Source organism: Bradyrhizobium sp. WCU1 (genome assembly GCF_053474805.1).
In genome coordinates, this window is sequence record NZ_CM130280.1 from 2,445,555 (window position 1) to 2,500,705 (window position 55,151).

At 65.2% G+C, this 55,151-nt stretch carries 54 protein-coding genes, 1 tRNA gene and 2 pseudogenes (1 of these 57 only partly in view); 17 read left to right on the forward strand and 40 right to left on the reverse strand.

Features of this window, described 5'->3' with window-relative positions:
* Positions 1–136 precede the first annotated feature (136 nt).
* Both ACTUWL_RS11285 and ACTUWL_RS11290 read left to right on the forward strand, forming a co-directional pair.
* The gene (locus tag ACTUWL_RS11285; protein ID WP_021076452.1) at positions 137–421 is read left to right on the forward strand and encodes a PsiF family protein; all 285 of its coding nucleotides are present in this window, start codon (positions 137–139) and stop codon (positions 419–421) included.
* 374 nt (positions 422–795) lie between these two features.
* Complete coding sequence (locus ACTUWL_RS11290) at positions 796–1,881, forward strand: AbrB family transcriptional regulator (protein WP_021076451.1); 1,086 nt, start codon at positions 796–798, stop codon at positions 1,879–1,881.
* Between the two features lie 145 nt (positions 1,882–2,026).
* Here the strand turns inward: ACTUWL_RS11290 and ACTUWL_RS11295 are convergent, their stop codons facing one another.
* Entirely contained in the window at positions 2,027–2,599 is a 573-nt protein-coding gene (locus ACTUWL_RS11295) for a disulfide bond formation protein B (RefSeq protein ID WP_021076450.1), read from the reverse strand.
* 158 nt (positions 2,600–2,757) lie between these two features.
* Here ACTUWL_RS11295 and ACTUWL_RS11300 point away from each other — a divergent pair.
* Positions 2,758–2,842: transfer RNA gene (locus ACTUWL_RS11300), tRNA-Leu, on the forward strand.
* 138 nt (positions 2,843–2,980) lie between these two features.
* Here ACTUWL_RS11300 and dhaK read toward each other — a convergent pair.
* The 12 genes from dhaK to ACTUWL_RS11360 form a co-directional block, all read right to left on the reverse strand.
* Positions 2,981–3,964 carry a dihydroxyacetone kinase subunit DhaK gene (gene dhaK / locus ACTUWL_RS11305; RefSeq protein ID WP_021076449.1) on the reverse strand — a complete coding sequence of 328 codons (984 nt, stop codon included), beginning with the start codon at positions 3,962–3,964 and terminating at the stop codon, positions 2,981–2,983.
* 132 nt (positions 3,965–4,096) lie between these two features.
* Positions 4,097–4,519 (reverse strand): hypothetical protein, encoded by a 423-nt coding sequence (locus tag ACTUWL_RS11310; RefSeq protein ID WP_021076448.1) that lies wholly within the window; start codon positions 4,517–4,519, stop codon positions 4,097–4,099.
* Positions 4,512–6,131, reverse strand: a complete 1,620-nt coding sequence (ptsP, locus tag ACTUWL_RS11315) for a phosphoenolpyruvate--protein phosphotransferase (protein ID WP_021076447.1) — start codon at positions 6,129–6,131, stop codon at positions 4,512–4,514. The genes ACTUWL_RS11310 and ptsP overlap by 8 nt, the downstream gene beginning before the upstream one ends.
* A gap of 1 nt (position 6,132) precedes the next feature.
* Positions 6,133–6,435: an HPr family phosphocarrier protein gene (locus ACTUWL_RS11320; protein ID WP_021076446.1), complete on the reverse strand. Its 303-nt coding sequence runs from the start codon at positions 6,433–6,435 to the stop codon at positions 6,133–6,135.
* A gap of 31 nt (positions 6,436–6,466) precedes the next feature.
* A complete protein-coding gene (gene dhaM, locus ACTUWL_RS11325; protein ID WP_021076445.1) occupies positions 6,467–6,859 on the reverse strand; it encodes a dihydroxyacetone kinase phosphoryl donor subunit DhaM in 393 nt (130 codons plus the stop codon).
* Complete coding sequence (dhaL, locus tag ACTUWL_RS11330) at positions 6,856–7,479, reverse strand: dihydroxyacetone kinase subunit DhaL (protein ID WP_021076444.1); 624 nt, start codon at positions 7,477–7,479, stop codon at positions 6,856–6,858. The genes dhaM and dhaL overlap by 4 nt, the downstream gene beginning before the upstream one ends.
* A 21-nt stretch (positions 7,480–7,500) precedes the next feature.
* Positions 7,501–8,526: an ABC transporter ATP-binding protein gene (locus tag ACTUWL_RS11335; RefSeq protein WP_021076443.1), complete on the reverse strand. Its 1,026-nt coding sequence runs from the start codon at positions 8,524–8,526 to the stop codon at positions 7,501–7,503.
* Positions 8,519–9,616, reverse strand: a complete 1,098-nt coding sequence (locus tag ACTUWL_RS11340; RefSeq protein ID WP_021076442.1) for an ABC transporter ATP-binding protein — start codon at positions 9,614–9,616, stop codon at positions 8,519–8,521. The genes ACTUWL_RS11335 and ACTUWL_RS11340 overlap by 8 nt, the downstream gene beginning before the upstream one ends.
* Before the next feature lie 4 nt (positions 9,617–9,620).
* Positions 9,621–9,821, reverse strand: coding sequence for a hypothetical protein (locus ACTUWL_RS11345; protein WP_021076441.1), 201 nt, complete (start codon positions 9,819–9,821; stop codon positions 9,621–9,623).
* Positions 9,818–10,780, reverse strand: coding sequence for a carbohydrate ABC transporter permease (locus ACTUWL_RS11350; RefSeq protein WP_021076440.1), 963 nt, complete (start codon positions 10,778–10,780; stop codon positions 9,818–9,820). Before ACTUWL_RS11350 ends, ACTUWL_RS11345 begins: the two co-directional genes overlap by 4 nt.
* On the reverse strand, positions 10,777–11,709 hold the full coding sequence (locus ACTUWL_RS11355; protein ID WP_021076439.1) for a carbohydrate ABC transporter permease: 933 nt from the start codon (positions 11,707–11,709) through the stop codon (positions 10,777–10,779). The genes ACTUWL_RS11350 and ACTUWL_RS11355 overlap by 4 nt, the downstream gene beginning before the upstream one ends.
* A gap of 110 nt (positions 11,710–11,819) precedes the next feature.
* Positions 11,820–13,178, reverse strand: coding sequence for an ABC transporter substrate-binding protein (locus tag ACTUWL_RS11360; RefSeq protein WP_021076438.1), 1,359 nt, complete (start codon positions 13,176–13,178; stop codon positions 11,820–11,822).
* A 376-nt stretch (positions 13,179–13,554) separates the two neighbouring features.
* On the opposite strand from ACTUWL_RS11360, the gene ACTUWL_RS11365 reads away from it, so the two are divergent.
* Positions 13,555–14,130, forward strand: a complete 576-nt coding sequence (locus ACTUWL_RS11365) for a tautomerase family protein (RefSeq protein WP_106940175.1) — start codon at positions 13,555–13,557, stop codon at positions 14,128–14,130.
* A gap of 73 nt (positions 14,131–14,203) precedes the next feature.
* Here the strand turns inward: ACTUWL_RS11365 and ACTUWL_RS11370 are convergent, their stop codons facing one another.
* Positions 14,204–14,590 carry a c-type cytochrome gene (locus ACTUWL_RS11370; protein WP_021076436.1) on the reverse strand — a complete coding sequence of 129 codons (387 nt, stop codon included), beginning with the start codon at positions 14,588–14,590 and terminating at the stop codon, positions 14,204–14,206.
* Positions 14,591–14,606: 16 nt separating this feature from the next.
* Positions 14,607–16,562, reverse strand: a complete 1,956-nt coding sequence (locus ACTUWL_RS11375; protein ID WP_021076435.1) for a thiamine pyrophosphate-binding protein — start codon at positions 16,560–16,562, stop codon at positions 14,607–14,609.
* 608 nt (positions 16,563–17,170) lie between these two features.
* Between ACTUWL_RS11375 and ACTUWL_RS11380 the strand changes: the two genes are divergently transcribed.
* A complete protein-coding gene (locus ACTUWL_RS11380) occupies positions 17,171–17,422 on the forward strand; it encodes a hypothetical protein (RefSeq protein ID WP_035649763.1) in 252 nt (83 codons plus the stop codon).
* 234 nt (positions 17,423–17,656) lie between these two features.
* Complete coding sequence (locus ACTUWL_RS11385) at positions 17,657–17,836, forward strand: hypothetical protein (RefSeq protein WP_035649761.1); 180 nt, start codon at positions 17,657–17,659, stop codon at positions 17,834–17,836.
* Positions 17,837–17,846: 10 nt separating this feature from the next.
* Here the strand turns inward: ACTUWL_RS11385 and ACTUWL_RS11390 are convergent.
* Positions 17,847–18,050 (reverse strand): annotated as a pseudogene (locus ACTUWL_RS11390) (TetR/AcrR family transcriptional regulator); the annotation flags it as partial.
* 28 nt (positions 18,051–18,078) lie between these two features.
* Between ACTUWL_RS11390 and ACTUWL_RS11395 the strand changes: the two are divergent.
* Positions 18,079–18,291, forward strand: a pseudogene (locus tag ACTUWL_RS11395) (O-methyltransferase); the annotation flags it as partial.
* On the opposite strand, the gene ACTUWL_RS11400 reads toward ACTUWL_RS11395, so the two are convergent.
* The 3 genes from ACTUWL_RS11400 to ACTUWL_RS11410 form a co-directional block, all read right to left on the reverse strand.
* Positions 18,271–19,653, reverse strand: coding sequence for a TRAFs-binding domain-containing protein (locus ACTUWL_RS11400; protein WP_021076431.1), 1,383 nt, complete (start codon positions 19,651–19,653; stop codon positions 18,271–18,273). The pseudogene ACTUWL_RS11395 and the gene ACTUWL_RS11400 overlap by 21 nt on opposite strands.
* Before the next feature lie 12 nt (positions 19,654–19,665).
* Positions 19,666–20,193, reverse strand: a complete 528-nt coding sequence (locus ACTUWL_RS11405; RefSeq protein WP_021076430.1) for a hypothetical protein — start codon at positions 20,191–20,193, stop codon at positions 19,666–19,668.
* A 264-nt stretch (positions 20,194–20,457) separates the two neighbouring features.
* On the reverse strand, positions 20,458–20,703 hold the full coding sequence (locus ACTUWL_RS11410) for a hypothetical protein (RefSeq protein ID WP_146160354.1): 246 nt from the start codon (positions 20,701–20,703) through the stop codon (positions 20,458–20,460).
* Here ACTUWL_RS11410 and ACTUWL_RS11415 point away from each other — a divergent pair.
* On the forward strand, positions 20,702–22,126 hold the full coding sequence (locus tag ACTUWL_RS11415) for a toll/interleukin-1 receptor domain-containing protein (protein WP_021076429.1): 1,425 nt from the start codon (positions 20,702–20,704) through the stop codon (positions 22,124–22,126). The genes ACTUWL_RS11410 and ACTUWL_RS11415 overlap by 2 nt on opposite strands.
* Positions 22,127–22,151: 25 nt before the next feature.
* Here ACTUWL_RS11415 and ACTUWL_RS11420 read toward each other — a convergent pair whose 3' ends face one another.
* The 3 genes from ACTUWL_RS11420 to ACTUWL_RS11430 form a co-directional block, all read right to left on the reverse strand.
* A complete protein-coding gene (locus ACTUWL_RS11420; protein WP_021076428.1) occupies positions 22,152–22,886 on the reverse strand; it encodes a hypothetical protein in 735 nt (244 codons plus the stop codon).
* A 110-nt stretch (positions 22,887–22,996) separates the two neighbouring features.
* The gene (locus ACTUWL_RS11425) at positions 22,997–23,239 is read right to left on the reverse strand and encodes a hypothetical protein (RefSeq protein WP_021076427.1); all 243 of its coding nucleotides are present in this window, start codon (positions 23,237–23,239) and stop codon (positions 22,997–22,999) included.
* Positions 23,240–23,377: 138 nt separating this feature from the next.
* Positions 23,378–24,376, reverse strand: coding sequence for an NAD(P)H-dependent flavin oxidoreductase (locus ACTUWL_RS11430; protein WP_373010200.1), 999 nt, complete (start codon positions 24,374–24,376; stop codon positions 23,378–23,380).
* A 66-nt stretch (positions 24,377–24,442) separates the two neighbouring features.
* On the opposite strand from ACTUWL_RS11430, the gene ACTUWL_RS11435 reads away from it, so the two are divergent.
* Complete coding sequence (locus ACTUWL_RS11435) at positions 24,443–26,005, forward strand: AMP-binding protein (RefSeq protein ID WP_021076425.1); 1,563 nt, start codon at positions 24,443–24,445, stop codon at positions 26,003–26,005.
* 152 nt (positions 26,006–26,157) lie between these two features.
* On the opposite strand, the gene ACTUWL_RS11440 is transcribed toward ACTUWL_RS11435, so the two are convergent.
* The 7 genes from ACTUWL_RS11440 to ACTUWL_RS11470 all read right to left on the reverse strand — a co-directional run bounded on the left by ACTUWL_RS11440 (position 26,158) and on the right by ACTUWL_RS11470 (position 32,951).
* On the reverse strand, positions 26,158–28,305 hold the full coding sequence (locus ACTUWL_RS11440; protein ID WP_021076424.1) for a hybrid sensor histidine kinase/response regulator: 2,148 nt from the start codon (positions 28,303–28,305) through the stop codon (positions 26,158–26,160).
* 356 nt (positions 28,306–28,661) lie between these two features.
* Positions 28,662–29,435, reverse strand: coding sequence for a thioesterase family protein (locus ACTUWL_RS11445; protein ID WP_021076423.1), 774 nt, complete (start codon positions 29,433–29,435; stop codon positions 28,662–28,664).
* Positions 29,435–30,403 (reverse strand): NAD(P)H-dependent flavin oxidoreductase, encoded by a 969-nt coding sequence (locus tag ACTUWL_RS11450; protein ID WP_021076422.1) that lies wholly within the window; start codon positions 30,401–30,403, stop codon positions 29,435–29,437. The genes ACTUWL_RS11445 and ACTUWL_RS11450 overlap by 1 nt, the downstream gene beginning before the upstream one ends.
* Before the next feature lie 289 nt (positions 30,404–30,692).
* Positions 30,693–31,238, reverse strand: a complete 546-nt coding sequence (locus tag ACTUWL_RS11455; RefSeq protein WP_021076421.1) for a hypothetical protein — start codon at positions 31,236–31,238, stop codon at positions 30,693–30,695.
* 89 nt (positions 31,239–31,327) lie between these two features.
* Complete coding sequence (locus ACTUWL_RS11460) at positions 31,328–31,909, reverse strand: YqaA family protein (RefSeq protein WP_021076420.1); 582 nt, start codon at positions 31,907–31,909, stop codon at positions 31,328–31,330.
* A 63-nt stretch (positions 31,910–31,972) separates the two neighbouring features.
* Positions 31,973–32,386, reverse strand: a complete 414-nt coding sequence (hisE, locus tag ACTUWL_RS11465; protein ID WP_021076419.1) for a phosphoribosyl-ATP diphosphatase — start codon at positions 32,384–32,386, stop codon at positions 31,973–31,975.
* A 124-nt stretch (positions 32,387–32,510) separates the two neighbouring features.
* A complete protein-coding gene (locus tag ACTUWL_RS11470) occupies positions 32,511–32,951 on the reverse strand; it encodes a hypothetical protein (RefSeq protein WP_021076418.1) in 441 nt (146 codons plus the stop codon).
* A 264-nt stretch (positions 32,952–33,215) separates the two neighbouring features.
* On the opposite strand from ACTUWL_RS11470, the gene ACTUWL_RS11475 reads away from it, so the two are divergent.
* The 6 genes from ACTUWL_RS11475 to ACTUWL_RS11500 all read left to right on the forward strand — a co-directional run bounded on the left by ACTUWL_RS11475 (position 33,216) and on the right by ACTUWL_RS11500 (position 41,025).
* Entirely contained in the window at positions 33,216–34,271 is a 1,056-nt protein-coding gene (locus tag ACTUWL_RS11475) for an ABC transporter substrate-binding protein (RefSeq protein ID WP_021076417.1), read from the forward strand.
* Between the two features lie 311 nt (positions 34,272–34,582).
* Positions 34,583–36,361 (forward strand): glucan ABC transporter ATP-binding protein/ permease, encoded by a 1,779-nt coding sequence (locus ACTUWL_RS11480; protein ID WP_021076416.1) that lies wholly within the window; start codon positions 34,583–34,585, stop codon positions 36,359–36,361.
* A 257-nt stretch (positions 36,362–36,618) separates the two neighbouring features.
* Positions 36,619–37,989, forward strand: coding sequence for a D-alanyl-D-alanine carboxypeptidase family protein (locus ACTUWL_RS11485; protein ID WP_210256403.1), 1,371 nt, complete (start codon positions 36,619–36,621; stop codon positions 37,987–37,989).
* 175 nt (positions 37,990–38,164) lie between these two features.
* Positions 38,165–39,847 carry a long-chain fatty acid--CoA ligase gene (locus ACTUWL_RS11490; RefSeq protein ID WP_021076414.1) on the forward strand — a complete coding sequence of 561 codons (1,683 nt, stop codon included), beginning with the start codon at positions 38,165–38,167 and terminating at the stop codon, positions 39,845–39,847.
* A 26-nt stretch (positions 39,848–39,873) separates the two neighbouring features.
* Positions 39,874–40,431 (forward strand): DUF924 family protein, encoded by a 558-nt coding sequence (locus ACTUWL_RS11495; RefSeq protein WP_021076413.1) that lies wholly within the window; start codon positions 39,874–39,876, stop codon positions 40,429–40,431.
* A gap of 108 nt (positions 40,432–40,539) precedes the next feature.
* Positions 40,540–41,025, forward strand: a complete 486-nt coding sequence (locus ACTUWL_RS11500; RefSeq protein WP_021076412.1) for a peroxiredoxin — start codon at positions 40,540–40,542, stop codon at positions 41,023–41,025.
* A 276-nt stretch (positions 41,026–41,301) separates the two neighbouring features.
* Here ACTUWL_RS11500 and rnhA read toward each other — a convergent pair whose 3' ends face one another.
* Genes rnhA through ispH form a run of 3 tightly spaced genes read right to left on the reverse strand, consistent with a single transcriptional unit; the run spans position 41,302 to position 43,711 of the window.
* Positions 41,302–41,763, reverse strand: a complete 462-nt coding sequence (gene rnhA, locus ACTUWL_RS11505) for a ribonuclease HI (protein ID WP_021076411.1) — start codon at positions 41,761–41,763, stop codon at positions 41,302–41,304.
* On the reverse strand, positions 41,751–42,731 hold the full coding sequence (locus ACTUWL_RS11510) for a homoserine kinase (protein ID WP_021076410.1): 981 nt from the start codon (positions 42,729–42,731) through the stop codon (positions 41,751–41,753). Before ACTUWL_RS11510 ends, rnhA begins: the two co-directional genes overlap by 13 nt.
* Before the next feature lie 5 nt (positions 42,732–42,736).
* Positions 42,737–43,711 (reverse strand): 4-hydroxy-3-methylbut-2-enyl diphosphate reductase, encoded by a 975-nt coding sequence (gene ispH, locus ACTUWL_RS11515; RefSeq protein ID WP_021076409.1) that lies wholly within the window; start codon positions 43,709–43,711, stop codon positions 42,737–42,739.
* Positions 43,712–43,952: 241 nt separating this feature from the next.
* Between ispH and ACTUWL_RS11520 the strand changes: the two genes are divergently transcribed.
* Positions 43,953–44,648: a DUF1013 domain-containing protein gene (locus ACTUWL_RS11520; RefSeq protein ID WP_021076408.1), complete on the forward strand. Its 696-nt coding sequence runs from the start codon at positions 43,953–43,955 to the stop codon at positions 44,646–44,648.
* A gap of 106 nt (positions 44,649–44,754) precedes the next feature.
* Here the strand turns inward: ACTUWL_RS11520 and ACTUWL_RS11525 are convergent, their stop codons facing one another.
* The 4 genes from ACTUWL_RS11525 to ACTUWL_RS11540 all read right to left on the reverse strand — a co-directional run bounded on the left by ACTUWL_RS11525 (position 44,755) and on the right by ACTUWL_RS11540 (position 49,292).
* Positions 44,755–45,846, reverse strand: coding sequence for an acyltransferase family protein (locus tag ACTUWL_RS11525; RefSeq protein WP_021076407.1), 1,092 nt, complete (start codon positions 45,844–45,846; stop codon positions 44,755–44,757).
* Positions 45,847–45,850: 4 nt separating this feature from the next.
* Positions 45,851–46,123 carry a hypothetical protein gene (locus tag ACTUWL_RS11530; protein ID WP_021076406.1) on the reverse strand — a complete coding sequence of 91 codons (273 nt, stop codon included), beginning with the start codon at positions 46,121–46,123 and terminating at the stop codon, positions 45,851–45,853.
* A 370-nt stretch (positions 46,124–46,493) separates the two neighbouring features.
* Positions 46,494–48,401, reverse strand: coding sequence for a propionyl-CoA synthetase (locus ACTUWL_RS11535; RefSeq protein ID WP_021076405.1), 1,908 nt, complete (start codon positions 48,399–48,401; stop codon positions 46,494–46,496).
* 126 nt (positions 48,402–48,527) lie between these two features.
* Positions 48,528–49,292 carry a hypothetical protein gene (locus ACTUWL_RS11540; RefSeq protein WP_035649807.1) on the reverse strand — a complete coding sequence of 255 codons (765 nt, stop codon included), beginning with the start codon at positions 49,290–49,292 and terminating at the stop codon, positions 48,528–48,530.
* 167 nt (positions 49,293–49,459) lie between these two features.
* Between ACTUWL_RS11540 and ACTUWL_RS11545 the strand changes: the two genes are divergently transcribed.
* A complete protein-coding gene (locus ACTUWL_RS11545) occupies positions 49,460–50,998 on the forward strand; it encodes a cation:proton antiporter (RefSeq protein ID WP_021076403.1) in 1,539 nt (512 codons plus the stop codon).
* An 81-nt stretch (positions 50,999–51,079) separates the two neighbouring features.
* Here ACTUWL_RS11545 and ACTUWL_RS11550 read toward each other — a convergent pair whose 3' ends face one another.
* The 4 genes from ACTUWL_RS11550 to ACTUWL_RS11565 all read right to left on the reverse strand — a co-directional run.
* On the reverse strand, positions 51,080–51,886 hold the full coding sequence (locus ACTUWL_RS11550; protein WP_021076402.1) for an SDR family NAD(P)-dependent oxidoreductase: 807 nt from the start codon (positions 51,884–51,886) through the stop codon (positions 51,080–51,082).
* A gap of 23 nt (positions 51,887–51,909) precedes the next feature.
* A complete protein-coding gene (locus tag ACTUWL_RS11555; RefSeq protein ID WP_035649751.1) occupies positions 51,910–52,320 on the reverse strand; it encodes a DUF1850 domain-containing protein in 411 nt (136 codons plus the stop codon).
* On the reverse strand, positions 52,281–54,389 hold the full coding sequence (locus ACTUWL_RS11560) for a TRAP transporter permease (protein ID WP_021076400.1): 2,109 nt from the start codon (positions 54,387–54,389) through the stop codon (positions 52,281–52,283). Before ACTUWL_RS11560 ends, ACTUWL_RS11555 begins: the two co-directional genes overlap by 40 nt.
* Positions 54,390–54,541: 152 nt before the next feature.
* Positions 54,542–55,151 carry the 3' portion of a TAXI family TRAP transporter solute-binding subunit gene (locus tag ACTUWL_RS11565; protein ID WP_021076399.1) on the reverse strand. It continues 338 nt past the right edge of the window, so 610 of the gene's 948 nt are visible here — the last part of the coding sequence; its start codon lies beyond the right edge, outside the window — the gene reads right to left on this strand; the stop codon is at positions 54,542–54,544.

The window sequence follows — 55,151 nt, forward strand, 5'->3', positions numbered from 1 at the left end:
GCGCAACCCCGACTTGCGACAATGTGCGGGCGCGCCTGGGCGCTAAAATATTGTGGCGGCGGGACCGCGGCATGTTCATCCAAGGTTCAGCATCGCCGCGCGACGTTTCGGCCTCTTTCCCCTCATGAGGTGCCCCATGACGAAGATTTCCTCGCTCGCGACCGCAACCGCCGTTGCTTCCTTTCTGCTGATGGGCGGAGCTTTCGCGCAAACCGCCGCGCCCGCCGCCAAGGACGCCGCTCCGGCGGCCGCTGCGGCCAAGGCACCCAAGGAAGCCAAGCCGCACACCGCCGAATCGATCGAATGCTCGAAGGAGGCCGACGCCAAGGGCCTGCACGGCAAGGAGCGCAAGAAATTCCGTTCCGAATGCAAGAAGGAAAAGTCCGGCGGCGCCGCTGCCGCGCCCGCGGGCACGAAGTAGGATTGCTAACGCTGCCCCCTCCCCTGGAGGGCAGGGCAATCACATATGACGTGTGCGGAGATTCTCCGCGAGTTTCCTTGCCTCTCCCGCTTGCGGGGGAGGCCGACGCGCGCCTGGCGCGCGGCGGGTGGGGGCTCTCTCCGCGAGTCATTGCGCGGAAAGAGCCCCCACCCCAGCCCTCCCCCGCAAGCGGGAGAGGGAGCCGACCGCCGATGACGTTGCCATTCGATCGTCATGTGCGATTCGCTTCGCTTCGTGCGAAGCGACTCTCCCCCTCCAGGGCAGGATGAAGGAAGAGTGCCCGCGTTTTCGGACGCAATGCTGCAATCGCGAGATGCAATTGTCCCGTGGTTGCGAATTTGCCATAAGGCGGCGTGACCCTGATCCGCGCTTCGATGGCAACGGCCATTCCCGACCGCAGCAAAGTTCTGAACGGGCTCGAGACCCTCGTCATCGGCGCCGCAGGCGGCGTGCTGTTTTTGTGGGCGGGATTGCCAGGCGGCCTGATCTCGGGGGCGATGTGCGCAGTCGGGATCGCCGCACTGGCCGGCCGGCCGCTCGCGGTGCCGCCGGTGCTGACACAATCGGTGCTGCTGCTGCTCGGCATTTCGCTAGGCTCGCTGATGTCGCAGCAATTGCTGCAGCATATGAGCTCCTATCCGCTCACCATCGCCCTCCTGGCGCTCGCGACATTCTGCTCGACCTTCGGCTCGAGCCTGTACCTCCAGCGTGTCCATGGCTGGGACCAGACCTCGGCCTTCCTCGCCGGCAGCCCCGGCGCGCTCTCGCAGATCACGATCCTCGCCGCGGAGAAGGGCGCCGACGTCGCGGCGATCGCCGTGGTACAAACCATGCGGGTCATCATCCTGACCGCGGCCCTGCCGCTGGTGCTGGCGCTGACCGGGGTGACGCATGCGGCGCCGCCGCCATTGCCGACCACGGTCGCCTCGCCGTTCGGCCTCACGGCCCTCGTCGCCGGATCGATCGGCGTCTCACTCCTGTTGCGCTGGATCAAATTCCCAGCCAGCTGGATGTTCGGCGCGATGCTCGCCTCCAGCCTGCTGCACGGCTCGGGCCTGGTCGATGGCGGCCTGCCGCCCTGGCTCCGCAATGTCGCGCTGGTCGGCATCGGCGCGCTGATCGGCACCCGTTTCGCGCGGATGAAGACCTCGACCCTGCTCAGCCACGTCAATGCCGGGCTCGGCTCGTTTGCGATCGCCATCCTGATATCGGCCGTGTTCGTCGCGGTGATCGGCTTCACCACCCATGTACGGCTTGCCGACGTCGTGGTCGCCTTCGCGCCCGGCGCGATGGACGCGATGCTGGCGCTGGCCCTGACGCTGCACATCGACCCGATCTTCGTCGGCGCGCATCACCTGTCGAGGTTTCTGTTCGTCACCATCTCGACGCCGGGCATTATCCATCTGTTCGGACGGCCGCAGGACGACGTCGACGATTAGGTGGAGCTTAGCTGGTCCGTCATCTTGAGGAGCGCGAAGCGCGTCTCGAAGGATGAACAGCCCGGCTTTTGGCCGCGCATGCTTCGAGACGGCCGCTACGCGGCCTCCTCAGCATGACGGATCACGGGAAGCGGGCGGTTGGACCTCAGGCCTTCGCAGCCCGCACCACGCCCCAGCCGGCGATCGCGGCCATCAAGAGCGAGATCAGCACGTTGTAGCCTGCGAGCGAGATGCCGAGGAGGCGCCACTGCACCTCATCGCAGCGGACCACCTTGACCTTGTCGAGCTGATCCAGCAGCGAGCCGGCCTTGCCGAAATCCACCATCGGGCCGGTGCAATCGGTCGGCCCCTGCCAGAGCCCCCATTCGACGCCGGCGTGATAGGCGCCGAGCCCGGCATTGGCGAGCGCGGCGAGGCCGAGGATCGCAAGGCCGGCGAGCAGCACCGGACGCGCCGCACCGCGGGCGGCCGCGATCGCCACCAGGGCGCCGAGCGGGACCGCGAGATAATAGGCATAGCGCTGCTCGAGGCAGAGCGGACAGGGCATGATCTCCAGCACCAGCTGGAAGAACCAGGCGCCGGCCAGCGTCGCCGCAGCGATCACGGCAATCGCCAGGGCCGAGGTCAGCGCAGGATTGCCGGTGGCGGAAGCATGCGACGGATGGGCGGTGGCGGTCGTCACGGCGGTCCTCCTGCGAGCATCATCCGGGAGGGCCATGGCCCCGCTCCATGCTCGATCCGGGTCGTATCGCGTGAAAATACCGCTGTCGAGGCACGGGACAATCACATCCGCGCGGGTTGACCGTGACGGGCCGCCCGCTATAGTCCGCCGCGCTTCGTGACCCCCGGCCGCTCCCGGCCTGGACCATCGCGAATGCCCCTGTGGCGGAACTGGTAGACGCGCTCGACTCAAAATCGAGTTCCGCAAGGAGTGCTGGTTCGATTCCGGCCAGGGGCACCAGCCTTCGTTGCTTCGCAGCTACGGCTCGGCAAGCCCGACGCGCTTCCATCGATGCGAAGCAGCGAAGGCTGTCGCCCCGGAGCCTTGGCGAAGGCGGATTGGTTCAACGAAGCTCGTGGCTGCCGACCATGGCAGCATTCACCATTTCAATGCGGCCGTGCGCACCGGGGCGTCCCACAGCGCCGTCGTCTCGGCATCGAGCAGGCTCACCGTGAGCGAGCAGCCGGCCATGTCGAGCGAGGTGACGTAGCTGCCGACCAGCGAGCGCACGATGCGCAGGCCGCGCTGCTCGAGCATGCGGCGCGCGGCGTTGTACATCAGATAGAGCTCGATCGTCGGGGTGCCGCCGAAGCCGTTGACCAGCAGCAGGGCCTCGGAGCCGGCGGGGGCCGCGAGATCCTCTGCAATGGCTGTCGTCATCTCCGATGCGATCGCGTCGGCCGCTGCGAGTTTGACGCGGCGGCGGCCCGGCTCGCCGTGGATGCCGACGCCCATCTCCATCTCGTCCTCGCCGAGCGCGAAGGTCGGCGTGCCCGCGGCAGGCACCGTGCAGCTGGTCAGCGCCACGCCCATCGAACGGGTCCGCGCGTTGACGCGCTCGCCGAGCGCGACGCAGGTCGCAAGATCGGCGCCCTTCTCGGCGGCAGCGCCAACGATCTTCTCGACGATCAAGGTGCCGGCGACGCCGCGGCGTCCGATGCTGTAGGTCGATTTCTCGACCGCGACGTCGTCATCGGTCACGATGGTGGCGGTCTTGCCTTCGGCGATCTCGGCCGCCATCTCGAAATTCATGCGGTCGCCGGCATAGTTCTTGACGATGAACAGCACCCCGGCATCGCCCGCGACCGCCTGCGCGGCCTCGACGATCTGGTCCGGCGTCGGCGAGGTGAACACCCGTCCGGGACAGGCCGCATCCAGCATGCCGTGGCCGACGAAGCCGGCATGCAGCGGCTCATGCCCGCTGCCGCCGCCCGAGACCAGCGCGACCTTGTTGCGGTTCGGCTCGCGGCGGCGCACGAATTTGCGCTCGGCGCCCAGCGCGACCAGATCGGCATGCGCGGCCGCAAAGCCATCGAGGCTCTCGGCGAGCACGTTGTCGACCGCATTGATGAACTTCTTCATGGTGTCCTCCCCGCTTCGTCCGAAGCTTCGTTCCGATCAATCGGAACGAAGCTCCAGATTCTTGTTTTGACGCGCTTTCTTCACGCGAACCGGTATCCGCTTCGCTCGAAAACGCTTTGGTGGCGTTCTCGCCTATTTTTCCCGCATGATGCCGATCAGGCGCCGCGTGAATTCCTGCAGCAGCGTGTCGAGCTCGGCATTGCGCTTGGCGCTGCCGAGATCCGGCAGATGCAGCGTCAGCGTCCGCTCGTGCGATCCCTCGCTCAGCCGGCCGACACGGCGCGGATGCGCCCGCGCATAGGCGCGCAGAAAGGCGGCCTTCGCCTGCGGCGGGAAGTGGCAGACATCGAAGATCGTGTTGAGATGCTGTACCGGGATCGGCACCGGATAGGCCGGGTTGCTGATCTGGCTGACGAAGCTGCGGTTCTTGCCGATGGCATGCGCCAGACGCAGCCGCATCCCCGACGGGCGGCTCTCAAGCACTTCCTTGAAGATGCGCTTGTAGGCCGCAACCGCGCCGGCTTCGGGTGCTTCATCCGCCGCCGTGTCAGCCAACACTGCCTCCGCTGCTCAGCCGGTCGATGGTGTGCTTGATCTGCGCCAGTGCCGAGGCGTTCACCGACAATTCGCGCAGGCCGCAATTCAGCAGCGCTGGAAGGCAGCGCGGATCGCCGGCCATGTCGCCGCACAGGCTGACGCTTATTCCAGCGCGGCGGCCGTGCTCCGCGGTCCGCGAAATCAGTTCGAGCACTGCGGGATGCAGGGGGTCCATCAGGGGGGCGAGAGCTCCGTTGGAACGATCGCAAGCCAAAACATATTGCGCGAGATCGTTCGAGCCGATCGAGAAGAATGCCGCCTTGAAGCTCGATATCGCCAGGGCCGCCGCCGGAACCTCGACCATGATTCCGAGCTCCGGGAGCATCGCGGCAATGCCGTCCGCCTGCAAGCGCTGCACGACGTCGGCGAACAGCTTCCGCCCCGCCTCGAGCTCGTCGGCCTGCGTCACCATCGGGAACATGACCTTGAGATTGCCGCGCACCGCGGCGCGGGCCAGCGCGCGGAGCTGAACGGCAAAGATCTCGGGCCGGGCGAGGCAAAGCCGCAAGCCACGGACGCCGAGGAACGGATTGGCTTCGCCGTCGAAGGTGAAGCCGGGCACCGGCTTGTCGCCGCCGGCGTCGAAGGTGCGGATCGTCACGGGCCGCTGGCCGGCCCAGCGCAACACCGCGTCATAGGCCTGGAACTGGGTCTCCTCGTCCGGCAGCTCGCTCCGTCCGGCGAGCAGGAATTCCGTCCGCATCAGGCCGATGCCGTCGGCGTATTGCGCATCCGCATGTTCGAGGTCGTCGACGCGCTGGATGTTGATCAGGAGCTTGATGTGCTCGCCGCGCCACGAGGCCGTCGGCCGCCGCAGGATCGCGCGGGCCGATGCCCGGCTCTTGCGATGGCTCTCGCGCCGCTTCTCGAAGATGCGCACCTGCTCGGCGCTGGGATCGAGCTCCAGCGTCGCGCCTTCGCCGTCGAGCAGCGCCGTGGCGCCGGCATCCGGAATGGCGCCGAGCTGCACCACCATCGGGATGCCGCGCGCCCGCGCCAGCATGGCGACATGGCTGGTCGGACTGCCGTGCAGCAGCGCCAGGCCGCCGCCACCGGACCAGTCGATCTCCAGGAAGCGCGACGGCGGCAGGTCGTCGGCACAGACGACGCCTCCGCTCGGGATCTTCAGCGGCTCGCCCGCGTCGCCACGCAGGATGTGGACCACGCGGTCGCGCAGGTCGGCAAGGTCCGACGAGCGCGCCTGCAGATACTCATCCGCCGCCGAATTGTACTCCGCGATCTGCTCGTCGAGCGTCGAACGCCAGGCAACATCGGCCGGCCGGCCTTCGCCGATCGACGCGAAGATCGCCTCGATCAGGTCCTCGTCCTCCAGCAGCGCGACCTGGAATTCGAGGATCTGAGCAGCTTCGCCGCCGGCGCTGGCGGCAAGATCGGCGATCTGCCCGCTGGCGAGATCGATCGCCTTGCGCAGCGCGAGCGCCTCCTCGACCAGCGTGCCGGCCACCCGCTCGCCGCCCGCGCCCGCATCGACCCGGACCAGCGGACCATGGGCAAAGCCGATCGAGGCGGTCCTGCCGCGGTAAGCCGATCCTGCAGCGCCGCCCTGCATGCTAGCCTGCTCCATCCGGGAAATCGCTGGCGACCAAATCGACCAGCGCAGCCACGGCGGCCTCGGCGTCGCTGCCGGAGGCCTTGATCTCGATCGTGCTGCCGTGCGCGGCACGCATCGCCATGATCTTGGCCACGCTCTTGGCGTTGATCCATTCGGGCGCCCCGGCGACGCGCACCGAGATCTGGGCCTGGTACTTCTTGGCGAGCTTGGTCAGCTTGACCGCCGGGCGCGCGTGCATGCCGACCGCATGCACCAGCCGCACATTGCCGGTGAAGATCTGTCCGTCCGCTTTATCAAGCATACTCATCATCCATCATCGCATCGCCGACATTTCAATCGGCAGAGAGTTCCTCGGCCACCGCCTTGACCTGGGCCAGCGAGCTGCCGCCCGCCGCCTCGGTCGCCGCCATCACGGCGCCCTCGACGATCGGCGCATTGCAGACGACAACGAGATCGCGCCGCGCCGGCTCCAGCATCTCGACCGCCATTTCGCTGTTGGTCTCGGCACCGCCGAGATCGACCAGCACCGCGACGCCCTTGGGAGACCAGGCGGCATTGATGGCGTCGATGATCAGCGGCACGCTGGTCCCCAATCCGCCGTCGGGATTGCCGCCGCAGAACGCCACCTTGACCTCGCTGCCCACCATCTGCCGCACCATGTCGGCAGTTCCCTTGGCGATGTCGCTCGAGTGCGAGACGATCACGATCCCCACGGTCTCGGTCATGCCCGTGCCTCCAGGCCGGCGCACACCGCCTGCACCAGCACACAGCTCGACCGCGCGCCGGGATCGACATGCCCGACGCTGCGCGCGCCGAGGAACGAGGCGCGCCCCTTGGTGGCCTGCATCGGCGCGGTGCGTTCGACTGCATCGGTCGCCGCAGCGCGGACCCGCGCGATCAGATCCGGCTGGCCGGCCGCGGTCTTCAGCGTCTCCAGCACGGGCACCAACACATCCAGCATCGTCTTCTCGCCGACCTGCGAGCGGCCGCGCGCGCTCACCGCGTTCACGGCGCTGCCAAAGACATCGGCGAGATCGTCGGGCAGCTGCTTGTCGTGCGAGAGCGCCTCGCCCGCGGCGAGAAAGAAGCTGCCATAGAGCGGCCCGGAGGCGCCGCCGACCGTCATCACCAGGGTCTTGCCGATCATCTTGAACGCCTCGTCGAGCGGCTGCGCCGAGATGGCGTCGAGTTTGCCGAGCACGGCTTCGCAACCGCGCTTCATGTTGGTCCCGTGGTCGCCGTCGCCGATCGCCTGATCGAGGCTCGTCAGCTCCGGCGCGCTGGCGATGACCTGCTCTGCGGCCGCCTTGACCAACGATTTGAATGTCTCAGATGGCAACGACATCTCTTCGATCCTCTCGCCCCTCTAATGAACCGCCGCGGCAATCCGCTGCCCCGCACGGTCGAAACACAACGGATGCACCAGCTGCAAATCGACCTCCTGGCCGGCCTGCAGCGGCTGATGCGGATCCGCCAGCGTCACCAGCGTCTCGCCCTTATAGTCCAGATGAATATGATTCTGCTCGCCGAGGTGCTCGACCCGATGCACGCGGGCGACCATCCGCCCGCCATTGCGCGCGGCGAGCTGAAGATGCTCGGTGCGAATGCCGACCGTCTCGGTTCCCTGCGGCATCGCCACATCGGAGAGCAGTCGCGCCGGCAGGAAGTTGATCTGCGGCGTGCCGAGCCGCGAGGCGACGTAGCTGCTGGACGGGCTTTCGTAGATCTCGCGGGGCGTGCCGAGCTGAAGCAACTGGCCGTCTTTGATCACGCCGATGCGTGAGGCCATCGTCATCGCCTCGACCTGATCGTGGGTGACATAAAGAATAGTCGCGCCGAGCTCGATCTGGATCCGCTTGAGTTCGAGCCGAAGTTCGCTGCGGAGTTTTGCGTCGAGCGAGGACAGCGGCTCATCCATCAGATAGATCGAGGGATCGCGCACCAGGGCGCGGCCGATCGCCACCCGCTGCATCTCGCCACCGGACAGCCGGGTGGCGCGGTTGTTCAGCTTGCTTGCGATATGCAATAGCTCCGCGGTCTGCTCGACGCGCTTGCGGATGATCGGCTCCGCCACCCGCCGCGCCGGAGAACGCAGTGGAAACGCCAGATTGTCGTAGACTGTGAGATGCGGATACAGCGAGTATTGTTGGAACACGAAGGCGATGTCCCGCGAGCCCGGCGGATCGTGCGTCACGTCGCGCCCGTCGATCATCACGGAGCCCGCATCCGGGCTTTCGAGCCCGGTGATCAGCCGCAGCGTCGTGGTCTTGCCGGCGCCGCTCGGTCCGAGCAGCACCAGGAACTCGCCGTCGCTCACCGTCAGCGAGAGGTCGCGGACCGCTTCCACCGCGCCGAAGCGCTTGGTGACGTTGCGCAGGGTGACGTCAGCCATGGCGCGGGCTCTCCTTGCTGGCGGTCTTGATCGCAAGGCCGCTGCCGATGTCGAACAGCGCCAGCCGCTCGGCGTTGAATTCAAGACCGATGGTCTCGCCGATCCGCACCGATGCGCTGGAGGGCAGCCGCGCCGCGACCCGGCCATAGGCGGTGTCGACGGTGACGATCTGGGTGGTGCCGAGATATTCCGCGCCGAACACCTCGCCGCGCACGGCGCCAGCGTCGGCGAAGCGGATATGCTCCGGACGGACGCCGAGCGCCAATGGTGCGCTGGCGCGATCCTCGCGGATCTCCGGCACCGCGAGCCTCGTGTCATGAAAGCTGACGGCGCGATCGCCGGATTGCAGGCCGCCCTCGAAGCGCAGGAAGTTCATCGGCGGCGAGCCGATGAAATCGGCGACGAACATGCTCGCCGGCCGGTCGTAGACCTCCTGCGGCGTGCCGATCTGCTCGACCCGTCCCTTGTTCATGACGGCGATCTGGTCGGCCATCGACATCGCCTCGAGCTGGTCATGCGTGACATAGACGGTGGTCGCCTTGATGCGATCGTGCAGGTCGCGCAGCTCGCCGCACATCAGATGGCGGAACTCGGCGTCGAGCGCGCCGAGCGGTTCGTCCATCAGGAACGCCTTCGGCCGCCGCACCATCGCGCGGCCGAGCGCGACGCGCTGCCGGTCGCCGCCGGAGAGTTTCGAGGTCTTGCTCGACAGCAGATGCTCGATCCGCAGCATCCGCGCGGTCTCCTGCACCCGCTCGCGGATCTCGCGCCTCGCCATGCCCTGGCACTTCAGCGGGAAGCCGATGTTCTCCCCGACATTCATGTGCGGGTAGAGCGCGAACAGCTGGAACACGAAGGCGATATCGCGGGCTGCGGCGCGGTGGAACGTGACGTCCTCGCCGTCGAGCAGGATCTTGCCTTCGGTCGGCAGCTCGAGGCCGGCGATCATGCGCAAGGTGGTGGTCTTGCCGCAGCCGGAGGGCCCGAGCATCGCGAAGAACGTGCCGTCGTCGATCGTGAAGGTCGAGCCTTCCACCGCAGTGAACTGATCGAACGACTTGCGCAGGTTCTCGATGCGGATCTGTGCCATGGCCCTATTCCGGAAAATGGCTGACGATGACGAAGCCGACCGTGCCGGCCAGGATCGTCGCGAAGGAGTAGCTGTAGAGATCGATCGACCACGGCTGCACCAGCATGATGATGCCGCCACCGATCAAGGTCATCGCGACGGCCTCCCACGGCCCGCGACGAAACCAGCGAGATACTCCACTCTTGGTGGCCACAGCGCCGCTCATTTGCGCACCGCTCCGAAGGTGATGCCGCGCAGCAGATGCTTGCGGAGCAGCACGGTGAACATGACGATCGGGACGACGAAAAGCGTGGTCGCGGCGGCAACCGCCGGCCAGTCCTGCCCGCCCTCGCCGATGATGAAGGGGATGAACGGCGGCATGGTCTGCGCCTCGCCGCTGGTCAGCAGCACCGCGAAGGCATACTCGTTCCAGGAGAAGATCAGGCAGAAGATCGCGGTCGCCGCTATCCCGGTGACGGCCTGCGGCAACACCACCTTGCGCAGCGCCTGCAGCCGCGTATAGCCGTCGACCAGCGCCGCCTCCTCATACTCGCGCGGGATCTCGTCGATGAAGCCCTTGAGCAGCCAGACCGCAAGCGAGACGTTCACGGCGGTGTAGAGCAGGATCATGCCGAGCCGCGTGTCGGTCAGGTTGAGCTGCCGGTACATCAGATAGATCGGGATCGCCACCGCGACCGGCGGCATCATGCGCGTCGACAGGATGAAGAACAGCAGATCGTCGGCCAGCGGAATGCGGAAGCGCGAGAACGCATAGGCCGCGAGCGTTCCGAGGAAGACCGCAAGGAAGGTCGAGCCGAAACCGATGATCAGCGAGTTAACGAAGCGCGGCACGACCTTCGAGGGACCTGCGATCACCATGTCCCGCTTGCGCACCAGCTGGTCGTACCATGTCTCGGGCGGCGGCAGCTTGGCGATGAAGTCCGGCGTCTGGCGCGTCCGCACCGTGAACAGGTTGACATAGCCTTCGAGGGTCGGCTCGAAGATCACCTTGGGCGGATAGGCGATCGCATCGCTCTGCGACTTGAACGCGGTGGCGACGATCCACAGCAGCGGCAGGATCGTGATCACGGCGTAGAGGATGACGAGGCCGCCGGCGAACGCCTTGGTCCGCGGCGAGGCTTCGACGATCGAATGTGCGGTGGATCTGGTGGCGGCAGCGGTCATCGTTGCTTCACCTTGTTGAGCGTCTTGACGTAGATGTTGGCGGCACCGAACACGGTCACGAACAGGATGATGGCGAGCGCCGAGGAATAGCCGGTGCGCCACTTCTCGAACGCCGCGCGCTTCAGCGAGATCGACACCAATTCGGTGGTCGAGCCCGGCCCGCCGGAGGTCAGGAGATTGACCATGTCGAACATCTTGAAGTTCTCGATGGCGCGGAACAGCACCGCAAGCATCAGGAACGGCACCGTCATCGGCAGCGTGATCGACCAGAACTGCCGCCAGGCCGAGGCACGGTCGACCTCCGCCGCCTCGTAGATGTAATCGGGGATCGAGCGCAGCCCGGCGAGGCAGATCAGCATGACGTAGGGCGCCCACATCCAGGTATCGACCAGCACGATGGTCCACGGCGCGAGCGACACCTGCCCGGTCATGCTGAACGAGCTCGGCGGCACACCCGTGAACAGGCTGATCAGATAATTGAACGGCCCGATCTGCGGCTGCAACAGCAGCGTCCAGAAATTGCCGACCACCGCCGGCGACAGCATCATCGGCAGCAGGATGATCGTGGTCCAGAAGCTGTGGCCGCGAAACTGCCGGTTGATCAGCAGCGCAAGACCGAAGCCTACGACCACCTGCAACGCCACCGACGAGATCACGAACTGCGCCGTGGTCTGCAGCCGGAACCAGACATCCTCGTCGGTGAGGATGTCCCTGAAATTGTCGAGACCAACGAACCGCAGCGGCAGATAGGACATACTGAGGTTGAGGTTGGTGAAGGACAGCCGGATCATCCAGATCAGCGGAAAGATGTTGATCGCGAGCAGCAGCGCGATCGTCGGCGCGACGAACAGCCAAGCAATGGCCCGGTCAGACAGGCCGCGGACGCGCCGGGCGTCGCGGGATTTAACAGGCGTGCTCACGCCTGGCATCGTAGCATGATCGGGTTGCGAGATCGTCGTCATCGTGTCCATCGGCTGGGCTGGTTCGGCTTCCCCGGGGGCGGCCCTCGAGGAAGCCGGTTCAGGTGGAGTGTGGGCTTCTATTGCGAGGCGACTTCCTTGCCCTGCTCCTTGAAGACCTTGGTCCAGTCCTTGACCAGGAGATCCAGCGCCTGCTGCGCCGTGCCCTTGTCGGCAACGACGTAGTCATGCACCCGCTTCTGCATGTCGAGCAGCAGCTGCGCGTAGGACGGCTCGGCCCAGAAGTCCTTGACGATGCCCATCGACTCCAGGAATTGCGGCGCGAACGCCGCGCTCTTCGGGAACTCGGGCGCGTCGACCACCGCCTTCAACGCCGAATAGCCGCCGATCTGCCACCATTTCTGCTGCACGGCGGGCTGCGCGAACCACTTGATGTAGGCAAGCGCGTCGTCCTTGTGGTCGGAGGTTGCCACCACCGAGATGCCCTGGCCGCCGAGCTGGGTGAAATGCCCCTTCGGGCCGGCCGGATTGACGAAGAAGCCGATCTTGTCGCCGCCGACATTCGGATCCTTGTAGAGGCCGGGGAAGAACGCGAACCAGTTCATCTGCATCGCGACCTGGCCGGACTTGAAGGCATCGAGGCCTTCCTGCATGTAGGCGTTGGTCATGCCGGGCGCCGTGCAGCACTTGTAGAGCTCCTTGTAGAACTCGAGCCCCTTGGCCGCGTCGGCGGAATTGACGATGCCCTGCATCTGGTACGGCTTCTTCGGATTGTCGTAGGCGAAGCCGTAATTGTACAGCACGTTGGTCACGCCCATCGTGATGCCTTCCGAGCCGCGCTCGGTGAAGATGTAGGCGCCGTAGACTTTCTTGCCGTCGATCTCGCGGCCCTGGAAGAACTCGGCGACCTGCTTCAGCTCGTCATAGGTCTTCGGCGGCGCCAGGTCGCGGCCGTACTTGGCCTTGAACGCGGATTGAATCTCGGGTCGCGAGAACCAGTCCTTGCGATAGGTCCAGCCCACCGCGTCGGCCATGGCCGGCAGCGCCCAGTAGTTCGGCGTGTTCTTCGGCCATTGCGAATAGCCGACGACGGTCGCCGGGACGAAGTCGTCCATCGAGATCTTCTCCTTGTCGAAGAAGTCGTTGAGCTTGACGTACCACTTGTTCTCGGCGGCGCCGCCGATCCACTGGCTGTCGCCGATGATCAGGTCGCAGAGCTTGCCGTGGGAGTTGAGCTCGTTGAGGAAGCGATCGGCGTAGCTCGTCCAGGGGACGAACTCGTATTTCATCTCGATGCCGGATTGCTTGGTGAAGTCCTTGCCGAGCTCGACCAGCGCGTTGGCCGGATCCCACGCCGCCCAGCACAGCGTGAGCTGCTTGCCTTGCGCCGCGGCTTGCCCGCCGCCGAGAACGCCGAGTGCAGCGACCGCAACGACCGCGGACGCCGCCGTACTACGCAACCATCCCAATGTTCGCATAATCCATTTCCTCCCTATCGTTGAAGCACCTGACCCGCTCGGCGCATCCTGCCGGATTGACGCCGACACTCCGAAACCGAGTTGATGAGCGATGATGGAGAGCGAGACGAAACGCATCCGGACATTGCGGTCCGGATGGGCTGGGCTCCTCCCACACATCGGCTCGATGCGTGATGTTTATCGTTCTTGTAATACTAAACGTATTACTAAATTCCGGAACCCGTCAAGCCGGTTTCTGACGAGAAACGATGATGGACAGATCGCCATAAATGCCTGCACGAACCACCGCAATGCAGCAATGCCGGATGGCGAAAAACACCAGGGCCGGCTCGGCTTGATGTTTAGTTTGGCATTTTACTGAACGTTCAGCGTGGAGATGAAGACCCCGGCTGGCGTCCGACGCGGTTACGCGCGACCTCACCAAAATGACGAGAACGCGATCGCAGGCGAACTTCGGCACGATCGAAGCGCGGCATCGGAACATCCGAATTGTGAACGCCGCCGCGTCCCATACGCTTGCTCGAACTTCGGCAATCGGCTTGCAGCCCAAAAGGGGACCAACATGCCTGACGTTCTCGTCGAGACAAGGGAAGGCTGGCTCGCCGGCCGAAGCGACCAGTTCCTGTCCGCCATTCAGGACGCGATCAGCACAACACTCAGAACGCCACTACACGACAAGATTCTTCGGCTCGTGCAGCATGCACACGAGAACTTCGCGATTCCGGATTGGGCGAGCGAACGCTTCACCCATATCGAGATCACGATGTTTCCCGGCCGAGCCATCGCGACCAAACGCACGCTCTACAAGGCCATCGTGGACAGGCTGCAAAGCTTCGGTGTCCCGGCTAACGACGTCAAGATCATCCTGATCGAAGTGTCGCGCGAGAATGTCGCGATGCGCGGCGGATATGCCGCTTCCGATTTCGACATCGGATACGAGACAGCCGTCTAGCTAAGCGCCCGAGCGGCGTACGCCGGAACTTGAACACATGAAATGAGCTGCCACCGTGCGGGGCGGAGATCCCTCACTGGTTCAGGTTCGGCGGAATGTCCTTGGCCGCCTTCGGTCCCGGCAGCGAGCTGAGATAGGCGTGGATGTCGGCGGCATCCTTGTCCGACAGCACGTCGGCCGAGAATGACGGCATGTCGTTCGGCGCCTCGCGCAGGAAGGCGATGAAGGATTCCACCGGCAGCGCGATCTGCGCCAGCGCCGGCGTCAGATAGTTGAAGCGGCCGCCCTGCCCGGCGCGGCCGTGGCATTCGAAGCAGCCGTCGGCAAGATAGAGCCGCTTGCCGTTGACGGGATCGCCGGCCGGCGCGTCCTCGGCGCGCGATGTGACGACGCCGGCAACGAGAGCTCCCGCGATCGCCGCGACGGCTGCAAGGCGCTTCAGCGTTCGACTGATGGTCATAACTGCCACCCCCGCTTCACCGCTGATCCATCACGACGTCGAGCAGCGCCGGCTGGCCGCTCTTGACCATCGCGATCGCGCGCTTCAGCGCGGGCGCCAGCGCATCCGGATCGCGGATCGGCCCCTCGCCATAGACGCCGAAGCCCTTGGCGAGGGTGGCATAGTCGACGAACGGATCCTTGATCGTGGTGCCGATATCGGCGTTGGTGATGCCGCGGCTGAGGCGTGCCGCCATCGCCTGCAGATACATGTATTCCTGATGATAAGCGCGGTTGTTGTGCACGATGTAGAGCATCGGGATCTGGTGATGCGCGGCGGTCCACAGCGTCGACGGCACGAACATGAAGTCGCCGTCGCCGCCGATCGCAACCGTCAAGCGTCCGTGCCGCTTGTTGGCGAGCGCGGCCCCGAGCGATGCCGGCAAGGTGTAGCCGACACCGCCGCCGCCGGCGACGCCGTTCCATTGATGCGGCTTGGTGAAATTCCATAAGCGATGCGGCCATGCGAGGCCGATCGAGGTGCCGACCAGCGACCAGTCCTCGTCCTTGATCTGGCTGTAGAGCTCGGCGCACAGCCGCGCCGTGGTGATCGGGCTCGCATCCCAGCCGATCGTGGCGTCGAGCTTGGCCTGCTCGACGGTGGCGAGCTTGGCTGCCGCGAGCTTCTTGCCGCGCGCGTCGAACACGGTCTTGCGACCCTCGTCGACCAGCCGCTTCACCTGCTCGGTCAGCACCGGCAGGCTCGCTTCGGCATCACCTGATATGTCGAGATCGACCTCCTGGTAGCGGCCGAAATCCTGGTAGTTGGCCTTCATGTAGAGGCCGCGGGTGCCGAGCGTGACGATCTTGGCGGTCTTCTTGTAGCGCGGCTCCGAGCTGCGCACGATGCGATCGTGGAAATCGCTGAGCGAGCCCCAGATGTCGTTGACCTCCATCGCCAGGATCAGATCGGCCTGCGACAGGATCGAGCGGCGGAACGACTGGTTCAGCGGATGGCGCGAGGGAAAATTCATTCGGCCGTAATTGTCGATCACGGCGCATTGCAGGGTTTCGGCAAGCTCCACCAGCCGCGGCATGCCGGCCGGCGTGCGCGCCATCCGGTCGCACAGGATCACTGGATTTTCTGCCGCCACGAGCATCTTCGCGAGCTGGGCCAGCGCCGCGTCGTCGCCCTGCGGCGGGGTCGCCGGGGTGAATTTCGGGATCCGGAGGCGGTCGCGATTCTCGATCGGATTTTCCTGCAGCTCCTGGTCGAGCGACAGCATCACCGGCGCCATCGGCGGCGTGGTCGAGATCTTGTAGGCGCGCATTGCCGATTCAGCGAAGTGCTGCAGCGAGGCCGGCTGATCGTCCCACTTGACGAAGTCGCGCGTGAGCGCCGCGGGGTCGATCGCCGAATGCGGCCATTCGGCGCCCGGCGCGCGCTTGTCGGCTTCCATGATGTTGCCGCCCATCACAATGACGGGGACGCGATCACACCAGGCGTTGTACATCGCCATCGACGCGTGCTGCAGCCCGACCACGCCATGGCAGATCATGGCGAGCGGCTTGCCTTCCATCTTGGCGTAGCCCTGGCCCATATGCACCGCGATCTCTTCATGCGGGCAGGTGATGATCTCGGGCTTCTTGTTGCCGCCATGATTGATGACCGCCTCGTGCAGGCCGCGGAAGCTCGACGCGCAGTTCATCGCGAGATACTCGATGTCGAGCGTCTTGAGCACGTCGACCATGAAGTCGCCGCCGCTCGAGGTCTGATTGACCGGATCTGCCGGCGGCGGCATCGCATCCGCAGCCGCGAGCTTCGCGCCGGGCGGCGCCGCTTTGGGTCGCGGCTCCGGAAACGCTGACATCGCGGTGTTGGCCGCAGCCGGGGTGCCCAGCGCTGCCGCGCCGGCGATCGTTGCACCTTTCAGGAAATTGCGGCGGCTGGAATCGGGCGCGCCATCGCGGCGCGAGTTGCTTCGCTTCGACATGGCGTCCTCTCCGGGAACTTCAACCAGATGCCTACGAGCTCATTGCTTGTTGGCATCAGTGTCGTCCCGAAGCTCGCGAGCCGTCAATACACAGACGCGTAAGCGTGCAGCTTTTGGCTGAGATGCTCCGCAAGATTGGCATGGGAAGCCAGACAATGCGGTCACGCATTGCTACGTGCCGCGCAGGTTGCGTTGACGGACTCAGCCCCGCACGCGACGGCTGAGACGGGCGCAGATCATGGCCGCCGTCGCACGGCCCGCATCCGACGCCTTCGGCAAGATCTCGGCCGCCAGACGGAATTTGCCGTCATATTTTGGCCATAGCCCGTTTCTTAAAGGCCCGGGCGGGCCATGTCCCGCCTCTGTTTTGCGTCGTCCGGCCGCTGCGGTCGCTTCGCAACCAAATCGCAGATCATCGCTGCGCCTCCCCCACAACACGGATGGTCTGCCAACAACAAGAGGACTTTGTAATGCGTAAAACTCTCGCGGCTGTCGCCGTGCTCCTGGCCTTTGCTTCATCCGCTGCCGAAGCCCGCGGCCGTCATCATAACCATCGACATTACGCACACGGACATTCCGGTCGCCCGGCGGCGTGGTGCGGCTGGTTCATGCGCACGCAGGTCGGCAGCGACCCGGGTCCGCAATACAATCTGGCGCGATCCTGGGCGCGATACGGCACCAATGCCGGCGGCCCTTCGGTCGGCGCGATCGTCGTCTGGCGCCACCACGTCGGCAAGATCGTGGGTCAAGAGAACGGCCAGTGGATCGTGCAGAGCGGGAATGACGGACACGCCGTGCGCACGCGGCCGCGTTCGCTCGCCGGCGCCATCGCGTTCCGCAACGCCTACGCCCAGTTCTAGAGCATGATCCGGAAAAGTGGGAAGCGGTTTTCCGAAAAGATCATGCTCGAACAAAGAGCCAAAGCGCGATGACGATTCGACCCAATCTCATCGCGCTTCAGGGAACTTCGCTTCAGCGCTGACATCCGAGCGTGCGACGCCGAGCGGTATACGAACCGTTCATCATCGCGGCTTACGCTCAAGCGGGGTTTCGCCTGAAGCCCTCAGACGGGCGCCGTCACCTGAGTTGACCAGGTGGCGGCGCTTTTTCAGGAATGCACCAGCTTGCCTCAGAAATCGAAAAAAGCCGCGCCAGTCTCCACGACTGCTTCCTGTTGGTCGGCCGCTTACGTCAGCTTCTGCAATGGCGTGACGGTTTTCGCTGTGACCGGCGGCGTTCTCGGCTTCCTGCTGGCCGCCAAGCGCTATCTCTAGACGGCGCATCTCAGCGCCTTACCTGGCTGCTCAGATAGGCGCAGAACATGTCAGCCATGGCGTCGGCATAGGCCTTGATCTCCGCGCGCGTTCGCGGGCTCTCCGAGAAATTCTGGCCCACCGTGCTCAGCGTCGTCTTGATCAGATCGCCGGCCATCGCGCGGATCGCGTCGGAGGTTTGCGGCAATGCCTCGCGCATGAAGGCCGCGACGATGGCGACGGCCGGCTGATCACATCCGACCGATGCGATCGATCTGGTGCTGCTCGACGGCGCCAAGGCGCTCTATCCCGACATCCTCGATCTCGTCGAGAGCCGCCTGAAGCCGGACGCCTACGTCGTCGCCGACAACGCCGATTACAGCCCCGACCATCTGGCGCGGGTGCGCTCGCCGGAGAGCGGTTACGTGTCGGTGCCGTTCGGCGGAGACGTCGAGCTATCGATGTGGCTCGGCTGAGGCAGATGCCGGCAGAGCGCGCGAGGGTGGCCCCTTGATCTTGTCGATGACGGCGGACAGCCGCGCGCGCTTTGCCTCGTCGTTGACATACTGGAGGCTGACCTGGAGGTCGCGAAGAACACTGCTCACTTTCCACTTCGCTTGCCCCTCGGCAATCACCTGCACCGCCAACTCCTCGGCCTTGTCCGGCTCACCGAGATCGAAGGCCGCAGCAAGCAGGGTCGGGCGCAGCCATTCGTCAGCGAGCTTCAGCGACCTCGCGCGCTCGCAAGCAGCGATCGCAAATCGGACAGTATCTTGTGCAAGATCCTCATCGCCCTTCTCCGCGCGGGCACGATAGAGCCGAGGCAGATTGCTCGAGCAGTAGTAAGCATTGAAATCAAGCCGCATTCCTCGTTCATAGCAGTCGATTGCCTGGTCGCGCCGCTGTCGGCGATCGTCCTCGTCCGAGGCATCGTCTGCGAGGCGTTTATAGCGGCCTCCCATCAGGCCAAGACGCTCCGGGGTTGGCCCCGCAAAATCAATCAGTGTTTGAATCTCGGCGATGGCGTCGGTGGGGTTGCCGACTTGAGCAAGCGCGAACGCACGATTCTCCTGCACTTCCGGCTCATTGGCGAAGAGATCAGGCAGCTTGCATATGTAATCGAGCACCAAGCTCCAATCGGCCTTGCTGTCGACGCAGTCGCGCAGCAGCAACAACAACGCGAGCGCCTTCGCATAGGTCGCCGGCGGATTGCCCTCCGCGGCAATCAACTCCGCAGCACGCTTCATGCGATCTTTCTCCGCGGCTGCGCGCACCGCGCGTATCTTGGTCTGAAACGCGGCTTGCTCTGCGAGCTGCCCGCGCATCGTTATTGCCTTGCGTGGGTCAACCTTGTCGGGATAACCCGGTATCGACTGGTGCATCGGCGAAATCCCCGCGGCAAGCGCCTTGATCGGCTCCTTGATCGCGGCCTGCATCGCGGCGGCGGTTTCTGGCGTGATCTCCCCTTCCGGGAGCGGGTAGCGAACGGTCCGCAACTGCACGACATCGAACAACTGCTTGGACCAGTCGGCCGCAAGCAACACGCAACCCGTCTTTTGCGATGCGTGACGAATGCCGACTTCGTAGTACACATTCCCGTTCGGAATCGTCATGTCGGCCAGCACGAGATCGGCGAAGTAGATCCGCTCCAGCATTTCGCTGACGATCAACGCACTGGTGTCCTGATCGGCGCGTACCGGCTCATAGCCCAGCGCCTTGATGGCCGGAACGTAGGCACGATCCCAAAGCGCGTTGAAGTCGATTTCGGCCGGCCCACGACCGGATTCGGCCTGGGTCGGCTTGCGACCGTAAGGCATGATCATGAAACACGACGGCATTCTTGAAATCTCCTAGTCCCATAATTTTTTCGTATCCAGCCAGTAAACCCACGTCGTCCTGCGCCCGGCCTCATCCATCAGGTGCTTGGCGCCGCCGGGGCCATCGCCGCCTTCGCCGTTCCACAAGCAGACGAAGGCGAGCTTCTTGTCGCCGAACCGGGCGGCCCGCTCCAGCATCCATTGATTGTCACGCTCGTAGGCATTTTCGCCGGCGGGCAGCGGACCGAGCTCGTCCGGCATGACGTGGAGCGTCGCCTGCGATTTCGCCGCGAGATAGCGCGCGCGCCAATCGCCGCCGGCGAAATCGACCGACCCGGCAAGGAACGTCGGCTCGTCGAACGGAATGTAGATTTCAACCCGCATGCCCCGCGCGAGCGCGGCCTCCGCAAACAGCAGATCGCCGCCGCAGGCGCCGCCGCAAATGGCGAGATCGCCCTTGGCCGCACCGATCTTCGCAAGCGCGTCGGCGATCGCAGCGGCCGCAACCGGCTCCTTGTCCGGCGGGAAGCGTGGCGTTTTTCGATCTGGCGCATCGATCATGTGACCGCTGAAGAGAACCACTATGTTCGGTGATCCGGCGCTTTGCTCTGTGGTCATCGTGACACCCGGCTGATGATTGGATCTTTGTGTCGCGGTGACGAACTTAACTGAAGGCGATTCTCCAGTCGAAGCCGGGATCCGGGTGTCGGGGCAACAGCCGACCGATCACGGCCAAAGGCTCAATTGGGCGCGCCCTCGCTCGGCGCCCGGACGCGAAATGAAGCGATGCGTTCCCGTCGACACATCGGCCGAGTTTTGAGAACTTTAGTCAATCCATCCCAGAGCAGACCGCGCATCGCGCGCCGGTTCCCTGGGAATGTTGCACATGACACATCCTAAGGTATAGTGAGATATTTCACTGGCTGGCGGTTTTTCTTTTTCGCGGCCAATGACCGCAAATTCCAGGGACAGGCTATCATTCGGTCCGCGGCGAGACATGGAGCCGCGATATTCAGCGGACGAGACACGGCCGGCCGTCGCATAAAGTTCATGCAGATCGGATTTTGCCATGCCAAACGATTTCTCGGTGTTTATCAGCCATCGCGCCGAAGACAGATTTCTCGCGCGCCTTCTGAAGGCGCGGCTCGAGTATCTCAGCAGCCTGGACGGACAACGTTCGGTGGAATGCTTTGTGTGCGAGGAAATTCCCGGTGGCGCGGAATGGCGGCAGTGGATGATCGACAACACGGCGAGAGCCGACTGCCTGATCTTCATCCACACCAACGCCGAGCACAATTGGACGTGGTGCGCGTCCGAGATTTCGCAATTCGACGGCTACAAGCGCGCGCTGAAGCTAATGTCCAAAGTGCTTTGGTTCTCGGTCGATAGCTCGCCTTCGTTTCCGATGCTGGCGGAGAATGAATTTTACGGAATTAGCGACGACGAGGTCCGGCGGTTTCTCGAGGATCTGTTCGTGCGACCGACCTTCGGTGCCGTACCGCTGCGGCCCAAGCTGAACGCCAATCACGCCCGCGACTTCAACGAAGCGGTGAAGGACCTGCACGCGCAGTTCATGCAGATCACCCGCCCGGAAGAGCTGTTCCGTCTGCGGCTGCGCATCGTGTTCAGCGACGAACTGTCGTTCCGGCAGAAGGCCGAAACGCTGCGGGCATTGCCGCCCGCGGACCGTGCGCGCGGCTTTCTGAAGGATGCGAAACTGGAGGCGGACGCGGCCACCACCACGTTGCTGTCCGGTCCCGATACGGCTGATCTCGACTGGGAGGATCTGCTCAGCGCGCAAAACCGCTACGACAGCGGCGCCTGGCTCGACGAGTTGACGGGCTACATCGCGAATTCGTTCGCCGACGTGGATATTGCCAGCCGGCGAAGCCGCGAGCAGGTCCTCAGTCCGATATTCCGCGATTTGAAGCTGTATCAACCGGTCATTGCCCGGCTCGAATATCTCGACAGCACGCCGTTCTCGGTCGTCATCATCTTCGTGCCGATGCCGCCATTCAGCGAGGATCCAAGGCTGATGGTCGCGCAGAACATGCCGAAGGACATCGTCTTCCTGTCGATCCTGCTGCGGCTGGCGAGGCGCTTCCGATGGTCGTTTCTCGAGCCGCTCTACAACGCAGTTGAGAACCTGGACGACGACTTCACCACCAAGCGATGGGATGATCTGCTCGCGCGCTACCACGAATGCCTGGAAAACCTGGATTCGATCCTGCGGCAGGGCAACATGCGCGAGCTCGAAACCGTCGGCGACATCAAGTCGGCGATCAACATCTCCGACGACGCCCTCCTGAAGGAGATGTTCAAGGATTGGGGAACATTTCAGACGCGGCTTGCGCAGGCCATCGAAAAGAAATCACCGGGCGATGTCAGGCAGACGCTGGAGCCCTGGTTGAAGCGCAACAAGGACTTCATGAAACAGCTGCTGGTCGAGACCCAGAGCAAGGTGGAGAAGCTGCGGCCGCTGGAGGCCCGCTGAAAGCCGGCTCGACCGACCCTTGCGCTCAGATCATCGAGGCGACGCGCTCAAGGCCGATCAGGCGCGCCAGCGAGCGGACCTCGTTCTTCTGGTCCTCGCGAAGCTGGAACAGCAGCGGCATCGCCGCCGACTTCAGCTGCTGCACTTCCTCGGAGTCCGGATCGATCGGCATGCCGCCGGCGGCGGGATCGCCCTGGCGCTTGGCGTGGATCTTGCGGGCGACGGCGCGCAGCGCGGTCTCAACCGCCGGCCAGTAATATTCCTGCGACGACGACAGCTTCAGCCGATCCTTGATCCCGGCGATCTGCGCATCGCTGAGCAGGGCATAGTTCTTTTGTGGCGCCGGCTTGGCGGCAGCCTTGGGCTTCGGCGGCGCGGCGGCGGCCGGCGCAGGTACCGGCTCCGCGATCTTCGGCTGGGCGGCATCGACGGGATCACTCAGCTTCGGCAGGCCGATATCGGCGGGCTCGGCCGACGCGTAAGCTTGGCGCACGCTATCGGTCGCGCCCGGTATCGCGGCTTGCGCGCGCAGCAGCAGCGGCGACGGGTCGGCGGGGGTCACGGCCGGTCCGGCGGGCACGTCAAAGGAGGCGGCGACAAGCGTCGTGACCGCGAGCTTGTCCTGCTTGCTGGTGCGATTGGCGACCGGGCCGACGTCGGCCTGCGCCGCCGGCAGGCTGTCACGGCCCAAAATCGCTGTGATCGCGGCGCCGGCGAGAAGGAAGCATGTCAGCGCGGCGAGGGTGATGGCTCTGGTCAAAAATTACTCCATTCCCGGCCGGTGTCACCGCCAAGCTGGCCGCCAAATGCGGCGTTAGCGTGCCGTGACCGCGCCAAAGAGGTGAAATCGTCCCGAAACGGCCCGAAAAATCAGGCCGCAGCGTCAAGCTCATAGGCTTCCTGGATGTCCGCCACGATCTCATGCGCGGTCCAGAGGGCGCCGGGCTGGACCGTTTGCAGGCTGACCGTCCAGTTGGTGCGGCGGGTGCGCGGCGTGCTGACGATGTCGAATTCGACCTGGCGGCACAGCGGGTGCCGCTGCAGGGCGTAGAACACGCGGGTCCGGAGTTCGTCGAGCGATGCCGGGGTCTTGGAGAGCGCCTCAAAAGCCATGTCGCATTCCCACAACTGCCGGGCGGCCCGGCCGTATTGGCGGACCATCCCTGGCGCATAGTTGGGACTGGCATGGTTAATGCCGCGTTAAGCGGACGGGCGGGTTCTGGCGGCCAAGCGGCCGCCGTTCGCGATGGATCAGCCGAGCCGCACCCGCGCGCTCGCCGCCACATACTCGGCGATCGTCTGCGCGACGAGATCATCGACCGCGAGCACACCGGTCACCCCTGAAGCGGAGTGACCGCCGCTCCAGATGTCGCGCCAGCGCTTGGGGCGGCTTTCGCGGGCACCGATGTCGATGTCCTTGCCGATGTCGATCGCGCCACGCGCGGGCAGGTTATCGGGATCGAGACCGGCGGCCGCGATCGAGGGCCGCAGCATGTTGGTCTGCAAGCCCGTGAACGCGGTCGTGAGCAGGATGTCGTCGGCGGTCGCATCGACCAGCATCTGCTTGTATCTCGCATCAGCCATGCTCTCGCGCGTCGCGATGAACTTGGTGCCCATATAGGCGAGATCGCAGCCGAGCGCTTCCGCGGCGCGCAACGCATGGCCATCGCTGATGCCGCCGGCCAGCACGATCGGTCCGTCGAAGAATGCGCGCACCGCGCGGACGAACACGAAGGGATTGAGCCAGCCGGTCTGCCCGCCGGCGCCGGCAGTGAGCAGCACGAGCCCGTCGGCGCCGGCCGCGACCGCGCGCTCGGCGTGACGGATCGAGGCGACATCGGCAAACACCAGCGCGCCGGCCTCGTGCAGGGGCGCGAGCACCGGCGCGGGCGAGCCGACCGAGGTGATCACGAGCTCGGGCTTGTGCCGCAACAGCACGACGAGATCCTGCTGCAGCCGCGTGTTGGAGCGGTGCACGATCAGGTTCGGACAGATCGGCGCCGCCGCTTTGCCGCTTGCATCCTCTTGCGCCCGCAGGCGGCGCGCGATGTCGCCGAGCCACGCATCGAGTTGTTCCGTCTCACGGCAATTCACCGTCGGAAACGAACCGATCACGCCGTTGCGGCAGGCGGCTACCACCAGTTCGACGCCTGATACCAGAAACATCGGCGCCGCGATCAGCGGCAACCGGAGGCGATCGCGAAAGCGCGCAAGAAGATCAGCGGACAAGTTGTTTCTTCTTTGCATCATTGTGTTAGCGTTGCCGCCAACATTGGCACGCAAGAGGCCAAACACAAAGCGGGAGGAGACCACCACATGAGCAATCCGCTCCATGCATTTCCGGCCACGTGCGAGCAGACCTTGCGGGCGCTGGCGCGTTATCCGTCACGTACGGCCTTCGCGTGGCCCGGCGGCTCGCTCAGCTATCAGGGCGCGACCGACCTGATCGGACGGATGCAGAGCGTGTTCATGCGGCTCGGCTTCGCGCCGGGCACCCGCGTCGCCTTTCTCACCGCCAACCGCGCCGACAGCTGGTGCGCCGGTGTCGCCGCGCAATTGTCGCGGCTCGCCATCACTTGGCTGCATCCGCTCGGCTCACTCGACGACCAGCTGTTCCAGCTCGAGGACTCCGAGGCCGAGATGCTGATCGTCGACGGCATCACGTTTCGCGACCGCGGCGGCGAGCTTGCGGCGAAGGCGCAGGGGCTGAAGACCATCTTCACGCTCGGCCCGGCGGAATACGGCGCCGACCTGTTGCAGGTGGTCGACGACGCCGGCAGCGCGACCGCGAAAAACTTCGCCCGCGAGGACGACATCTCGACCCTGAACTACACTGGCGGCACCACCGGCAAATCCAAGGGCGCGCTGCGCTATCACCGTGAATATGGCGGCTTTGCCTCCGCGATCCTCGCCGACTTCGAGATTCCCGAGACGCCGCGCTACCTCACAGTGGCCCCCATCAGCCATGTCGCGGGTACAAAAGTGCTGCCGACCTTGATGCGCGGCGGCACCGTGCACATGCTGAAGGCGTTCGATCCTGAAGCGGTGTTCAAGACCATCGAGCGCGAGAAGATCAACTTCACGCTGTTGGTGCCGACGATGATCTACGTGATGCTGGATCATCCGGCGCTGCCAAAGGCCGACCTCTCCTCGCTCGAGCTGTTGCTGTACGGCGCGTCCGCGATGTCGCCGAGCCGGCTGGTCGAAGGCATCGAGCGGATCGGCCCGGTGTTCTCGCAACTCTACGGCCAGACCGAATGCTATCCGGTCTCGGTGCTGCGCAAGGCGGACCATGACCCGAAAACGCCGGAACTGTTCCTGTCCTGCGGTTTCCCGATCGCCGCCTGCCAGGTGAAGATCCTCGATCAGGACGACCAGGAGGTCGCGACCGGCGAAGCCGGCGAGATCTGCGTGCGCGCCACGCACGTGATGGCCGAATACTGGAAGCGGCCCGATATCACCGCCGACACGCTGAAGAGCGGCTGGCTGCACACCGGCGACATCGCGCGCAAGGACGAGCGTGGCTACCTGTTCATCCTCGACCGCAAGAAGGACATGATCGTGTCCGGCGGCTTCAACATTTTTCCACGCGAAGTCGAGGATGTCCTGTCGCAACACGCCGACGTCGCGATGGTCGCCGTGGTCGGCGTGCCCGACGACAAATGGGGCGAGGCCGTCACCGCCGTCGTGGTGGCACGCGAGGGTGCCACACCCGACGCCGACGAGCTGATCGGCCTCGTCAAGGCGAAGAAGGGCTCGGCACACGCACCGAAGCAGATCCAGTTCGTCAAGGAGCTGCCGATGACCGGCGTCGGCAAGGTAGACAAGAAGGTGCTGAAGGCGCGCTTCTGGGCGGGCCGCGACCGCATGGTGGGGTGAGGGCCCGGCTGCGCGCACAAACCGCCACCGTCATGCTGAGGAGGCCGCGCAGCGGCCGTCTCGAAGGATGCACGGCCCCGATGTTTCAGCGCGCCCCGGCCATCGCGGCGACAGCCGGGCCGTCGCCCTTCGAGACGCCGCTTCGCGGCGCCTCAGGATGACGGTGAGAGAGTGGTGGGCGCAGCAAGAGTATCCGCGCTGGCACCCGCCGCGGCCGCTTGCTGCCTCACGCCCTGTCCCAGCAGCTGATCCAGCCGCTCGCGCAGCTGATCCTGGTGGTAGGGCTTCGCCAGCCGCGGCAGATCGACCTGAAAACCGTCCGGCAGTTCGGCATAGCCGGTGGCGAGCAGGACGAGGAGCTGCGGCCGCACCTCGCGCGAGGCCGCGGCGAGCTCGATGCCGGTCATGCCGGGCATCACGTGATCGGTCATCATCAGGTCGATCTCCTGGTCGCTCCTCAGGATATCGAGCGCGTGCGGTCCGGAATTGGCACCGATCACGCGATGGCCGAGGTCCTCCAGCATCTCCATGGTCGACATCGCGATCAGCGGATCGTCGTCGACGAGCAGGATCACCGCCGAGCGCCTGACCGGCCGCGCCGCGGGCGCCGGGCTCTCCGCTTCCGGCGCGGCCGTCGCGACCGGCAGCACCAGCACCGCGGTGGTGCCCTTACCCACCGCGCTCGACAGCTGCAGCGCGCCGCCGAGCTGCACCGCGAGCCCATGCACCATCGACAGGCCGAGCCCGGTACCCTTGCCCACCGGCTTTGATGAGAAGAACGGTTCGATCGCCCGCTTCAGGACATCCGGAGCCATGCCTGTGCCGCTGTCGATCACCGACAGTTTCAGGTAGTTGCCCGGCCGCAGCGCCTGATCGCTCCTGGTCTGCTCGTTTTTGGCCTGCCAGGCCGCAAGGCGGATCTCGATCACACCGCCATCCGGCATCGCATCGCGCGCATTGATCGCAAGGTTGAGCACCGCGAGCTCGAGCTGGTTGGTATCGACGCAGGCCGGCGGCAATCCGTCGGGAATGTGGAGCCGCAACGCGATGCGCGGTCCGAGCGAGCGCTCGAGCAACTCACTCATGTCACGCACCAGCGCGCCGAGATCGACCGGCACGGCGCGCAGATCCTGCTGCCGCGCGAATGCCAACAGCCGCTGCGTCAGCGAGGCGCCGCGCTCGGCGCCCTGCAAGGCGCCGTCGACCAGCCGGTGCAGCCGCGGATCCTCCGGCAACCGCTTGCGCAGCAGATCGAGATTGCCCATCACCGCCATCAGGAGATTGTTGAAGTCGTGCGCCACGCCGCCGGTGAGCTGGCCGATCGCCTCCATCTTCTGGGCATGGCGGAGCTGCTCCTGCGCCTTCTCGCGCGCGGCGACCTCCTTCATCAGATCGGCGGTGCGCTGCTCGACCCGCTGCTCCAGCGTCGCGGTGAGCTCGGCAAGCGCGGATCGCTCGGCGGCAAGCTGCGCCAGCAGCGCCTCGCGCTCGATCTCCGCGGTCTTGCGCGCGGTGATGTCGGAGCAGACCCCGACCAGCGACCGGATGCTGCCGTCCGGCCGGCGCACCGCGCGGGCGCGGACGTCGACCCAGTGCTGACTGCCGTCGGGCCAGATGTTGCGATACTCGATCTTGTAGTCGGCGCCGGTCTTGAGCGTGTGCTCGACGACCTCCTGCCGCCGGGCGCGGTCGTCGGGATGAACCGCCTCGAGCAGGTCCTGATAGGTGAACGGCAGGTCCGCGGCGCGCCCGAAGAAGCGCTTGCAGGTCGCCGAGGCCTCCAGCTCGAAGCCCGGTATGTGCAGTTCGAGCGCGCCGAGATGGCCGGCATCGAGCGCCGTCTGCAGCAGGCTTTCGCTCTCGGTGAGGTCTTCGAGTATCGCGCGGGTCTGGTATTGGCGGCGACGGCCGCGCACCGCCGCCGCGACCAGGCTGACCAGCGTGGTCGGATGGAACGGGCGCTCGATGAAGGTCACATTGCCGAGCGCGCGGCCGAGCCGCGCCGCTTCGGGGCTGCGCTCGGGCCCACCGCCCTCGCTCATCAGCACGATCGGGAAGTCCGACCATGACGGCTGCGCGTTCAGCCAGCGCGCCAGGCCGGCGAGGTCCGCGGTCCTGACCGCCTCATCGGCGATGATGGCAAGGCCGGCGCCGCTTGCGACCTGGCGCTCGAGCTCGGCGAGGTCGCCGCAGATATTGGCGTAGTAGCCGGCCTCCTTGATCAGATGGGCAGTCCAGACGGCGTCCCGCTCGCTCGCGGCAAGGATGACCGCGCGTTCCGAGGACGGGCCGGGCATCATCGCGCCTGTCCCTGCGACGGCCGGGCGGCGGCAGCGGCCGGCACAGCACAAAGCCGCCGGGTGGCGATGACCACGGTGCCGGCGGTGGGATCGATACGCGTCATGGGGCCCCCTAACGGGGGCGAAACTCGTTCGTGCCGCCAACCGTTCCCGCGGCGCGGAGTTATTTTTGCCGCAAGGGCAGCCGCGCCGCAAATTATCGAAAACAACCCCATGCAAAGGAGCGGGCGGCAGCCGGCGTTCGGCAAGTCAACTTGACACGTCGGGCAAATCAGGGATAGATTTCTAATATTCAGAAATCCCGCACGTACGGCCATTTGCCTCTTCAAGGTGAGGTCGGAGAAGCGCAGTCCTGGCTAGCGCGGCTCGATCACCAGGCTCTGGACGGCCCGGCCGAAATAGCCCTGCACGTCGGCGAGCCGCGACATCGCAAGCCCGGCGCCGTCAGGCCCGATCCAGGATTCGCCGTCGAGCAGGATCCAGTCGCCGACCGGCTCGCGCGCCAGGCTCACGGTGAGATCGGCGTTGATGAAGGTCCATCGGTTGAAATCGAGCGCCGGCGAGGTGCCGTTGGAGAAGTCGGAGGCAACCACCGCGCGCATCGCCTGCGAGACGGCGGCACCAGCGATCAGCGGCTGATTGACCCGGAACCAGATCGCGCCCGGGCCCATCACGCCGAAGCGGCCGCGCGCGGCCCGCATCGAGATGCATTTGACGAACGGACTGTTCGCAAGATTGCCCGGCTCGACCATGCTTTCGTCGGGGCCCGGCAGCTCGACCTGAACTGCTGCGATGTCCGACGGCAGTTCGGCCGCTTGCCGCTTGATCTTCAGCACGGTGGCCGAGACCACCAGAACGCCGTCGGCGAGCAACCTGACGCCGCAGAGCTGGATCTTGCGGCCGTCGCGCAGGATCTCGCTCGAGACCGTCAGCGGCGCCACCGGCACCGGACGCATCAGGTCGATCGTGACCCGCGCGATCCGCATCGGCACTGGCGTCGGAATGGCTTCGGCGGCCCACACCACCAGCGCCGCCGGCGCGGAGCCGTGCTGCATCCGCGGGTCCCAGGGACCCGCGGCGTCTGGACTGGTGACGACGCGGTCGCCGTCAACGCGGAAGATCGGCTCCATCAGAGCGCCGGATCGACCGCTTCGTCGTATTCCTTCTTGAACCGGCCGATCAGTTCGGCCGCCGGCACCACCTTGGAGATGCTGCCGACGCCCTGACCGGAGCCCCAGATCTCCTTCCAGGCCTTCGGCTTGGCGCGCTCGCCGGACGCATCGGTGCCGAAGCTCATCTTCGAGGGATCTGACGTCGGCAGGTTTTCCGGATCCATGCCGGCCGCGACGATCGACGGCTTCAGATAGTTGCCATGCACGCCGGTGAACAGGTTGGAGTAGACGATGTCCTCGGCGGACGAATTGGTGATCATGCTCTTGTAGCCTTCGACCGCATTGGCCTCCTTGGTCGCGATGAAGGCGGAGCCGATATAGGCGAAGTCGGCGCCGATGATGCGCGCGGCGCGAATGGCGCGGCCGTTGGCGATGGTGCCCGACAGCGCGATCGGCCCGTCGAACCACTGCCGCGTCTCCGATACGAACGGGAACGGCGACAGCGTGCCGGCATGGCCGCCGGCGCCGGCGGCGACCAGAATCAGGCCGTCGGCGCCCTTCTCGATCGCCTTGTGCGCGAACTTCTGATTGATCACGTCGTGGAACACGATGCCGCCCCAGCCGTGGACGGCCTGGTTGAGCTCCTCACGCGCGCCGAGCGAGGAGATGATCATCGGCACCTTGTGCTTCTCGCAAAGCGCCATGTCGTGATCGAGCCGGTTGTTCGACTTGTGCACGATCTGGTTGACCGCGAACGGCGCCGACGGCCGCTCCGGATGCGCCTTGTCATAAGCCGCGAGCTCTTCCTTGATCCGGTACAGCCATTCGTCGAGCAGTTCCGGCGGCCGCGCATTCAGCGCCGGGAACGAGCCGACCACGCCGGCCTTGCACTGGGCGATGACGAGGTCGGGCACGGAGATGATGAACAGCGGTGCCCCGATCACGGGAAGAGACAGGCGGCCCTTGAACAGAGCAGGCATGGACATTGGCGGCGGATCCTCAAGTTGATCGTTTGGTTTGGTCTCGAATGCTGACCGTCATACCAACAAGGCAATCTTTCCACTGTCAAGTATTGCGTTATGGCGCCGCAACAAGGATGACAAAACCTCATCCAAACAGCCCATTTTCCGGGCGCATCTGGCATCCCAGAGCATGATGAATTTGGATCGGTTCGGCACGCACGTCTTCACCTCTCCCCATCGGGGAGAGGTGAACCTCCGCCGTCGATCCAATTCAACCAATCTCATGACGCTCTAAACGCAAGCTTCGCCGCTGCTATTGGCAGACCGCCCGCGTCACGAAATTTTCCGTCTTGCAGTCGTTCGGTCCGCGCTTGTGGCCCGGCAGATAGACCAGCGGCGAGCACTTCTCCGAGGTGGCGATATCGATGCCCTTGCCTTCCTTGAACCCCTTGCTCTGGCACAGCCGGTCGGCGCCGATCTTGCAATCGGGCGCACCGTTTGCGGCCACCACGCAGGCGGCACGCCCGGTGACCATCGTCGAAGGGCGCGCCAGGTTCGTCAGATCGTCGATGGTCTCGCTGGGGCTCTTCAGCGGCGGCAGCGTCCAGTTCGACTTCTCGAACAGCTTTCCGATTTCGTTGATCAGTCCGGGATTCTCGTGCTCGACCGGCGCCGGCGGCAACTCGATCTGCTGCTGCGGAGCTTCAACCGGCTGCTGCGCAGGCGACTGGACGGCGAGCGCAGGCGGCGCGGCCTGGGCCCAGCCGTGGTCGACAGCCGCCAGCGTCATCGACAGCGCAAGACCCGCCAGCGCAACGCGTGCCTTTGCAGCAGGAGTGAGCTTGATTCCGTCAGCCATCGCTGCAAGCGTAGCCTGAAGCAGCCTTCAGGCAAAGACGCAGCAGGCTAGTCACTTTGACGCGTTTTCTCACTTCGCTCGAAAACGCTTCAGATCAGCTTGAATGCGATGACAAAGCCGAGCACCAGCACGATGGCGCCGAGCGCGACCCACAGGCCGAGCCGCTTCTCGAGCTCGGCGCGGATGACATCGCCATAGCGGTTGAGCAGCACCGCGACGAAGAAGAAACGGCCGCCGCGTGCGACGATCGAGCACAGGATGAACAGCCAGATGTTGTAACCGGCAAAGCCCGAGGTGATGGTCACGAGCTTGTAGGGGATCGGCGTCAGTCCCTTCACCAGGATGATCACGGCGCCCCACTCGGCATAGGAGGCGCGGAACGCGTCGACCTTGTCGGAGAGGCCGTAGAGATGGATCAGCCATTGCCCGACCGAGTCGTAGAGCAGTGCGCCGATCGCGTAGCCGAGCACGCCGCCGGCGACGGAAGCGACGGTGCAGACGGCGGCGAACCACCATGCCCGCTTCGGCCGTGCCAGCGACATCGGCAGCAGCATGATGTCGGGAGGGATCGGGAAGAACGAACTCTCGGCGAAGGCCACGGCCGCGAGAATCCAGAGTGCGTAGGGCTTGTCGGCCGCAGCGACGCACCAGTCATAAATCCGTTTCAACATGGGCGCGATGAACCATCATGGAGCGGATTTGTCCATGCCGGGAATGGGCCGAATTGGATTGATTTACGGCTGCCGTTTGCGCAGCCGGTTCTCCAGCGCGACAATTCGACGCCGCGCCACCGGGACAGGCGCGGCCTTGGACAGGCCCTTGGGGACCTTGACCGGCGACTTCGGCAGCTTCTCGGCGATCCCGAGCAGCCGCTCGCGCCGCTCCATCTCGCGCCAGACATCGTCCGGCTTCACGCCGGCCGAGGCCCAAAGGACGGTGAGATTGTAGAGCAGGTCCGCGCTCTCGCGGACGACGGCATCCGGCTTGCCGCTGATGGCGTCGATGACGACCTCGACAGCTTCCTCGGCGAGCTTCTTGGCCATCTTGGCCGGCCCGCGCTGGAACAGCCGTGCCGTGCGCGACGTCGCTGGATCAAGATCCCTCGCCGCGATCACCGCCTGGTAAAGCCGTTCGATCGAATCACTCATCCTTCGAGCCTAATCCAAACGCGTCGCCAGCGTGTTAACGGGCGAGCCGACAACGAAAAATCCACCGGCCTCGCAGCCGGTGGATTGGATGATTTGTGACAGTTCCGAGAACCGACGACGCCTGTCAATACGGCGTATAGGGCAGCGCCGAGCGGCGCCCGTAATAGCCGTGATAGCCGTAATACGGTCCGCCGCCGTAATAGGCCGGGCCGCCATAATAGGCCGGACCACCGTAATAGCCGGGGCCGCCGTCGTAATAGCCGTAGGAGTCGTAGTAGTCGCGACGGCTCTGGGCTGCGGCGATCGCAAGGCCCGTGCCGACGATGCCGGCGAATGCAGCGGCAGCGGCCGCGCCACCACCGCCGCCACGATAGTACCGACGGCGGGCGCTGATATCCGTCGCGCCGCTCGTGCCGTGTGATGTGGTCACGGCGGCCGCCTTGCCCGCCGGAGCGGAGCCTGCGAACGCCATCGTCGGCTCAACGGCCGTCAACGCCACCGCGGCAACCGTTGCCAATGTGGCTGCGCGGCCAATAGACGAAAAAACACCTTTTCGCGCAAACATTGCAGTCATCCTTTGTGGAAGCCGGCCCGTCGGGCCTTGGTGAGCTAACCACTCTCCTCAAATTAGGTTCCCGAAACCGAATGCAAGCTGAACAACCCAAGGTGAAATCGGGGCAGTCATCGGCCGTTCACCTTGCCTTGGGCAGAATGCCTTCGAATAACGCTTGAAATTGCAGCTTGAAATGACCGTTGCCTTGGCGCATTCGATGACATGAACAAGGCGCGCAGCCGGCGCGGCACTTTGTCTCGCCTCCCGGATGTCACGATGCAGGTAAGTCGGACCACCGTTCTCCGCTGGATACTGGCCGGCATGATCGGCCTCTCGGGCGGCGTGTGGCCGGCGCTGACGCCGTCGCACGCCGGCGACCAGCCGCAGCCGCGCACCATTCAGTTCACGCTCGACCGTCCGCTTGACGCTGCCGCGGCGCCATTCGTGATGGCGTCGGTCGGCGGCCTGTTCAGCGCGGAGGGCCTCGCCGTCGGCACCAACGTTGCCACCAGCTCGGCAGACGCGATCGCACGTGTCGCCGACGGCTCGAGCGATTTCGCTCTCGTCGACATCAACGCGCTGATCGGCTTTCGCGACAAGCCGGGCGCTGCCCCCGTCAAGGCGGTGTTCGTGCTGTTCAACCAGGCGCCCTACGCGATCATCGCGCGCAAGAGCCGCGGCATCAAGGCGCTGGCGGATATGGAGGGCAAGAACCTCGGCGTCGCCGAGGGCGACCTCTCGATCCGGCTGTGGCCCGCGGTCGCGAGACAGAACGGCATCAAGCTCTCGAGCGTGAAGCAGAACACGATCAGCGCCGCGGTGCGCGAGCCGATGCTCTCCGCAGGCCAGGTCGATGCCGTGACCGGTTTCTCCTATCTCTCAGCGATCAACTTACGCGATCGCGGCGTGCCCGCCGACGATCTCGCGGTGCTGCGCTTCGCCGACTATGGCTGCGAAGCCTATGGCTTTGCCGTGATCGTCAGCCCGCGCCTTGCCACGGCGAAGCCCGATGCGGTGAAGGGGTTCGTGCGCGCTGTGATCGGCGGCACCAACCTTGCGATCAAGGACCCGGCCCGCGCCGCGACCGAAGTGGCGAGCCGGATGGATGGCGGCTCGCGCGACCTGGAGCTCGAGCGCCTCACTGCCATCATCCGCGACAACATCCTGACCGCCGAGGTGAAGCGCAACGGCATCGGCAGCATCGAGGCGGAGCGCTTCGAGCGCTCGCTCGACCAGCTCACGGAAGACGTCAAATTCCAGAAGCGGCCGCAGACCGCCGACATCTTCGACGACCAATTCCTGCCGCCGATCGACGGCCGGCTGGTGAATTGAGCGCACGCGAATGCATAACTGACGAGCTGCGCCAAATGTTCAGCGTCGTCCTGGCGAAAGCCAGGACCCATTGCCCCGGCCGTTTGTTGGTGCGCGACGCTGGGGCCACTTTCCCGCTCTCAATCAAATTCGATGGCTGTGGGTCCGCTGAGTTCTCCTGGCTTTCGCCAGGACGGCGGCGTAGGGAGCCGCTCGCCACAATTACCGTCACCCCGAGCACGACGCGCTGTCACCGCTGGCCCTGCATCGCGAACCCTGATTAGATTGTATCCCGCCTGACCGGGCGTCCACCGTTCGAGAGTCCCGCCGGCATGTCCATGCTTCGCCTCTATACCCGCGTCCTCGAACTGCTCGGCAAGGAGGCGCGGCTCGGCTGGATCCTCGCCTTCGCCAACATGCTGCTTGCCGCCGCGCAATTCGCCGAGCCGGTGCTGTTCGGCAAGATCGTCGACGTGCTGTCGGGCCGGCCGGTCACCGGATTGTTCGCGACCTCCTCGGCATGGCCGCTGCTGGCCGCGTGGGCGGCCTTCGGCCTGTTCACGATCGGTTGCAGCGCCATCGTCGCCCTGCAGGCCGACCGGCTGGCGCACCGCCAGCGCCAGGCGGTGCTGACGGATTATTTCGAGCACATCCTGCAACTGCCGCTGACCTTCCACTCCGGCACCCATTCCGGGCGGCTGATGAAGGTGATGCTGAACGGCACCGATGCGCTGTGGCGGCTCTGGCTCGGCTTCTTCCGCGAGCATTTCGCCGCGATCATGTCGCTGATCGTACTGCTGCCGCTCGCGCTCTACATCAACTGGCGGCTCGCGATCCTGCTGTTCGCGCTCTGCGTCGTGTTCACCGTGCTGACCACGCTGGTGGTGCGCAAGACCTACGGCATGCAGAGCGAGGTCGAGGCCTATTACAGCGACCTCTCGGCGCGCGCCTCCGACGCGCTCGGCAATGTCGCGCTGGTGCAGAGCTTCGTGCGGATCGATTCCGAGGTGCAGGGCCTGCGCTACGTCGCCGACAAGCTGCTCGCAGTGCAGATGCCGGTGCTGTCATGGTGGGCGCTGGTCACCGTGATCACGCGCGCCTCGACCACGATCACGGTGCTGGCGATCTTCACCGTCGGCATCGCGCTGCACAATGAGGGGCTCACCACGGTCGGCGAGATCGTGATGTTCGTCTCGTTCGCCACCATGCTGATCCAGAAGCTCGAGCAGGTGGTGAGCTTCATCAACAATGTGTTCATGGAAGCGCCGCGGCTGCAGGAATTCTTCGACGTGCTCGACGCGGTGCCGGCGGTGCGCGACCGGCCGGGCGCGGTCGACCCCGGCCGGCTGTCCGGGCTCGTCGAATTCAACGACGTCTCGTTCTCCTATGACGGCAAGCGGCCGGCGATCGAGGACCTCAGCTTCACCGCATTGCCCGGCCAGACCATCGCGCTGGTCGGCTCGACCGGCGCCGGCAAATCTACCGCGATCGCGCTGCTGCACCGTGCGTTCGATCCGCAATCCGGCATCATCAAGATCGACGGGATGGACATCCGCGCGCTGAAACTGACCGCTTTGCGGCGGAACATCGGCGTGGTGTTTCAGGAGGCGCTACTGTTCAACCGTTCGCTCGCCGAGAACCTCCGCGTCGGCAAGCCCGACGCGACCGACGAGGAACTGCGCACCGCCGCGGCGCGCGCGCAGGCGCTGGATTTCATCGAGCGCAGCGAGAAGAAGTTCGACACCCATGCCGGCGAACGCGGCCGCATGCTGTCCGGCGGCGAGCGCCAGCGATTGTCGATTGCGCGTGCGCTGCTCAAGGATCCGCCGATCCTGATCCTCGACGAGGCCACCAGCGCGCTCGACGCCGTCACCGAGGCCAAGGTCAATGCCGCTCTCGACGAAGTGATGAAGGGCCGCACCACATTCGTGATCGCGCACCGCCTCTCCACCATCCGCTACGCCACCCGTATCCTGCTGTTCGACCAGGGACGGGTGATCGAAAGCGGAACTTTCGATGAACTGGTGGCGAAAGGCGGGCGTTTTGCCGATCTCGCGCGGGCTCAGTTCATGGTCCAGGAACAGGCGCGCGCCGGCATCGAGACACCATAATTCTCTCCTTTCCAATTGAGGCGGCTGCCGAAATTCAGCCGATTTCGTCCACGATATAATCGGCCGGCCTCTGTTCTCTGCTGGCAAGCCGGTATAGTGTTTGCATCGCCGCAACAGCGGCGCCGGACACGCTTGAAACCCGTACGTCACATCGCAAGACCTCCTTTTTCGAAGGCGGGTCTCAAAGGACCGGAACCGGACTCGTGCATTTTCCTCGCCTGCTGCGCCCGTCGTTGAAATGGATTCTGGCCGTCGCGATGCTCGCCGTCGCAACGCCGCAGCTGGCACGGGCCGAGGCGCTGCTGGTGGTCGAGGCCGATACCGGCAAGGTGCTGCAAGCCGACAATGCGACGATGCCGTGGTATCCGGCTTCGCTCAGCAAGCTGATGACCGCCTATGTGACGCTGAAGGCGGTCAAGGACGGCCGCGTCTCGCTCGATACGCTGCTCACGGTGTCGCCGACCGCCTCGTCGCAGTCGCCCTCCAAGATGGGCTTCCGGCCCGGCACCCAGGTCACCGTCGACAACGCGCTGAAGATGATGCTGGTGAAGTCGGCCAACGACATGGCCGTGGTGCTGGCCGAGGGCATCGGCGGCTCGATCGACGGCTTTGCCGGCGAAATGAACCAGACCGCGCAAAAGCTCGGCATGACGCAGACGAGCTACGTCAACCCGAACGGCCTGCCCGCCGACGGCCAGATCACCTCGGCGCGCGACATGGCGATCCTCGCCCGTGCCATCATCCGCGACCTGCCGGAATACGAGTATTTCGTCCACATCCCCTCGATCCGGTTCGGCCGCCGCGTCACCCAGAACTTCAACAAGCTGATCGGCCGCTATCCCGGCGCCGACGGCTTCAAGACCGGCTTCATCTGCGCCTCCGGCTACAACCTCGTGGCGTCGGCGACGCGCGACGGCAAGCGGCTGATCGCCGTGGTGCTCGGCGCCTCCTCGGGCCGGATGCGCGCGATCCGCGCCGCGCAGCTGCTCGATCGCGGCTTTGCCAATAACGGGCTGGCGTGGCTGCGGCCCTCGCTCGGCACCGTCGACAATCTGGTGCCGATCGACTCCACGCCGCCGAACCTGCGCGAGGAGATGTGCGGCGCCAAGCACAAGCGCCCGGCCAGCGACGAGGACGGCGAGGACACCGTCGCCAGCGCCGGCACCAGCACCAATGGCGACGCCGGCGTGAGCTTCTTCGCCTCCGGCCTGCAGGCCGCGATGCCGACCAAGCCGGCCGACATGCTGGCGCAGCCGGCGGCGGCGTCCGAGCCAGTCGTGGTCTACACGGGGCCGACCAAGACCGGCGCCGCGCTGATCGCCGCGGTCGATGCCGACACCGAGAAGCTGCAGCCGGTCAAGCGCGGCAAGGGCAAGCACACCCGCGTCGCGGGTAAGAAGTCCGATGCGGCCGACGACGCGAAGGGCGACGCCAAGAGCGCTGCCAAGTCGGACAACAAGCCGGCGGCCAAGCCCGTGCGTCACGCCAATGCCAAGCCGGATGCCGCAGCTGCGAAGCCGGACAAGCCGGCCGCCGCAAAGCCTGCCGGCAAGCCGGCGGCGGCAAAGCCGGCTGCGAAGCCCAAATCTGCCGACAAGCCGAAAGCCGACGCCAAGCCGGCCGGCTAGCAGAGCCTTCCCCTCCGATCTCCCAATGCGTCGATAGCGCGCAGCGGCTTGCCATCCGCCGCGGCATCGCTCAATACTGACTGAAATACCGCGACCGAGAATAATACGACCCAGGGTCGGAGAACCCGGAAGCAATCCGGGACATCAGCCAAATTTGAGAGAGGGAAAGACCATTATGGAGCGCATCTGGCTCAAGCATTATCCGGCCGGCGTGCCCGCCGATATCGACGTCACGCAATATTCGTCGCTGGTCGAATTGCTGGAAGAGAGCTTCAAGAAGTTCGCCGACCGCAAGGCGTTCATCTGCATGGACAAGGCGATCACCTATCGCGAGCTCGACGAGATGTCGTCGGCGCTCGGCGCCTATCTGCAGAGCAAGGGCCTGCAGAAGGGCGCGCGGGTCGCGCTGATGATGCCGAACGTGCTGCAATACCCGGTCGCGACCGCAGCCGTGTTGCGCGCCGGCTTTGCCGTGGTCAACGTCAACCCGCTCTATACCCCGCGCGAGCTCGAGCATCAGCTGAAGGATTCCGGCGCCGAAGCGATCATCGTGCTGGAGAACTTTGCCACCACCGTGCAGAAGGTGCTGCCCAACACCGCGGTCAAGCATGTCATCGTCGGCAGCATGGGCGACCTGCTCGGCCTCAAGGGCGTGATCGTCAATCTGGTGGTGCGGCGGGTGAAGAAGATGGTGCCGGCCTGGTCGATCCCGGGTGCGGTCTCGTTCAACGAGGCACTGTCGGCCGGCCGCGGCATGAAGCTCAACAAGCCGGTGCTGACGCGCCAGGACGTCGCCTTCCTGCAATACACCGGCGGCACTACGGGCGTGTCCAAGGGCGCCACGCTGATCCACCAGAACGTGCTCGCCAATGTGCTGCAGAACGACGCCTGGCTGCAGCCGGCGCTGAAGAAGCCGCCGCATGTCGAGCAGCTGCTCATCGTCTGCGCGCTGCCGCTCTACCACATCTTCGCGCTGACCGCGTGCTACCTGCTCGCGGTGCGCGCCGGCGGCGTCAACCTGCTGATCCCGAACCCGCGCGACATGGTAGGCTTCATCAAGGAGCTCTCGAAGTACCAGGTCAACAGTTTCCCGGCGGTCAACACCCTCTACAACGGCCTGTTGAACACGCCCGGTTTCGACAAGCTCGACTTCTCCAAGCTGAAGACCTCGTTCGGCGGCGGCATGGCGACGCAGAAGCCGGTCGCGGAGAAGTGGCTGAAGGTGACCGGCTGCGCACTGTCGGAAGGTTACGGCCTGTCGGAGACCTCGCCGACGCTGACCTGCAACCCGGCCGACGCCGACGAATTCTCCGGCTCGATCGGGCTTCCCGTGCCCTCGACCCATCTGTCGATCCGCGACGACGACGGCAATGAACTGCCGATCGGCCAGGCCGGCGAAATCTGCGCCAAGGGCCCGCAGGTGATGGCGGGCTACTGGAACAGGCCGGACGAGACCGCGCGAGTGATGACCGCGGACGGCTATTTCCGCACCGGCGACATCGGCGTGATGGACGCGCGGGGCTACACCAAGATCGTCGACCGCAAGAAGGACATGATCCTGGTCTCCGGCTTCAACGTCTATCCGAACGAGATCGAGGAAGTGATTGCGAGCCATCCGGGCGTGCTGGAATGCGCCGTGATCGGCGTGCCCGACGCGAAGTCCGGCGAGGCGGTGAAGGCCTTCGTGGTCAAGAAGGACCCGAACGTCTCGGCCGAGGACATCATCAAGTTCTCGGCCACCCAGCTCACCGCCTACAAGGTGCCGAAGCAGATCGAGTTCAGGACCGATCTTCCGAAGACCAATGTCGGCAAGATCCTGCGTCGCGAACTGCGCGACGAGAAGAAGGCTGCGGCCTGACAACGGCAAGCGGGCGCTGGACCGACGTGACTGACGCCCGCATCGCGACGCCTGCCGACGTGCTCGCCTTCTGGCGCGAGGCCGGCCGCGACCGCTGGTACGCACGCAACGACGCCTTCGATGCCGAGATCCGCAGCCGCTTCCTTGCCACCTGGCAGAAGGCGGCTGCCGGTGAGTTGTCGCCCTGGGAGGCGAGCGACGAGGGCGCGCTGGCGTTGACCATCGTGCTCGACCAGTTTCCGCGAAACCTGTTTCGCGGCGACGCCGAGACCTTTTCCAGCGATCCGCTGGCCCGCGAGGTGGCAAGCCGCGCCATCGAGCGCGGCGTCGATACGCGGACTGACCCGCGCTTGCGCGAATTCCTCTATCTGCCGTTCGAGCATTCGGAGGACCTCGACGACCAAGAGCGCTGCGTGGCGCTGTTCAGCCAATATGACTGCCACCCCGACAACCTGAAGTACGCCGAGGACCACGCCGACATCATCCGCCGGTTCGGCCGCTTCCCGCACCGCAATCGCGTGCTGGGCCGGCAGACCACGGCCGAGGAGCAGGCCTTTCTCGATGCCGGCGGGTTTTCCGGCTGATGACGGAACAGTGACGATGGCCGGGCATTGCCGTTCTTCGGCGAGCCCGTATTGTGCCATTCCGCAGCCGGGTTTAAGACAATTCCGCTTCACCGAGGGAGAACACCGATGACGATCAATGTTGGCGACAAGCTGCCGGAAACCAAGTTTCGCGTGATGACCGCCGAGGGTCCGCAGGTCAAGACCACCGACGACATCTTCAAGGGCAAGAAGGTCGCGCTGTTCGCGGTGCCCGGCGCCTACACCGGCACCTGCCACAAGATGCATCTGCCGAGCATCTTCCTCAACGCCTATGCCCTGAAGAACAAGGGAATCGACACCATCGCGATCGTCTCGGTCAACGACGCCTTCGTGATGAATGCCTGGAAGCGCGACACCGACCAGCGCGACGAGGCGGTCTTCCTGGCCGACGGCAATGCCGACTTCACCAAGGCGATCGGCATGGAGCTCGACGCCTCCGGCAACGGCCTCGGCATCCGCTCCCACCGCTACTCGATGCTGGTCGAGGACGGCGTGGTGAAGAAGCTCAACAAGGAGCCGGCTCCGGGCAAGGTCGAAGTCTCCGGCGGCGACACGCTGCTCGGGCAGCTCTGAGCTGAGCTTTCGCCGCACCTGAGCTGTCGTCGCCCGGCTTGACCGGGCGATCCAGTACGCCGCGGCCTCTCGGCTCAAGCACCACCATCTCTGGAGTACTGGATCGCCCGCTTTCGCGGGCGATGACAGTTTAGGGATTGGCGATAGCTGTGATCGCGGAATTGCAGGATGGGTAGAGCACAGCGAAACCCATCAACTTCGTGCCGCGGATGGAGATCGTGGGTTTAGCTGCGCTCTACCCACGCTACGCAGACGGTTCGCACCGCCAGCGCGCCCCTACCCCTTCAGCTTCGCCATCGCCACGCCCTCGCGCGCGAGCTCGTCGGCGCGTTCGTTCTCGGCGTGGCCGGCATGGCCCTTGATCCAGTGCCAGCGCACCTCATGCGGCTTCAGCGCGGCGTCGAGGCGCTGCCACAGCTCGACATTCTTGACCGGCTTCTTGTCGGCGGTGCGCCAGCCATTGCGCTTCCAGCCATGGATCCAACCGGTGATGCCCTGGCGGACATACTGGCTGTCGGTGGTGACGTCGACCACGCACGGCTTCTTCAGAGCTTCCAGCGCCGAGATCGCCGCCATCAGCTCCATGCGGTTGTTGGTGGTGTGCGCCTCGCCGCCCTTCAATTCCTTTTCGACGTCGCCGAACCGCAGGATCGCGCCCCAGCCGCCCGGTCCGGGATTTCCGGAGCAGGCACCATCGGTGAATACCGTCACATGCGGCTTGTCGCTCACGCCGCGCATCCGGCCGGCGTGATGCCATAGTCGTTCAGGCTCGCGACATTCTGCTGGAAGCGCAGCTTGCGGACATATTCCAGCGGGTCCTTCGGCTGCACCAGCGCGCCCTCGGGCACGTTGAGGAAATCGACCAGCCGCGTCAGCAGGAAGCGCATCGACGCACCGCGCGCGAGCAGCGGCAGCGCTGCTTCCTCCGCCGCCGACAATGGCCGCTCGCGGCCATAGGCGTTGAGCAGCGCGCGCGCCTTGGTGACATTGAAGGAATGATCCGGCTCGAAGCACCAGGCGTTGAGGCAGATCGCGACGTCGTAGGCCAGGATGTCGTTGCAGGCGAACGGGAAGTCGATCAGGCCCGACAGTCTGTCGCCGAGGAAGAACACGTTGTCGGGAAACAGATCGGCATGGATGACGCCGACCGGCAGATCGGTCGGCCAGGAGGCTTCGAGATGATCGAGCTCGCGCGCGATGAAGTCGTGCAGGCCCACCTGCACGCTGTCGGCGCGCGCGGCAGCGAGATCGAACAGCGGCCGCCAGCCGGACACCGACAGCGGATTCCTGCGCACCAGCGGAAAGTCGGCACCCGCGAGATGCATTTTGGCCAGCGCCTCGCCGACCCCTGAGCAATGCGCGACGTTCGGCCGCCGCGGCCACACGCCCTCGAGGAAGTTGATGATCACCGCCGGCCGGCCGGCGAGCCGGCTGGTGACCTCGTCCTTACGGTTGCGCGCCGGCTGCGGGCACGACACGCCGCGCTCGGCGAGATGCGCCATCAGCGACAGGAAATACGGCAGGTCGTCCTCCGCCACGCGCTTCTCATAGAGCGTGAGGATGTAGGCGCCCTGGCTGGTGTGCAGCAGGAAGTTCGAATTCTCGACACCCTCGGCGATGCCCTTGTAGGAGAGCAATTCGCCGATGTCGTAGCTTTTGAGGAATTCCGCGAGATCTTCGGCGGCAACGTCGGTGTAGACCGCCATATGGTCTATTCCGCCGCGGCAGCGTCGGGCCGCAGCGAGCGGGGCAGCGGGAAGAACTCGTTCTCTTCCGCGGCCGAGACCGTCTCCACGTGCAGTTGGTAGCGCTCGGCAAACGCGCCCATGATCTCCTCGACGATCACCTCCGGCGCCGAAGCGCCAGCGGTGATGCCGAGGCTCTTGATGCCTTCGAAGCGCGCCCAGTCGATGTCGCTGGCCCGCTGCGCCAGGATCGCAACCGGGCAGCCCTCGCGCTCGGCGACCTCGCGCAGGCGCTGCGAGTTCGACGAGTTCGGCGCGCCGACCACGATCAGGGCATCGACCACCGGCGCCACCTTCTTGACCGCAAGCTGGCGGTTGGTGGTGGCGTAGCAGATGTCTTCCTTGTGAGGCCCGTTGACGTTCGGGAAGCGCTGCTTGAGCAGCGCCACGATCTCCGCGGTGTCATCGATCGACAGCGTGGTCTGGGTCACAAAGGCGAGATTGTCGGGATCCTTCGGGACGAAGGTTTTGGCATCCTCGGCGGTCTCGATCAGGGTCACGGCGCCCTCCGGCAGCTGGCCCAGGGTGCCGACCACCTCCGGATGGTGGGAATGCCCGATCAAGAGGATCTCGCGGCCGCGCTTGAAATGGATCGCCGCCTCGCGGTGCACCTTGGTCACCAGCGGGCAGGTCGCGTCCAGCGAGAAGAAATTGCGGGATTTGGCCTCGGCCGGAACCGATTTCGGCACACCATGAGCCGAAAACACCACCGGGGCGTTGGTTTCGTCGGGGATTTCGGACAATTCCTCGACGAAAATGGCGCCTTTGGTCTTCAGGCTGTCCACCACGTACTTGTTATGCACGATCTCGTGCCGGACATAGACCGGGGCGCCATAGATGGTGAGGGCGCGTTCCACCGTGTCGATGGCGCGGACCACCCCGGCGCAAAAGCCGCGGGGGGAACAAAGCACGATTTTAAGATCGGGTTTTTTCGCTGACATCGGGCTGGTCTCGGGGCTGTGTCGGGGCAATTTCGGGACCGAATCACCCCTCGCCGGCGGGCGGGGAACGGCCAGTTAAGGTAAGGACTTGGGACTGCTTTCGGGCGCTGTCAAGGCGATTTTGCTGGCCCATTGCGCCATTCCCCCCGGAGGGCTTATATAGGCGGCATAATTCCCGTCATCGCCGATGACTACCAGCTTCGCCTCGACAGAGGTGGGCGAAGCACAAAGGAGATTTGCCATGAGCAACGCACCGCTGATGCCGAAGGCGACTGCCGTGTGGTTGGTCGACAATACCGCCCTGACCTTCGATCAGGTGGCCGATTTTACCAAGATGCACCCCCTCGAGGTCCGCGCCATCGCCGACGGTGACGCCGCCCAGGGCATCAAGGGCATGGACCCGATTTCCAACGGCCAGCTGACGCGCGAGGAGATCGAGCGCGGCGAACGCGACCAGAACTATCGCCTCAGGCTCCAGGAGAGCAAGGTGGTGCTGCCCTCCGCCGCCAAGAAGAAGGGCCCGCGCTACACCCCGGTGTCGCGCCGCCATGAGCGGCCGAGCGCGATCCTCTGGCTGGTGCGCAACCATCCCGAGCTCAAGGACGCCCAGATCATGCGGCTGGTCGGCACCACCAAGACCACGATCGCGAGCGTGCGCGACCGCACCCACTGGAACGCCTCGACGCTGACCCCGATGGACCCGGTGACGCTCGGCCTGTGCTCGCAGATCGAGCTCGATTTCGAGGTGCAGCGCGCCGCCAAGGAGAAGCCGACCACGACCGTCTATGGCGGCGCCACGCTGCTGCCGGCCTCCGAGACCACGCGCAAGGACGAGCTCGACGATCAGCCGATCGAGCGGCACGACGATCTCAACGTCGATGCCGTGTTCGCCAAGCTGAAGACGATCGGCGGCAAGAAGGCCGACGACGAAGAGTAGGCGCGGACGTCGCAGCGCGACGAGCGGATACCAAACGCGGCGGGCCACCCCGCCGCGTTTTTCTTTTAGGGGCACGAATAGCCATGATCCCCGCACGCGCCTTCGCTCAGGCGAACGAGAAGCGCCGGTGGGCGAAATCGAGCAGCGGACGTTCGAAGTAGCGATAGCTCAGGGCACACAGCCCGAAGGTCAGCACGAGCGCGCCGAAGGTCAGCGAGATTCCGGCGAGGCTCTTGATTGTTCTCGGCTCATGGAGCACGGCGAACAGCAGGTACACGACGACGTGGTGGGTGAGATACGCCGCGTAGGAGGTTCTGGCGAAGAAGGTCGCGGCCGAGCTGCGCAGCAGTGCTAATCTTGGTGAACCGCGATTTTCCAGCACGACGAACAGCAGCGCACCGAAGAAGATCTCGACCTGGGTGTGCGAGAACGCCACCGACCAGCGCTTCCATCCGAACAGCCACAGCAGCGGAAGCGAGATGCTCGACCATTTGAGGATGTTTGCGACAAGCCTGGAGATATAGGCATCCGGCTTGCGATAGAGGCGCCACCAGGCGATCAGCGCGCCGGTCGCAAGCGAATCGATCCTGAATTGCGGCAGCACGTACCAGCCATAGGCGTCCGGCAGCGCGCTGTCGATCAGGCGCCCGATCGGGCAGATCAGGATCGGCACCAGCAGGATCGCGAACAGCCGCTCGGGCGGGATGTTGCGGACCAGCAATGGAAACAGCAGATAGAACTGCTCCTCGATTGCAAGCGACCAGGTGACGGCCAGAAAATAGGCGCCATCGGTCTGTGCCTTGGCCATGCCGAAATTCTGCAAGCCGAACAGATACAGCCAGCCGGGCACGCCTCGGGTGTCGAACAGATCGGGGCTCAGCGCGAAATACCAACCGATCAGGGCGCAGGCGCACATCAGGTAGTAAAGCGGCCAGATCCGGAACGCACGCCTGCCGTAGAACGCCGAGTAATATCGCTCAGCCGTGCGGTGCCGCAGCAGGATATCGGTGATCAGATAGCCGGACAGGATAAAGAACAGGTCGACGCCGAAGCGGCCGACATGCAGCAATTTCCACGGCCAGCTCGCTGGCCCGTCCGGCGCGCCGAAATAGTGCCAGATGACGACGATCAGAAGCGCGATCGCGCGCAGCCCGTCGAGCTCTCCGATCCTGTCGCGTTCCGGCAGGGCCGCAATCACCGCGCTAGTGCCGGTCCGGATTGTTCATCATGTATTCGCCGAGATCGCGCTGCCGCCGGTCGGTGCGGGCTTCGGCGTTCTGGCGCTGGACGTCGCGGTCCTTGCGGCAGGCGACATATTCGGGCGTGCCGACCGCCACCTTGCCGCCGGCCTGGCAATACTGATCGTCGTCGCCCATGCTCTCCGCGATCGGCGATCGCCCGCGTTCGAGGCAACCTGCCAGCAGCGGCAGTGCGAGCAGCAATGCGAGAGGCGCGCGTGCGGAAATGGATCGCATCCGGTGGTCCGTATCTGGTGGCCTGTGAGTTTGAAAGGCCGGGATGACCCGGCAATCCATCAAAATCAAGGCCGATTTGCTTCCGGATGCGTTTCGAGACGCGGCCCGATTGCGCGATGGTGCGCGCATCGATCATCGCGCCCGGGGCCACCCCTCTCCCCACCCTCCCCCGCAAGGGGGGAGGGAGCCTGACGCGCGTGCTCACCTGACGCGAGACAGCGTCAACCGCATGCCGCCCACGACTCGCTCTACGTCAGGGAGGCACTAGCCGAAGGGTTCCCTCCCCCATTGCGGGGGAGGGTTAGGGAGAGGGGTGGCCACACCGGCAGTCTCTCCACCGAACAGAGCAAAGCACCGACGACAATCGCGGTTACGCCTTGCCCTTCAGCGCCTCGCCGATCTCGTCGAGCACCTTCGGGTCCTCGATCGTCGCCGGCATGGTCCAGGACTCGCCGTCGGCGATCTTCTTGATGGTGCCGCGCAGGATCTTGCCGGAGCGGGTCTTGGGCAGCCGTCCCACCGTGATCGCGAGCTTGAACGCGGCAACCGGGCCGAGCTTCTCGCGTACCAGCGCCACGACTTCCTTCTCGACCTGATCGGGCGCCTTGGTGACGCCGGCCTTCAGCACCAGGAAGCCGCAGGGCACTTCGCCCTTGATCGCATCCTTGACACCGAGCACCGCGCATTCGGCGACATCGGGATGCGAGGCCAGGATCTCTTCCATGCCGCCGGTGGAGAGCCGGTGGCCGGCGACATTGATGATGTCGTCGGTGCGGCCCATCACCCAGACATAGCCGTCCTCATCCTTGTAGCCGGCGTCCGAGGTCTTGTAGTAGCCGGGGAATTCCGAGAGGTAGGCGTCCCTGAAGCGATCGTCCTGCTGCCACAGCGTCGGCAGGCAGGCCGGCGGCATCGGCAGCTTGATCACGATCGAGCCCATGGTGCCCGCCGGCACAGGTTTCGCCGCCTCGTCGACGATGTCGACCTGATAGCCCGGCATCGGCACCGTCGGCGAACCGTGCTTGACCGGCAGCATGCCCAAGCCAACCGGATTGCCCGCGATGCACCAGCCGGTCTCGGTCTGCCACCAGTGATCGATCACCGGCACCTTGAGCTGCTGCTCGGCCCATTCCACCGTCGGCGGATCGGCGCGCTCGCCGGCGAGGAACAGGGTGCGGAAGCTGGAGAGATCGTAGTTGCGGATGAACTTGCCCTCGGGATCTTCCTTCTTGATCGCGCGGAACGCGGTCGGCGCGGTGAAGAAGGCAACCGCCTTGTGCTCACTGATCACACGCCAGAATGCGCCGGCATCCGGCGTGCCGACCGGCTTGCCCTCATACATGATCGTGGTCGCGCCGTGGATCAGCGGGCCATAGACGATGTAGGAGTGGCCGACCACCCAGCCGATGTCGGAGCCGCACCACCAGATCTCGCCCGGCTTGACGCCGTAGAGATTTTCCATCGACCATTTCAGCGCGACGAGATGGCCGCCATTGTCGCGCACCACGCCCTTCGGAATTCCGGTCGTGCCCGACGTGTAGAGAATGTAGAGCGGATCGGTCGCGGCGACCGGCACGCAGGGCGCGGTCTTGCCGGCATCGAACGCGGCGAGGCGCAGCGTCGCCCAATCATGATCGCGGCCCGCGGTGAGCTCGCACGCCTGCTGCGGCCGCTGCAGGATGATGCAGGTATCCGGCTTGGTGGCGGCGAGGCGGATCGCTTCGTCGAGCAGCGGCTTGTACTGGACAATGCGCCCGGGCTCGATGCCGCAGCTCGCCGAGAAGATCAGCTTCGGCTTGGCGTCGTCGATGCGGGTCGCGAGCTCCTTGGCCGCGAAGCCGCCGAACACCACGCTGTGCACCGCGCCGATCCGCGCGCAGGCGAGCATCGCGACCACGGCCTCCGGCACCATCGGCATATAGAGGATGACGCGATCGCCCTTGGCCACGCCGAAATCCTGCATGATCGCGGCGAGCGTCTGCACCTCCTTCAGCAGCTCCGAATAGGTGAATTTGGTGATCGAGTTGGTGAGCGGGGAATCATGGATCAGCGCGACCTGGGAAGCCCTGCCGCCGGCGACATGCCGATCCAGCGCGTTGTAACAGGTGTTGACCACGGCGCCGGTGAACCAGCGTCCATAGGCGCCCACGGTGGGATCGAAGATCTTCTTCGCCGGCTCGATCCAGTCGATCTCGCGCGCCGCCTCGGCCCAAAACCCTTCGGGGTCCCGAAGCGAGCGGGCATGCACCTCATGATACCGGCTCTGCTGGATGTTCATCGCGTCTCTCCCTCGCCTCACTCCATCGTCATGGCCGGGCATGACGACTGGATGGTTGGCTCTCTTTGGCCGTCATTGTCATGGGCTTGACCGATAATTCAAGCCGCAAACTCACGGACGTTAGCACTAGTTGCCGTCGACCCCGTTGATCTGCCGCAACCGCTCCCGCATCGCCTTTTGCAGGTCATAACCCGGCTTGCCGAATTCGGCATTGCGGCGGGCGATGAAACCATCCTGCGCGCGTTGCAGTTCGCGCGCCTGGCGCGGATCCCCGGCCTCACGCACCGTGCGAAAGGTCGATGCGACGATCTCGCGGTCGAGATCGGCAAGCGCAGGATCGGCGCAGATCGCCTTCTCGACCGGCCGGCGCGCCTTGCGGCAATCGAAGCTCGGCTTGCCGGCGACCGCCATCATGGCGCCGATCCGCTCCAGCTCCAGCGACAGCGATTTGTAGTTGGCCTTGGCGGCGGCGTGATCGGGATTGAGCTTGACGGCGGCGCCGAAATCCATGATCGCCTTCGGCCGGTCGCCCTTGCGGCGCCACAGCTCGCCGCGGGCATTGTGGGCATCGGCAAGCGATGGATCGAGCTTGAGCACGGTGTCGTAATCGGCGATGGCGCGATCGATCAGCTGCTTGCGGTCATAGGCGCCCGCGCGTGCCATCAGGGCCTTGATGCGATCGGGCTTCGTCGCCTTCTCATTGTCGATCAGCGCGCCGCAGGCCTCGACGATCCTGTCGTCATCGGCTGCCGCAACCGCCGCATTGCAGGGGCCAGGATCGGCCTGCACATCCTTGCCGGGTTCGCTGCCGGTCGCGCGCGCGACGCCTGATGCGACCGACAGGCATGCGCAGATCAACGCGACAGCCAGATTTGCAGAGTTGCGTCGCATTCCCATCACCGACAAGACATCCCGCGCCTGTACCACCGGCTCCGATTTCGGGCGGTGCCATTTGCCGCCAAACCACACGCTGGATTATACGTCAATTGCGACGATCGGCTGCAATCGGGTGTCGCACTCGGAGCAGCACGTCGCGCGCCGCGCTTTGGGGGTTCGCCTTGCTCACGTTCGAATGGATCATCGGCCTGTTGCTCGCGGCGGTGGCGCTGTCAGCACTGGCACGGCGGATCAAGGTGCCCTACCCGACCTTCCTGGCGATCGGCGGCGTGCTGCTGACGTTGCTGCCGTGGGCCCCGACCTGGGCGCTGGAACCGGAGCTGGCGCTGGCGCTGTTCGTCGCGCCGGTGCTGCTCGACGCCGCCTTCGACACCTCGCTGCGCGATCTCCGCAACAACTGGCTGCCGGTCTCGACGCTGGTCGTGGTCGCGGTCGGCGTCACGACGACGGCAGTCGCCGTGATCGCGCACTGGCTGCGGCCGGACATGCCCTGGCCGGTTGCGATCGCGCTCGGCGCCATCGTGGCGCCGCCGGACGCCGCGGCCGCCACCGCGATCCTGCGCCAGGTCAAGCTGCCCTACCGGATCCAGAAGATCCTGGAGGGCGAGAGCCTGCTCAACGATGCCAGCGCGCTGCTGATCTACCGGGTCGCGGTTGGCCTGGTCGCCGCCGAGCACATGAAGATCCGTGAGTTCATACCGTCCATCACGGTCGCGCTGGTCGGCAGCCTTGCCGCCGGCTATTTGTTCGCGCAGATCTGGATGATGATCACGCGCCGCATCACCGAGGCGCCGAGCGCGATCATCACGCAGTTCGGCGGCACCTTCATGGTGTGGATCACCGCCGAGCATCTCGGGCTGTCCGGCATCCTCACCATCATCGCCTATGCGATCACCATCGCCCGCACCGCGCCGGACCGCACCTCGGCGCGGCTGCGCGTGTCGTCCTATACGGTGTGGGAGACCGTCGTCTTCGTGCTCAACGTGCTCGCCTTCATGCTGATCGGGCTGCAATTGCGCCCGATCTGGTCCGACCTCGACGCCGAGGTGCGGTGGAAATATTGCAGCTTCGCCGCCGCGATCCTCGCCGTGGTGATCCTCGCCCGCATCCTCTGGGTGATGCCCTACGGCGCGCTGTTGCGCACGCTGAAGGCGCGCCATTGGCTGCCCGCCCATGTGGTGGAGGCGGTGCCGACCCCGAAGCGCGGCTTCATCGTGTCGTGGTGCGGGATGCGCGGCATCGTTACATTGGCGGCGGCGTTTGCACTGCCCGAGTGGTTTCCGTTTCGCGACCTGATCCTGCTGACCGCGTTCGCCGTGGTGCTGGGCTCGCTGGTGATCCAGGGCCTGACCTTGCGGCCGCTGATCCTGGCGCTGAATTTCGCTGACGATGACCCGGTCGGGCGCGAGGCCGCCCACGCCCGCAGCGTCGCCTTTCGTGCCGCACTCGACGAGATCGACTCCGACCCGTCCGAGGAGGCCGAGATCCTCCGGCTCGAATACCGCGCCGTGCTGCTGCGCGCCGAGACCGATGGCGGGTTGAGTACGCGCGAGCTGCCGGCGGATCCGCTGCGGCGCCGCGCCATCGCCGCCGCACGTCAGGCACTGCTCGGTCTGCGCCGCAGCGAGGCGATCGGCGACGACGCCTTCCATCTGGTCGAGGAAGAGCTCGACCGCGCCGAGCTCAGCGTCGAGGCGTAGCGCATGAAGAGTTTGGGTTGAACTGGATCGGCAGCGGAGGTTCACCTCTCCCTTGGGAGAGGTGAAGCGAGCACTCGTTGCTCACGCCCCGGACTTTGAGGTGATGCCGCCGTCGACCACGAGCTCGATGCCGGTGACATATTTCGATTCGTCCGAGGCGAGGAACAGCGCGGCATTGGCGACGTCCCAGGCGTCGCCCATGTGGCCCATCGGCACCTGCGCGTCACGGGCGCGCCACATCGCCTCGACGTCACCTTTGGCGTAGCTCTGCGCCAGCCCGGCCGAATGCGCGACCATCGGCGTCTTCATCAGCCCGGGCAGGATCGCATTGACGCGGACATGCCTGGAGGCGAACTCGACCGCGGTCGAGCGCGTCATCTGGTTCATCGCCGCCTTGCTGGCATTGTAGCTGACATAGGAAATGCCGACATGGCGGATCGAGGCGATCGAGGAGATGTTGATGATCGAGCCGCCGCCCTGCTTGATCATGACCGGAATGACGTGCTTCATCGACAGATAGGCGCTCTTGAGGTTGACCGCGAAGACGCGGTCCCATTCCGCTTCCGCAACCTCCACCACGCTGCCGACCTCGGCGATACCGACATTGTTGTCGAGCACGTCGATGCGGCCATAGGCCTTCAGGCAGGCCGCGACCATCGCCTCGACTTCGCTGGCGCGCGAGACATCGGCGGTGAATGCAGCCGCCTTGCCGCCCTCCTCGGTGATGATCTTGACCGTCTCCTCGGCCGCCGCGCCGTTGCGATCGACGCAGAACACGCTGGCGCCCTCGCGCGCAAAGGTGACGGCGGTCGCCTTGCCGTTGCCCCAGCCCGGCCCGATCGAGCCCGCCCCGACCACCATCGCAACCTTGCCCTTGAGCCGATCCATCGGTCTTTCTCCCTTGTTGTTTGTTATGGCTCGCAAACGCTCATCGTGGTGACATTAGCACCGATCGGATGTCCGAAAATCTCCGATAGCGTCTGGCAGCGTCCCGCGTGGCAAAGATGCCATTCGCCCGCCGCGCCGGAATTGCCGAGCACGATCTCCGCCCTCGGCACCGGCGGCGGCGACCATTGCAACCAGCCGCCGATGAGCTTCGCCTCCGGCGGCGGCTCCATGCCGGCGCCACTGCCCTTGATACGCGCTTGTTGCAGCGTCAGCCCGGCCGGCGTGGCCAGCCAGTCTTCCTGCCAGGCGGTCTTCTCGATCGAATGCGTCCAGGCGAGCGTGAAGGCCGCGACCTGCAGCGTCTTCACCACCCCCGCCGAGGTGAGGCAGAGGCTCAAGCCGCCGCCATCGCATTGCGTGGGCGCTGCCGCCATTGCCACAGCGCGACCGCGGCGGCGAGCGTGAAGCCCGCAGTGTCCGAGAACGGAAAATCGCCGAGCAGGCAGAGCGCCGCACCGAATGCAACCGCAATCTCGATCAGGCTCAGCCGCGTGAACAGGAAGCCGATCGCGACGATGCCGAACAGTGCGATCGCCACCAGCGCCTTGAAGGTCGCCAGCGCCACCGCGCCGTAGAAGCCGAGTTGCGCCGCCATCGGATCGCCACCCTGCAACATCAAGGCCGGCGAATAGACGAAGATGAAGGGAATGACGTAGCCGGCAAGCGCGATCCGCATCGCTTCCCAGCCGATCTTGTCCGGATTCTCCTTGGCGATCGGCGCCGCCGCCAGTGCGGCGAGCGCCACCGGCGGCGAGAGGTCGGCCATGATGCCGTAGTAGAACGCGAACATGTGGCTCGCGATCAAGGGCACGCCGAGCTTGGCGAGCGCCGGTGCCGCCAGCGCCGCGGTGATGATGTAGGTCGGGATCGTCGGAATGCCGGTGCCGAGCAGGATCGACAGCAGCATGGTCATGATCAGCGCCAGGAACAGGCTCTTGGCGCCGAGCCCGATGATCCAGCTGCCGAAGATGGTGCCGACGCCGGTCTGCGTCATCATGCCGATGATGGTGCCGACGATGGCGCAGGCCATGCCGACGGTCAGCGCCGATTTGGCGCTGTCGGCGAGCGAGTCACGGCACGCCCTGAGCGTGGCGCGGCCGCCGCGCGTGATCGCCGCGATCACGATCAGCCCGGCGACGACACCGATGACAGGGACGATCTCGAGCCCGTGGCGCGACACCGCGGCGACCACCAGCGCAAGGCCGATCCAGAAGATGTAGCGCACGACGGTGTTGGAGAAGCCGAGCGTGATGCTGGCGCCGAGGATCAGCGCGACCGTCAGCGCCAGCCCCATGCTGCCGGCATAGAGCGGCGTGAAGCCTTCGAACAGCATGTAGACCAGCGCCGCGAGCGGCAACACCAGGTACCAGCGCGCCACCAGCGCCTTCCAGGCGCTCGGGATCTCGGAGCGCTTCATGCCGACGAGACCATGCTTGCCGGCTTCCAGATGCACCATCCAGAACGCCGAGGCGAAGTACAGGATCGCCGGAATCACCGCCGCCTTGACGATCTCCGAATAGGGCACGCCGAGCGTCTCCGCCATGATGAAGGCGACCGCGCCCATCACCGGCGGCATGATCTGGCCGCCCATCGAGGCGGTGGCCTCGACGCCTGCGGCGAACGCGCGGCGATAGCCGAACTTGATCATCAGGGGAATCGTGAACTGGCCGACGGTGACGACATTGGCGACGCCGGAGCCCGAGATCGTGCCCATCATGCCGGAGGCGAACACCGCGACCTTGGCCGGGCCGCCGCGGGTGCGCCCGAACAGGCCGAGCGAGACGTCGGTGAACAGCTGGATCATGCCGGCGCGTTCCAGGAACGAGCCGAACAGGATGAACAGGAAGATGTAGGTCGCCGAGACGTAGATCGGCACGCCGTAGAAGCCTTCGGTGCCGAACGAGAGATGGGTGACGATCTGGTCGAAATCATAGCCGCGATGATTGAACGGCGACGGCAGATACTGGCCGAAGAACCAGTAAAGCAGACAGGCGCCGCACATCAGCGGCAGCGCCGCTCCCATCAGCCGCCGCGTGCCCTCGAAGATCAGGATCGCGAGCAGCGTGCCGACCGCAAGGTCCATGTGGGTCGGATCGCCGTCGCGGGCGATCAGGTCGGCGTAGAAGATCCACTGATAGAGCCCGCAGAGGAAACCGGCCGCGCCGACGATCCAGCTCACCGCGCGGCCGAGATCGGTCTTGGCGGTGAAGTTGCCGATCAGTCCGAAGGTCAACAGGATCAGAAAGCCGACATGGACGCCGCGCACCACCTGGCTCGGCAGATAGTTGAAGGCCGCGACATAGAGCTGGAACACTGCGAAGGCGAGACCGATGGCGTAAGCCAGATGCCCCCAGGCGCCCGGACCAAATCCTTCAGGGAAGCCATGCTCGAAATTGTCGAATTCAACCTTGATGGGCTGCTCGCTCGCAACCTGCTGCTGCATTGAATCAGTCCCCCCGCCGTGCCCGCGAGGTTTATAGCGCCCCGCTGCACGTCATGCGCGGCTCGCCCGGCGCATCCATCGAAAAATCAACATCTTTGGAAAGATGCATGGCCGGGTCCAGCCCGGCCATGGCACGCTCGAAGCAACCGGCCTTACTTGATCAGGCCCTTTTCCTTGTAGAAGCGGATCGCGCCGGGATGCAGCGGCACCGGGCTGCCGGTCGCGGCGGCCTCGAGCTTGATCTCCTTGCCCGCGGCATGGGCATTGGCGAGCTCCGGCAGCGATTCGTAGACCAGCTTGGTCATCTGGTAGGCCAGATCGTCCGACACCGCGCTCGAGGTGACGAGGTAGTTCACGACCGCCGCGGTCGGCACGTCCTTGTCCTGGCCGGTATAGGTGTTGGCCGGGATGATCACCGAGACGAAGGGCGAGCCGATCTTGTCGACGGTCTCCTTCGGCACGGCGACGACGTTGATCTCGCTCGAGGTCGAAAGATCCTTCAGCGAGGCGACGCCGAGGCCGGCGGATTGCAGCGTGGCGTTAAGCTGGCGGTTCTTCATCAGGTCGACCGATTCGGCGAACGGCAGATACTCGACCTTGCCGAGGTCCTTGTAGCTCATGCCGGCGGCTGCGAGGATCGCGCGCGAATTGAGCTCGGTGCCGGATTTCGGCGCACCGACCGACAGGCTCTTGCCCTTGAGATCGGCCAGCGTCTTGATGCCGCTTTCGGCGGTGGCGACGATCTGGATGTAGTTCGGATAG

What these genes read in the sequence shown, in the direction of transcription:
- ACTUWL_RS11520 (WP_021076408.1), top strand. Translation starts at nt 43,953, where the DNA reads ATGAGCAACGCACCGCTGATGCCGAAGGCGACTGCCGTGTGGTTGGTC.
- ACTUWL_RS11295 (WP_021076450.1), bottom strand. Translation starts at nt 2,599, where the DNA reads ATGGCCCTCCCGGATGATGCTCGCAGGAGGACCGCCGTGACGACCGCC.
- ACTUWL_RS11510 (WP_021076410.1), bottom strand. Translation starts at nt 42,731, where the DNA reads ATGGCGGTCTACACCGACGTTGCCGCCGAAGATCTCGCGGAATTCCTC.
- ACTUWL_RS11320 (WP_021076446.1), bottom strand. Translation starts at nt 6,435, where the DNA reads ATGCTTGATAAAGCGGACGGACAGATCTTCACCGGCAATGTGCGGCTG.
- ACTUWL_RS11380 (WP_035649763.1), top strand. Translation starts at nt 17,171, where the DNA reads ATGCGCACGCAGGTCGGCAGCGACCCGGGTCCGCAATACAATCTGGCG.
- ACTUWL_RS11430 (WP_373010200.1), bottom strand. Translation starts at nt 24,376, where the DNA reads ATGATGCAAAGAAGAAACAACTTGTCCGCTGATCTTCTTGCGCGCTTT.
- ACTUWL_RS11535 (WP_021076405.1), bottom strand. Translation starts at nt 48,401, where the DNA reads ATGAACATCCAGCAGAGCCGGTATCATGAGGTGCATGCCCGCTCGCTT.
- ACTUWL_RS11440 (WP_021076424.1), bottom strand. Translation starts at nt 28,305, where the DNA reads ATGATGCCCGGCCCGTCCTCGGAACGCGCGGTCATCCTTGCCGCGAGC.
- ACTUWL_RS11415 (WP_021076429.1), top strand. Translation starts at nt 20,702, where the DNA reads ATGCCAAACGATTTCTCGGTGTTTATCAGCCATCGCGCCGAAGACAGA.
- ACTUWL_RS11540 (WP_035649807.1), bottom strand. Translation starts at nt 49,292, where the DNA reads ATGCGACGCAACTCTGCAAATCTGGCTGTCGCGTTGATCTGCGCATGC.
- ACTUWL_RS11405 (WP_021076430.1), bottom strand. Translation starts at nt 20,193, where the DNA reads ATGATCGATGCGCCAGATCGAAAAACGCCACGCTTCCCGCCGGACAAG.
- ispH (WP_021076409.1), bottom strand. Translation starts at nt 43,711, where the DNA reads ATGTCAGCGAAAAAACCCGATCTTAAAATCGTGCTTTGTTCCCCCCGC.
- rnhA (WP_021076411.1), bottom strand. Translation starts at nt 41,763, where the DNA reads ATGCGCGGCGTGAGCGACAAGCCGCATGTGACGGTATTCACCGATGGT.
- ACTUWL_RS11370 (WP_021076436.1), bottom strand. Translation starts at nt 14,590, where the DNA reads ATGACCATCAGTCGAACGCTGAAGCGCCTTGCAGCCGTCGCGGCGATC.
- ACTUWL_RS11550 (WP_021076402.1), bottom strand. Translation starts at nt 51,886, where the DNA reads ATGGATCGGCTCAAGGGCAAGGTTGCGATGGTGGTCGGGGCGGGCTCG.
- ACTUWL_RS11475 (WP_021076417.1), top strand. Translation starts at nt 33,216, where the DNA reads ATGCAGGTAAGTCGGACCACCGTTCTCCGCTGGATACTGGCCGGCATG.
- ACTUWL_RS11470 (WP_021076418.1), bottom strand. Translation starts at nt 32,951, where the DNA reads ATGTTTGCGCGAAAAGGTGTTTTTTCGTCTATTGGCCGCGCAGCCACA.
- ACTUWL_RS11445 (WP_021076423.1), bottom strand. Translation starts at nt 29,435, where the DNA reads ATGGAGCCGATCTTCCGCGTTGACGGCGACCGCGTCGTCACCAGTCCA.
- ACTUWL_RS11285 (WP_021076452.1), top strand. Translation starts at nt 137, where the DNA reads ATGACGAAGATTTCCTCGCTCGCGACCGCAACCGCCGTTGCTTCCTTT.
- ACTUWL_RS11560 (WP_021076400.1), bottom strand. Translation starts at nt 54,389, where the DNA reads ATGCAGCAGCAGGTTGCGAGCGAGCAGCCCATCAAGGTTGAATTCGAC.
- ACTUWL_RS11355 (WP_021076439.1), bottom strand. Translation starts at nt 11,709, where the DNA reads ATGCCAGGCGTGAGCACGCCTGTTAAATCCCGCGACGCCCGGCGCGTC.
- ACTUWL_RS11345 (WP_021076441.1), bottom strand. Translation starts at nt 9,821, where the DNA reads ATGAGCGGCGCTGTGGCCACCAAGAGTGGAGTATCTCGCTGGTTTCGT.
- ACTUWL_RS11455 (WP_021076421.1), bottom strand. Translation starts at nt 31,238, where the DNA reads ATGGCTGACGGAATCAAGCTCACTCCTGCTGCAAAGGCACGCGTTGCG.
- ACTUWL_RS11500 (WP_021076412.1), top strand. Translation starts at nt 40,540, where the DNA reads ATGACGATCAATGTTGGCGACAAGCTGCCGGAAACCAAGTTTCGCGTG.
- ACTUWL_RS11410 (WP_146160354.1), bottom strand. Translation starts at nt 20,703, where the DNA reads ATGGCAAAATCCGATCTGCATGAACTTTATGCGACGGCCGGCCGTGTC.
- ACTUWL_RS11365 (WP_106940175.1), top strand. Translation starts at nt 13,555, where the DNA reads ATGAAGACCCCGGCTGGCGTCCGACGCGGTTACGCGCGACCTCACCAA.
- dhaK (WP_021076449.1), bottom strand. Translation starts at nt 3,964, where the DNA reads ATGAAGAAGTTCATCAATGCGGTCGACAACGTGCTCGCCGAGAGCCTC.
- ACTUWL_RS11375 (WP_021076435.1), bottom strand. Translation starts at nt 16,562, where the DNA reads ATGTCGAAGCGAAGCAACTCGCGCCGCGATGGCGCGCCCGATTCCAGC.
- ACTUWL_RS11400 (WP_021076431.1), bottom strand. Translation starts at nt 19,653, where the DNA reads ATGCCGTCGTGTTTCATGATCATGCCTTACGGTCGCAAGCCGACCCAG.
- ACTUWL_RS11530 (WP_021076406.1), bottom strand. Translation starts at nt 46,123, where the DNA reads ATGCGATCCATTTCCGCACGCGCGCCTCTCGCATTGCTGCTCGCACTG.
- ACTUWL_RS11360 (WP_021076438.1), bottom strand. Translation starts at nt 13,178, where the DNA reads ATGCGAACATTGGGATGGTTGCGTAGTACGGCGGCGTCCGCGGTCGTT.
- ACTUWL_RS11555 (WP_035649751.1), bottom strand. Translation starts at nt 52,320, where the DNA reads ATGGCGGCAGCGCCCACGCAATGCGATGGCGGCGGCTTGAGCCTCTGC.
- ACTUWL_RS11480 (WP_021076416.1), top strand. Translation starts at nt 34,583, where the DNA reads ATGTCCATGCTTCGCCTCTATACCCGCGTCCTCGAACTGCTCGGCAAG.
- dhaL (WP_021076444.1), bottom strand. Translation starts at nt 7,479, where the DNA reads ATGTCGTTGCCATCTGAGACATTCAAATCGTTGGTCAAGGCGGCCGCA.
- ACTUWL_RS11490 (WP_021076414.1), top strand. Translation starts at nt 38,165, where the DNA reads ATGGAGCGCATCTGGCTCAAGCATTATCCGGCCGGCGTGCCCGCCGAT.
- ACTUWL_RS11450 (WP_021076422.1), bottom strand. Translation starts at nt 30,403, where the DNA reads ATGTCCATGCCTGCTCTGTTCAAGGGCCGCCTGTCTCTTCCCGTGATC.
- ptsP (WP_021076447.1), bottom strand. Translation starts at nt 6,131, where the DNA reads ATGCAGGGCGGCGCTGCAGGATCGGCTTACCGCGGCAGGACCGCCTCG.
- hisE (WP_021076419.1), bottom strand. Translation starts at nt 32,386, where the DNA reads ATGAGTGATTCGATCGAACGGCTTTACCAGGCGGTGATCGCGGCGAGG.
- ACTUWL_RS11435 (WP_021076425.1), top strand. Translation starts at nt 24,443, where the DNA reads ATGAGCAATCCGCTCCATGCATTTCCGGCCACGTGCGAGCAGACCTTG.
- ACTUWL_RS11460 (WP_021076420.1), bottom strand. Translation starts at nt 31,909, where the DNA reads ATGTTGAAACGGATTTATGACTGGTGCGTCGCTGCGGCCGACAAGCCC.
- ACTUWL_RS11335 (WP_021076443.1), bottom strand. Translation starts at nt 8,526, where the DNA reads ATGGCTGACGTCACCCTGCGCAACGTCACCAAGCGCTTCGGCGCGGTG.
- dhaM (WP_021076445.1), bottom strand. Translation starts at nt 6,859, where the DNA reads ATGACCGAGACCGTGGGGATCGTGATCGTCTCGCACTCGAGCGACATC.
- ACTUWL_RS11340 (WP_021076442.1), bottom strand. Translation starts at nt 9,616, where the DNA reads ATGGCACAGATCCGCATCGAGAACCTGCGCAAGTCGTTCGATCAGTTC.
- ACTUWL_RS11350 (WP_021076440.1), bottom strand. Translation starts at nt 10,780, where the DNA reads ATGACCGCTGCCGCCACCAGATCCACCGCACATTCGATCGTCGAAGCC.
- ACTUWL_RS11425 (WP_021076427.1), bottom strand. Translation starts at nt 23,239, where the DNA reads ATGGCTTTTGAGGCGCTCTCCAAGACCCCGGCATCGCTCGACGAACTC.
- ACTUWL_RS11485 (WP_210256403.1), top strand. Translation starts at nt 36,619, where the DNA reads ATGCTCGCCGTCGCAACGCCGCAGCTGGCACGGGCCGAGGCGCTGCTG.